The following is a 56,044-nucleotide window of genomic DNA, read 5'->3' as shown; positions in this document are numbered from 1 at the left end:
CTGGCCGATCATCGCCGGCATCGTTGCCGCGACCCTGGCCAACCATGCGGCGGCCGGCGCGGTCGGCGCCTGGGTCAGCGGCTTTTTCTCCAACGCGGTCCTGCACTGGATATTGGCGGCCAGCTTCACGGCCACGGCACTGTGGACGCTGGTCCCGGACAAACTGGACGATGAAGAAGCCAACACGGCTCGCCGGTTCGGACCGTTCCTGACCACACTGATTGCATTCTTCCTGGCGGAAATCGGCGACAAGACCCAGATCGCCACGGTGATGCTCGCCGCGCAATACCCGGAGTTGTGGCTGGTGATCATCGGCACCACCGTGGGCATGTTGATTGCCAACGTGCCGGTGGTCCTGGCGGGCAATTTCGCCGCCGAGAAGCTACCCCTGACCCTGATCCGCCGCCTGGCCGCCTTGGCGTTCTTCGTCCTGGCGATCGTAGCGGTGTACAAGGCGATGCAGAGTAGCGGGTGGGTTTGATACCGCGTCATCGTTCATCGCGAGCAAGCTCGCTCCCACAGGGGCTGCAGATCATTGTGGGAGCGAGCTTGCTCGCGATGAGGCCGGCAGCCTCACCGTATGACGATGCTTATTTCTTGGCTTGCTGATACAGCGGCATCACCTTCGGAATCGCCGCTTGCAACGAAGCGATACGACTGCTCGACGACGGGTGGGTGCTCATGAATTCCGGCGGCGCGCCTTCGGAGGCCTTGGCCATCTTGTTCCACAAGGTGATCGCCGCATTCGGGTCGTAGCCGGCGCGGGCGGCCAGTTCGAGGCCGATCAGGTCGGCTTCGTTCTCATTGCCACGGCTGTTGGGCAAGGTCATGCCGTAGTTGGCGACGGTGTCGGCCAATGCCAGGCTGTCCTGGCCAAGGCCGAACAAGGCACCGGCGCCCTGCTTGGCCATCTCGATGCCATAGGCCTTGGACATCGCTTCGCGCCCGTGCTCGCGCAGGGCGTGGGCGATTTCGTGGCCCATGATCGCGGCGATTTCAGCGTCGGTCAGCTTCAACTGGTCGATCAGGCCGGTGTAGAACATGATCTTGCCGCCAGGGCCGCAATTGGCGTTGAGTTCATCGCTCTTGATCAGGTTCACTTCCCAGTTCCACTGGGCCGAATCCGGGCGGAACACCGGCGCCTGGGCAATCAAGCGATCAGCAATGACCTGGATGCGCTTGGCATCGTTGCTGGTCTTGTCCAGCGCACCCTGGGCTTTGGCCTCACCCATCGTCTTTTGATAGGACTGGGCGTACATCTGGTTGACCTGTTCGGTCGACAGCATGCTGAACATGTACTGCTTGCGTTCCACACCCACGGCTCCGCCGCTGGTGGTGTTGACCGACTGGCAACCGGCGAGCAGCAGCGCGGCGCTCAGAGCACTCACCATCAATGTCTTGTTCATGTAAAAGAAGCTCCCTGGAAACGTGGGCGTATCCTAGGCCTTGATTGGTACCGGCGCCAGATACACAACGAGGGATTAGCGTTTTTTCGGACAGACCCCACCGCGTCCATTTGCGACATCCACGCAGCTATTAGAGTCACCCGACGAACAGCGCCTCATGCCGCCCCACAGAAACGCCGATAAAGATCCCAGACGTCATTTCCGCGCCCGGAGCCTTTATGAAATTCAAATCGATCCAGTTTTCCGTGGCCGCCCTGGCCGGTGCCATCGTGCTCAGTGTGGTTGGCGCCCTTGTGCTGTATGCACTGTTTGCCGGCGCCCGCACCCAGGAGATGGTGCAACAGCGCACCAAGGCGCAGTTCGAGCATCTCATCGAACAACGCCTCAGTGCCCTGGCGCGCACCCAGGCCAGCCTGATCCAGCGGGAACTGGAAGCACCGCTGCTGCTGGCCCGCGGCCTGGCCACCACGAACGCCTTGATGGGCATCAACGGCGCGGACGGCAACCCGCAACTGAAGGTGCCCCGCGAGCAAATGATCAGCCTGCTGCGGGAAACCGTGGTGCGCAACCCGAAGATCCTCGGCGCCTACATTGCCTGGGAGCCGAACGCCATCGACCACGACGACAACAGTTACGTGAACAGCCCGGTGGTGGGCATGGAAGCCAGCGGGCGTTTCCTGCCGTGGTGGTTTCGCAACCAGGACGGCTCCCTGGGCCTGGAAAAACTCGCCGACGTGACCGACCAGAAACTGCTCTCCACCGGCATCCGCGCCAGTGAATACTACCTGTGCTCCCAGGACAGCAAGAAAGCCTGCGTGATCGACCCGGCACCCTATCGCGTCGGCAACACGATGACCATGCTCGCCTCGTTCATCGAACCGATCATGATCGATGGCAAGTTCCAGGGCATCGTCGGCGCCGACCTGTCGGTGAACTTCATCCAAGACATGCTCGTGACCGCGGACGGCAAGCTGTACGACGGTGCCGGGGAAATGGCCTTGCTCTCGAGCAACAACCGGCTGGTGGCCTTCACCAAGGACCCGAGCAAACTCGGGGAAAAAGCCAGCGACCTGCTGGATGCCAGCGAATTGGACAACCTGGCCAAGCTGGGCGTCGGCGAGGTGCGCTACGACATCGACCAAGAACACGGGCATATCGAGGTGTACATGCCGTTCGGCATCGGCGAGACCAACGCCCGCTGGACGCTGATGCTGCAGCTGCCGCTGAATGCGGTCATGGCCGACCTGCAAGCCTTGCAGCAAGACCTCGACCATCAGCGCCAGGCCGATATCTTCGGCATGACGATGGTAGGCCTGGTGATTGCCGGCATCGGTCTGCTGGTGATCTGGCTGGTGGGCCATGGCATTGCCCGGCCGCTCAAGCAAATGGTGGCGATGCTCGATGACATCGCCCAGGGCGAAGGCGACCTGACCCGTCGCCTGGTGAGCGACCGCGCCGATGAGCTGGGGGCGATCGCCAGAGGCTTCAACACCTTCCTGAGCAAGTTGCAGGGCATGATCACCCAAGTCGTGACTTCGGTGCAGAGCGTCAGCGATTCATCGGAGCACACGGCCGATATTGCGATCCGCACCAACCAGGGCGTGCACAAGCAAATGTCCGAGATCGATCAGGTCGCCACTGCGGTGCAGGAAATGACCGCCACCGCCCAGGACGTGGCCCGCAACGCGACCCAGGCGGCCCAGGCCGCCAGTCATGCGGACCAGGCCGCCAGCCAGGGCATGCAGATCGTCCGGGATACCTCCACCTCCATTGGCGCCCTGGCCGTGGAAATCGGCAAGGCGGTGGGTGTGGTGCAGACCCTGGCCAAGGACAGCGAGAACATCAACGCGATCCTCACCGCCATCCGCGGGATCGCCGAACAGACCAACCTGCTGGCCCTCAACGCGGCCATCGAAGCGGCCCGGGCCGGTGAACAGGGCCGTGGTTTCGCGGTGGTCGCCGATGAAGTGCGCAACCTGGCGCAGAAGACGCAGCAGGCGACCGAAGAAATCCAGGCGATGATTCAGCAGCTGCAACAAGGCACCCGGGACGTGGTGCAAGTGATGGAAGACAGCCAGCACCGTACCGATGAAAGCGTGCAGCATGCGGCGAAAGCGGCCCAGGCCCTGGAAACGATTACCCAGGCCGTGTCGGTGATCAACGACATGAACACCCAGATCGCCAGCGCTGCCGAGGAACAAAGCGCTGTGGCCGACGACATCAACCGCAATGTGATCAACATCGGGCAAGTCGCGAACGAAGTGGCCAGCGGCGCCGACGAATCCAGCGCGGCCAGCGCCGGGCTGACCAAACTGGCGGAGCAGCAGCGGCGGTTGATCAATCAGTTCAGGGTCTGATCAAGACCTCATCGCGAGCAAGCTCGCTCCCACAGGGGAATGCGATCAACTGTGGGAGCGAGCTTGCTCGCGATAGCGTCAGTTCAGCCAACCTTGAAGTGTCTGAGACTACGCCGATGCAGGGTTTCAGAGTTCGCCGAGGGCTTCGATCAGGGCCTGGTTCTGCTCCGGTGTGCCGATGCTGATCCGCAGGAATTGAGCAATCCGCTCCTGCTTGAAGTGCCGCACGATCACCCCCTGCTCCCGCAGTTTCGCCGCCAGCCCTGCCGCATCGTGCCGGGGGTGGCGGGCGAAGATGAAGTTGGCCGCCGAGGGCAGCACTTCAAAGCCCTTGGCTTGCAATTGGGCCACGACCCATTCACGGTGCTCGATGACCAACCGGCAGGTCCGGTCGAAATGCTCGCGATCATCGAACGCCGCCGCGCCACCGACGTTCGCCAGGCGATCCAGCGGGTAGGAGTTGAAGCTGTTCTTGATCCGCTCCAGCGCTTCGATCAGGTCCGGATGGCCCACCGCCAGGCCCACGCGCAGCCCCGCCAGCGAGCGGGACTTGGACAATGTCTGGGTCACCAGCAGGTTCGGATAACGATCCACCAGGCTGATGGCCGTCTCGCCGCCGAAGTCGATGTAGGCCTCGTCGACCACCACCACCGAATCCGGGCTGGCCTTGAGGATCCGCTCGACCGCGTCCAGCGCCAGCAGGCAGCCGGTCGGCGCGTTCGGGTTGGGGAAAATGATCCCGCCGTTCGGCTTGGCGTAGTCGGCCGGGTCGAGGCGGAATTGTTCGTCCAGCGGCACTGCCTCGAACTGGATGCCGTACAACCCGCAATACACCGGATAGAAGCTGTAGCTGATGTCCGGGAACAATAGTCGCTGGTCGTGCTGGAACAGGCCGTGAAAGATGTGTGCCAGCACTTCATCCGAGCCGTTACCCAGGAACACCTGGTTGCTCTGCACGCCGTAGTAGCGGGCCACGGCGCCTTTGAGCAGGTCACTGTTGGGGTCTGGATACAGGCGCAGGTTGTCGTTCAGTTCGGCCTGCATCGCCGCCAGGGCCTTGGGCGATGGGCCGTAGGGGTTCTCGTTGGTGTTGAGCTTGACCAACCGGGTCAGCTTCGGTTGTTCGCCCGGCACGTAGGGCACCAGGTTCTTGACGAACGGGCTCCAGAATTTACTCATTTCAGTTCCCCTGCCGTTCAACGGATGGCTCATCAAGAATACGGTACTCGGCGCTGCGGGCGTGGGCGCTCAGCGATTCGCCACGGGCCAGTACCGAGGCGGTCTTACCCAGTTCGGAAGCACCCTGCTCGGAGCAGAAGATGATCGACGAACGCTTCTGGAAGTCATACACCCCCAGCGGCGACGAAAAGCGGGCGGTGCCGGAAGTCGGCAACACGTGGTTGGGCCCCGCGCAATAATCGCCCAGTGCCTCGCTGGTGTGGCGGCCCATGAAGATCGCGCCGGCGTGGCGGATCTGTGGCAGCCAGGCTTGCGGATCGGCAACGGACAATTCCAGGTGTTCCGGCGCGATGCGGTTGGCGACCTCGATGGCCTGCGCCATGTCATCGACCTTGATCAGCGCCCCACGGCCGTTGATCGAGGTGTTGATGATCTCGGCGCGGTCCATGGTCGGCAGCAGCTTGTCGATGCTGGCGGCGACCTTGTCGAGGAACTCGGCGTCCGGGCTGACCAGGATCGCCTGGGCGTCTTCGTCGTGCTCGGCCTGGGAAAACAGGTCCATGGCGATCCAGTCCGGATCGGTCTGGCCGTCGCACACCACGAGGATTTCCGAAGGGCCGGCGATCATGTCGATGCCGACCTGGCCAAACACGTGACGCTTGGCGGTGGCGACATAGATATTGCCCGGCCCGACCACCTTGTCCACCCGTGGCACGCTTTCGGTGCCGTAGGCCAGCGCAGCCACGGCTTGGGCTCCGCCGATGGTGAATACCCGGTCCACCCCGGCGATGCAGGCGGCGGCCAGCACCAGCTCGTTGATTTCACCCCGCGGGGTCGGGACGACCATGACCACTTCAGTCACGCCGGCGACCTTGGCCGGGATGGCGTTCATCAGCACCGAGGACGGATAGGATGCCTTGCCGCCCGGCACGTACAGGCCGGCGCGGTCCAGCGGCGTGACTTTCTGGCCCAGCACCGTGCCGTCGGCTTCGGTGTAGCTCCAGGAGTCCTGTTTCTGCCGTTCATGGTAGTCACGCACCCGCGACGCGGCTTTTTCCAGGGCTTCGCGCTGGGGCACGGTGATCCGGGTCAGGGCCAATTCCAGGCGCTCACGCGGCAGGATCAGGTCGGCCATGGACGCCACTTGCAGGCCGTCGAATTTCTGGGTGAATTCCACCAGGGCAGCATCGCCACGCTCGCGCACAGCCTTGATGATGTCCAGCACCCGCTGATTGACCGAGTCGTCAGACACGCTTTCCCAGCTCAGCAGATGATCCAGATGATGTGCGAAATCCGGATCGGCAGCGTTGAGTCGGCGAATCGAAGTGGGAGCGGTCATAGCGAGGGCCTCATTAATGGCAAATGCTCAGGCGCCCTAAGCTACCAGTCCATTCGCGTGGGCACCTGAGAAAATTGGCTATGACACGGATAGACGGGCGCGACTCGAGGTCGCGCAGGTGAATCAGCCGCGGTGTCGCGATTCCACTGCCTTGCGCAGGGTATCGATCAGAGCCTGGATACGAGCATGCTGCATTTTCATCGACGCCTTGTTGACGATCAACCGGGAGGTGATGTCAGCGATGAAATCCTGGGGTTCCAGACCGTTGGCCCGCAGGGTGTTGCCGGTGTCGACCACGTCGATGATCTTGTCCGCCAGGCCGATCAGCGGCGCCAGCTCCATCGAACCGTACAGCTTGATGATGTCGACCTGACGGCCCTGCTCGGCGTAATAACGCTTGGCAATGTTGACGAACTTGGTCGCCACGCGCAAACGCCCCTTGGGCTCCGGCGCGCCGACTTTACCGGCGGTCATCAGCTTGCAACGGGCGATCTGCAGGTCCAGGGGCTCGTACAGCCCCTGGCCGCCGTACTCCATCAGCACGTCCTTGCCGGCAACGCCCAGGTCGGCGGCACCATGTTCCACATAGGTCGGCACATCGGTGGCACGCACGATCAGCAAGCGCACATCGGCCTGGGTCGTGGGGATGATCAGCTTGCGGCTCTTGTCCGGATTCTCGGTCGGCACGATGCCCGCTTCAGCCAGAAGCGGCAGGGTGTCGTCAAGGATGCGGCCCTTGGACAGTGCGATGGTCAACATGGGAAACGTCAGTCCTTATCAAGGTACTCATGCCCGGTCGCAAGCGGCGCCGGACACACATCGAGGGTACAGGCACCCTCGATGTGAAACGAAATCAACGGACACATCCATGTGCCCAGGCAGCCGGAACTAGCCCGGCACGCGGCGGATCTTGGCGCCGAGCATCTGCAGTTTTTCTTCGATGCACTCGTAGCCACGGTCGATGTGGTAGATGCGGTCGATCAGGGTATCGCCTTCGGCAACCAGGGCCGAGATGACCAGGCTGGCCGACGCCCGCAGGTCGGTGGCCATGACTGGCGCGCCCTTGAGCTTCTCGGTGCCAGTGACGATGGCCGTGTTGCCTTCGACCTGGATCTTGGCGCCCATGCGGTGCAATTCGTAGACGTGCATGAAGCGATTTTCGAAGATCGTCTCGATGACCGCGCCCGTGCCTTCGGCAATGGCGTTGAGGGAGATGAACTGCGCCTGCATGTCGGTCGGGAACGCCGGGTATGGAGCGGTCCGCACGTTGACAGCCTTGGGCCGCTTGCCGTGCATGTTCACTTCGATCCAGTCTTCGCCGCAGGTGACTTCGGCACCGGCTTCCTTGAGTTTCTCCAGGACGGATTCGAGGATGGTGGGGTCGGTGTCCTTGACCTTGACGCGGCCACCGGTGACGGCAGCGGCCACCAGGTAGGTGCCGGTTTCGATCCGATCCGGCATCACCTTGTAGGTGGCCGAATGCAGGCGCTCGACGCCATCGATGATGATGGTGTCAGTGCCGGCACCGCTGATCTTGGCGCCCATGGCGATCAGGAAGTTCGCCAGGTCGACCACTTCAGGCTCGCGGGCAGCGTTTTGCAGCACGCTGCGGCCCTTGGCCAGTGCGGCGGCCATCATGATGTTCTCGGTACCGGTCACGCTGACGGTATCGAAGAAGAAATTCGCGCCGCGCAAGCCGCCTTCCGGCGCCTTGGCCTTGATGTAGCCGCCTTCGACGTCGATCACCGCGCCCATGGCTTCCAGGCCGCGGATGTGCAGGTCCACCGGACGCGAGCCGATGGCGCAACCGCCAGGCAAGGCGACTTCGGCTTCACCGAAACGGGCGACCATCGGGCCCAGTACCAGGATCGACGCACGCATGGTCTTCACCAGCTCGTACGGGGCGATCAGGGTCTTGATGGTGCGTGGGTCGATCTCGACGCTGAGCTTCTCGTCGATCACCGGCTCGATGCCCATGCGGCCGAACAGCTCGATCATCGTGGTGATGTCGTGCAGGTGCGGCAGGTTGGCCACGGTCACAGGACCATCGCACAACAGGGTGGCGGCCAGGATCGGCAGGGCGGAGTTCTTTGCCCCGGAAATACGGATTTCGCCATCAAGACGAACGCCGCCGGTAATAATCAGTTTATCCATAAGAATCTCGAGGCCCTTGGGCTCAGGTGCGCTCGGCCCAGGCCGCGCTGCTGAAAAATTTCATCGTGACCGCGTGGATGCTGCCATCGGCAATCCATGGGTTCAAATGGGCATAGATGCTCTGCTGGCGCTTCACTGGGCTCAATGCCGCCAGTTCATCGCTGATCACGTTCAGCTGGAAGTTGCAGCCTTCGCCTTCAACTTCCACCTGCGTACCAGGCAGCTTTCCTTCAAGGAAGCTCTTCACTTCTACAGCCTGCATGCTCAACCTCAATCGGCGCCCTGTGCGCGCGGGTCGCACATCATACAAAAAAGCCCCGCGCCTGCGAACCCCGCGAAGCAGGACTCTGACGGGGGGACTTTTCCAACAATGTGGGTCAGGAGTGCGCCAACAGCTCGGTCAGCTCGCTGACCTGGGCTATTTCGCGCATGTCTTCGGGCATCCCACGGATGCTCCACGTTTTGCCGGCCGCCTTGGCGTCCCGCATGAAGCACAGCAGCAGCGACAAGCCGACACTGCTGGACTTCTGCACCGCCGAGCAGTCAATGACCACCTCGGCGGCACCGACGGACTTGATCAGCGCCTGGCCCTGCTTGCGCAAGGCCGGGCCGGTGCGGTAGTCCAGCACGCCACTGAGCAGCAGCTCACCCGCGTTACCCAGACGAACGGCCGACTCACTCACCGACTCGATCATTGTTCCTGCTTCTCTTTGGCTTCTTCGGTCACTTCCTTGGCCTTGGCGACTTCGCCGGCCCAACCGTCGATGGTCTTGTCCAGGTCGTTGCCGTTGCGCTGCATCGCGTCGGCGAACTGATCGCGGAACAGCTTGCCGATGTTGATGCCATTGATGATCACGTTGCGCACCTTCCACTCGCCGTTGATCTTCTCCAGCGTGTAGGAGACAGGGTAAACCGCGCCGTTGTTGCCCTTGACCTGCATGTCGACGCTGGTGCGGGTGCCGCTTTCGTCCTTGGCCGGGGAAACGGTGATGCCCTGGTTGTTGTATTCCAGCAAGGCGTTGCCATAGAACTGCATCAGGCTGCGCTTGAAGTTCTCCTGGAAGCGGGTCATCTGCGCCGGGGTAGCCTTGCGCGAGTACTTGACGGTCATGATGCTCTTGGAGATGCCATCGGCGTCCACCACAGGGCCGACGATGCCGTTCAGCGCGTCATAGAACGCACTGGGGTCTTGCTTGTACTTCTCTTTATTGGCGGCAAGGTCCGCCAACAACCGGGTGGTCGTGTCCTGGATGATGTCATGGGCCGAAGGCGCGGCCACGGCGTTGGCCATCAACGGCAGCGCCGCGAGCAGCACCAACAGGCTACGTCGCAAGATAGAGATCATTCAAAAGCTCCTCATTTGGCGTCTTTGCTAACGGTATTGAGCAGGAATTTACCGATCAGGTCCTCGAGCACCAGGGACGACTGCGTGTCATGGATGACGCCGCCGTCCTTGAGCACGGTGTCTTCCCCTCCCACGCTGATGCCAATGTATTTCTCGCCCAGCAGCCCGGCCGTGAGGATGGATGCCGTGGAGTCAGTCGGCAGGTTGTCCACGCGCTTTTCCAGCTGCAGCGTCACCCGACCGGTGAAATCCTCGCGGTTCAGATCGATTGCCGTGACCTTGCCGATGGTCACACCGGCCATGGTCACCTTGGCTCTGACCGTCAAACCGGCGATATTGTCAAAATTGGCATAAAGTTTATAAGTATCGGTGCTTGCCGTCGGCGCCAGTCCACTGACCCGCAAGGCCAGCAGCAACAAAGCCAGGATGCCAGCCAGCAAGAAAAGGCCGACACCGATTTCCAGGGTGCGGTTTTGCATCAGAAATCTCCAAACATCAAGGCGGTCAGAATAAAGTCGAGACCCAGGACCGCCAGCGAGGCGTACACCACGGTCTTGGTTGTGGCACGGCTGATCCCTTCTGAAGTGGGCTCACAGTCATAGCCTTGAAACACGGCGATCCAGGTCACGACGAACGCGAACACGGCACTTTTGATCACGCCATTGAGGACATCATCGAGGAAGTCGACGCTGTTTTGCATGTTCGACCAGTAGGAACCTTCATAGACCCCCAGCCAGTCGACGGCCACCCAGGAGCCGCCCCAGATCCCCACGACGCTGAAAATCATCGCCAGCACCGGCAGGGAAATGAAGCCGGCCCACAGGCGCGGGGCAATGATGTATTTGAGTGGATCGACACCGATCATTTCCAGGCTCGACAACTGCTCGGTGGACTTCATGTTACCGATTTCAGCCGTCAGGGCCGAACCGGCTCGCCCGGCGAACAGTAGCGCCGTCACCACGGGGCCCAGCTCGCGCAGCAGCGTCAGGGCGACCATCTGCCCCACCGCCTGCTCCGAACCGTAGCTGGACAAAATGCTGAAGCCCTGCAGCGCCAACACCATGCCGATGAAGATCCCGGAGACCACGATGATCACCAGGGACATCACGCCCACCGAGTGCAACTGTTTGACCAGCAGGCCGAAACCGCCGCCCGTCGCGCTGCGACCGAGCAAGGCGTGCATCAGGAACAGCGAGGAACGGCCCAGCACCGCCACCACATCGATGCCGGAGCGACCGAACAGACGAACTCTTTCCAACAGTGATTTCTTGCGCATCAGCGCTTCCCCAGCAGATCGGTACGGTAATCCGTGGCCGGAAAATGGAACGCCACCGGCCCGTCCGGATCACCCTTCATGAATTGGCGAATACGCGGGTTGTCCGAATCCGCCAGTTCCTGCGGTGTGCCCTGCCCCAACACCTGGCCCTCGCCGACCACATAGATGTAGTCGGCAATGCTGGCGGTTTCGGCCAGGTCATGGGAGACCACGATACTGGTGATGCCCAGCGCATCGTTGAGCAGGCGGATCAGGCGCACGAGCACACCCATGGCGATCGGGTCCTGGCCGACGAAGGGTTCGTCGTACATGAGGATCTTCGGATCGAGGGCAATCGCCCGTGCCAGCGCGACCCGCCGCTTCATGCCGCCGGACAGCTCGTCCGGCATCAGGTCGATGGCGCCACGCAGCCCGACGGCCTGCAACTTGAGCAGGACGATGTCGCGGATCATCTCTTGCGGCAGGTCGGTATGGACCCGCAGCGGAAACGCCACGTTCTCGAACACATCGAGGTCGGTGAACAGCGCGCCGCTCTGGAACAGCACGCCCATGTGCTTGCGCGCATCGAACAGGTCACTGCGAGACAATTGGGGAAGATTCTGGCCATTGACCCAGACTTCGCCGGTGCTGGGACGCAGCTGCGCGCCCATCAGCCGCAACAGCGTGGTCTTGCCACACCCGGAGGGCCCCATGATGCCGGTGACCTTGCCCCGTGGTATGCGAATATCGATGTCATTGAAAATGCTGCGCGTCCCTCGCTTGAAGGACAGTCCCTTCAGCTCGACCGCGTAGGCGTTGTCGGCACTCATCTAAACTCCTTGCGATGCAGCCTCACATTCGAATGCCCTGGGCAGCCGACAAGCGCCGGTACCGCCGGGCACGCGAACCGGCGGCGAACTATATCACTGCAACAGCCAAGCGCCCAAGGCCAACGCCCCGCCCGTTAAGCTTGGCTTAAGGTAAAAGCCACATTTTATGTCAAACGTTGTGACCCCTTGAACAAAGCATGACGAACTTACGTGAGGGAATTGTTCATTACCGCTATAATCGCCGCCTTTTCATCGGGCTATACGATTTCAGACATGAGCCAATCCAGCGACCTGATTCAATCGGCACAACGTACCATCCGCCTCGAGCTCGAAGCCGTGCAAGGCTTGCTGCCCCATATCGACGCTGATTTCGTACGCGCCTGCGAGATGATTCTGGCCAGCAAGGGCCGCGTGGTCGTGGTCGGCATGGGCAAGTCCGGGCACATCGGCAACAAGATCGCCGCCACCCTCGCCAGCACCGGCACCACGGCCTTTTTCGTCCATCCGGCCGAAGCCAGCCATGGGGACATGGGCATGATCACCCGGGACGACATCATCCTGGCCCTGTCCAACTCCGGCTCCACCAACGAGATCATCACCCTGCTGCCGCTGATCAAGCGCCTGGGCATCCAGTTGATCAGCGTGACCGGCAACCCCGACTCGCCGCTGGCCAAGGCCGCCGAAGTGAACCTCAATGTCCATGTCGAACACGAAGCCTGCCCGTTGAACCTGGCACCGACCTCCTCCACCACCGCGGCCCTGGTCATGGGCGACGCCCTGGCCGTGGCGCTGCTGGAAGCCCGGGGCTTCACCGCGGAAGACTTCGCCTTTTCCCATCCCGGTGGCGCTCTCGGCCGTCGCCTGCTGCTGAAAGTCGAAAACGTGATGCACGCCGGCCAGGAACTGCCACAGGTCGTGCGCGGCACGCTGCTCAAGGACGCGCTCATGGAAATGACTCGCAAGGGACTGGGCATGACGGTGGTCCTGGAGGCCGACGGCAAGCTTGCCGGGATCTTTACCGACGGCGACCTGCGCCGCACCCTGGACCGCACCATCGACATCCACAGCGCGACCATCGAGCAAGTCATGACCCCTCACGGCAAGACCGCCCGCGCCGAGATGCTCGCCGCCGAGGCCCTGAAAATCATGGAAGACCACAAGATCAGCGCCCTGGTGGTCGTCGATGACGAAGACCGTCCGGTGGGCGCCCTGAACATGCACGATTTGCTGCGTGCGGGAGTCATGTAAATGAACACAGACCTGTTGCAACGTGGCAAAGCCATCAAGCTGGCCGTGTTCGATGTGGACGGCGTGCTGACCGACGGTCGCCTGTACTTCCTCGAAGACGGCAGCGAATTCAAGACCTTCAATACCCTCGACGGCCAGGGCATCAAGATGCTGATGGCCGCCGGCGTACAGACCGCTATCATCAGCGGCCGCAAGACCCCGGTGGTCGAACGGCGTGCGAAGAACCTCGGCATCCCGCATCTTTATCAGGGACGCGAAGACAAACTGGTGGTGCTGGACGAGCTTCTGGGCCAACTCAACCTAAGCTATGAACAGGTGGCCTACCTCGGTGACGACCTGCCAGACCTGCCGGTGATTCGCCGAGTCGGCCTGGGCATGGCAGTCGCCAACGCGGCCAGCTTCGTGCGCGAGCATGCCCACGGCATCACCACGGCGCGAGGCGGCGAAGGTGCCGCCCGCGAATTCTGTGAACTGATCCTGCGCGCCCAGGGCCGCCTCGAAGCGGCCAACGCCGCGTACCTGTGAGCCATATATGCTGAGCAAAAAGATTCGCACCGTTGCGGTGTTTGCCTGTATCGCGGCGATTTTCGCCGCGGTGGGCTATTGGAACATCAGCCCCGAGCGGTTTCTCGACCAGCCCGCGGCCCAGGTCGAGGAATGGATCGACTGGTATGCGACCAACACCCATACCCTGCAGTATCTGCCCGACGGCAAAGTGCAATATGAGATGACGTCCGATAAGGTTGACCACGTAAAAGCCACTGACATTACGCTGGTCACCAAGCCGGACCTGAACATGTTCCGCGGCACCGAATTCCCGTGGCACGTGCAGAGCGAGCACGCCGAAGTCAATTCCGGCGGCACCGAAGTGGAACTGATCGACTCGGTACGCGTCGCCCGAACCGACGAGAAAAACCGCACGACCATCATCACCAGCACACGCATGACCGTGTTCCCACAGCAAGAATATGCGCAGACCGAGCAACCCGTTAGAATCGACGGCGCCGGGGGTGTATCGACCGGCACGGGCATGAAAGCGTATTTGAAGGAAAGCAGGATACACCTGCTATCGAACGTAAGAGGACAGTATGAAGCTCGCTAAAACCCTCCCTATTTTGCTCAGTCTGGGCGCAGCACTGGGAAGCGCGAGCGCCTGGGCTCTTCCCAACGACCGCGACCAGCCTATCCGCATCCAGGCCGACGACGCCCAACTCGACGACAAGAATGGCGTCGCCACCTATAAAGGCGATGTGATCATCACCCAGGGTTCGATGAAGGTCACCGGCAACACCGTGACCATCACCCGCACCCCGACCGGCGATATCGATGTGGTGACCTCGGTGGGTAACCTGGCCTATTTCGAGCAACTGCAAACCGCGGGCGATACCAAGCCGGTACAGGGCTACGGGGTGACCATCCAGTACCACGCCGCCCAGGATCGCGTGGTCCTGATCGACCGTGCCAAGGTCGTCGACAAGGACAACAACGTTACCCAGGGCGAGAAAATCGTCTACGACACCGTCAAGAAACTGGCCAGCGCCGGCCGCGCCACCGGCAGCAAAGTGACCGAGCAGCGTCCGCGGATCGACATGGTGATCCAGCCTAAAAAGAAAACCGAGCAGAAGGCCCAGTAATGGCAACTCTGAAAGCCCAGCACTTGGCCAAGAGCTACAAGGGCCGGCAAGTCGTGCGTGATGTGAGCCTGTCCATCGACAGCGGCCAGATCGTCGGCCTGCTCGGCCCCAATGGCGCGGGCAAGACCACCTGCTTCTATATGATCGTCGGCCTGGTCCAGGCCGATCAGGGTCGCGTGCTGATCGACGACCTGGATGTCAGCCACCAGCCGATGCACGGCCGGGCGAAGGCCGGGATCGGCTATCTGCCGCAAGAAGCGTCGATCTTCCGCAAACTGTCGGTCGCCGACAACATCATGGCGATCCTCGAGACCCGCAAGGAGCTCGACAAGGCCGGCCGTCGCCAGGAACTGGAAAGCCTGCTGCAGGAATTCCACATCAGCCACATTCGCGACAACCTGGGCATGAGTCTGTCGGGTGGCGAACGGCGCCGTGTGGAAATCGCCCGTGCCCTGGCCACCGCACCGAAGTTCATCCTGCTCGACGAACCGTTCGCCGGCGTGGACCCGATCTCGGTGGGCGACATCAAGCAGATCATCCATCACCTCAAGGCCAAGGGCATCGGCGTGCTGATCACCGACCACAACGTGCGCGAAACCTTGGATATCTGCGAAACCGCCTACATTGTCAATGACGGCCAATTGATCGCCGAAGGTGACTCCGCCGCGATCCTGGCCAACGACCTGGTCAAGGAAGTTTACCTGGGCCATGAGTTCCGTCTGTAAGCACACGTGTCTGGCGAATTGCCTGGGCGTCGCTTAATTTTATTATGGCGACGCTCTAGGCAAACACTTCAGTTTCAGGCATATAATTTGCTTAAGTTTGGCGCTCCGGCGCCCTGTAGTGGATGGCGCATGTGCGCCGGCGAATAAGGTGTTAAGCCCCTGCCATGAAACCATCGCTAGTCTTGAGAATGGGCCAGCAGCTGACGATGACACCGCAGCTGCAACAGGCCATCCGCCTGCTCCAATTGTCGACCCTGGACCTGCAACAGGAAATCCAGGAGGCCCTGGAGTCCAATCCGATGCTCGAACGCCAGGAAGAAGGCGACGACTTCGACAACACCGATCCGCTGGCCGACAACGTCGAGCAGAAGACCAATACCGAGATCCCGGAACCGTCCTACCAGGAAGCCGCTCCGACGGTGGATAACCTCGAGGATGGCGAATGGAACGAGCGCATCCCCAACGATCTGCCCGTGGACACGGCCTGGGAAGACGTCTACCAGACCAGCGCCAGCAACCTGCCCAGCAGCGATGACGACGAGTGGGACTTCACCACCCGCACCTCGGCCGGCGAAAGCCTGCAAAGCCACCTGCTGTGGCAACTGAACCTGGCGCCAATGTCTGACACCGATCGCCTGATCGCCGTGACCCTGATCGACTGCATCAACAACCAGGGCTACCTGGACGAGACCCTCGAAGAGATCCTCGAAGCCTTCGACCCCGAACTCGACATCGAGCTGGACGAGATCGAAGCCGTCCTCCATCGCATCCAGCAATTCGAACCGGCCGGCATCGGCGCCCGCAACCTGGGCGAGTGCCTGCTGCTGCAACTGCGCCAGTTGCCTGCCAAGACGCCATGGCTGGCCGAAGCCAAGCGATTGGTCACCGATTACATCGACCTGCTGGGCGGTCGCGACTACAGCCAGTTGATGCGGCGCATGAAGCTCAAGGAAGATGAGCTGCGCCAGGTCATCGAGCTGGTCCAGAGCCTCAACCCGCGCCCCGGCTCGCAGATCGAATCCACTGAGCCTGAGTACGTGGTGCCCGACGTGATCGTGCGCAAGCACAACGATCGCTGGCTGGTGGAGCTCAACCAGGAGTCGGTGCCCAAGCTGCGGGTCAACGCCCAGTACGCCGGCTTCGTCAAGCGCGCCGACACCAGCGCCGACAACACGTTCATGCGCAACCAGTTGCAGGAAGCCCGCTGGTTCATCAAGAGCCTGCAAAGCCGCAACGAAACCCTGATGAAGGTGGCCACCCAGATCGTCGAGCATCAGCGCGGCTTCCTGGAGTACGGCGACGAAGCGATGAAACCGTTGGTCCTGCATGACATTGCCGAGGCAGTTGGCATGCACGAGTCGACGATTTCCCGGGTGACCACCCAGAAATTCATGCATACCCCCCGGGGCATCTATGAATTGAAATACTTTTTCTCCAGCCATGTCAGCACCTCCGAAGGCGGCGAATGCTCGTCCACGGCCATCCGCGCGATCATCAAAAAACTGGTGGCCGCGGAAAATCAGAAAAAGCCGTTGAGTGACAGCAAGATCGCTGGTTTACTGGAGGCACAAGGCATTCAGGTGGCCCGCCGTACCGTCGCCAAATACCGCGAATCCCTCGGGATCGCGCCTTCGAGCGAACGCAAGCGGTTGATGTAACAGGCCACGCCACAGCGTTCCAGTGGCAGGCATTTCTGCCTGCCGCTTTATGCACTGGCAACGAAGGAGAAGCTGTATGCAAGTCAACATCAGTGGACACCAACTGGAAGTGACCGAACCCCTGCGCACCTACATCGGCGAAAAACTCGACCGGTTGGAGAGGCATTTCGACAAGATCACCAACGTGCAAGTCACGATGAACGTCGAGAAACTGCTGCAGAAAATCGAAGCCACGCTGCATATTCCCGGCGGAGAAGTGGTCGCCAACGCAGAGCACACAGACATGTATGCCGCGATTGACCTGCTGACCGACAAGCTGGATCGCCAACTCAAAAAGCATAAGGAAAAGACCCAGAGCCTCCTCCAGGGCGCGACCGGTCGTTAACCCCCCCAATCCATGATCCGACTAGAAAACATCCTGACCCCCGGCCGTTCCCTAGTGAACGCGCCGGGCGGCAGTAAAAAGAAAGCCCTCGAACAAACTGCCAACCTGATCCACCGCGAAGTGCCGGATCTGGGAATGCAGGACGTCTTCGAGGCGCTGGTTGCCCGTGAAAAACTCGGTTCCACCGGTTTTGGCAACGGCATCGCCATTCCCCATTGCCGCCTCAAGGGCTGTACCGCGCCCATCAGCGCACTGTTGCACCTTGAAGCCCCCATAGATTTCGATGCCATCGACGGCGCCCCGGTCGACCTGCTGTTCGTATTGCTGGTTCCGGAAGCGGCGACCGATGCGCACCTCGAGCTGCTGCGCCAGATCGCCAGCATGCTGGACCGCAAGGAAGTGCGCGAAAAACTGCGCAGCGCGCCGAGTAACGAAGCTCTGTACCAGGTGGTCCTGGACGAGCAGAACGGTCATTAAACATGCGCATGATCATCGTCAGTGGCCGCTCCGGCTCCGGTAAAAGCACGGCCCTCAACGTGCTTGAGGACAGCGGCTACTATTGCATCGACAACCTGCCCGCCGGCCTGCTGCCGGAACTGGCCGAGCGCGCCCTGATCCACACCGAGCTGGCGCAGCCGCTGGTGGCGGTGTCCATCGATGCGCGCAACCTGCCGAGCCACCTGTCGCGCTTTCCCGAGCTGCTCGAGGAAGTGCGCAGCCGGCATATTCAATGCGAAGTGTTGTACCTGGATGCCGATGAAGAGACGCTGCTCAAGCGTTTTTCCGAAACCCGCCGGCGTCATCCGCTGAGCAACGCCAACCGCTCCCTGGCCGAAGCCATCGAGGATGAAAGCCAGCTGTTGGGGCCGATCGCCGACCTGGCGGACCTGAAGGTCAACACTACGCACCTGAACCTGTATCAGTTGCGCGACACGATCAAGCTGCGCCTGCTGAACCAACCGGAGCCGGGCACGGCGTTCCTGGTGGAGTCGTTCGGCTTCAAGCGTGGCATGCCGGTAGACGCCGACCTGGTGTTCGATGTGCGTTGCCTGCCCAACCCTTATTGGAAACCGGAACTGCGCGAGCAGTCCGGGCTCGATCAGCCAGTGATCGACTACCTGGCCGCACAGCCGGACGTCGAGGAAATGTATCAGGACATCTCCAGCTACCTGCTCAAATGGCTACCCCGCTTTGCCGCAAGCAGCCGCGCCTATGTCACGATCGCCATCGGCTGTACCGGCGGCCATCACCGCTCCGTCTACCTAACCGAACGCCTCGGTCAGCTCCTGCAAAAATCCCTGAAGAATGTCCAGGTTCGCCACCGCGACCTCAGCTAAAGGATTCACACCGCGATGCCTGCTCAGGAAATTGAAATCATCAACAAGCTGGGTTTGCATGCCCGAGCGTCGGCGAAATTTGTAGGCGTGGCGGGAAAGTTTCCGGAGACCACGATCAGGGTCGGACGTACGCCCGAGACTACGGTCGACGGTAAAAGCATCATGGCGATGATGATGCTCGCCGCCGGCAAGGGCACCAAGATTCACCTGAGCACTGAAGGGGAACAGGCGCAGGAAGCGATGGATGCCCTGGTGGCGCTCATCAACAACTACTTTGACGAAGGCGAATAACCCCTGTGGCGAGGGAATTTATCCCCGCTGGGCTGCGAAGCAGCCCCAAAAAGAGCTTAGTCGACCTGATGCTCGGCGGTGACAGATATCAGGGCTGCTTCGCAGCCCGGCGGGGATAAATCCCCTCGCCACAGATGGCTCCTTCCCATAGGTTGATCCCTGTCCCACAGGTTCCCCCCTGTCACGCCAACGCCGTATCCAGCACCATCATCAGACAAAACCCCACCAACAACCCCAGGCTCGCCAGTTTCTCGTGACCATTGCGGCGAGATTCGGGAATGACCTCGTGGGTCACCACCAGCAGCATCGCCCCAGCCGCCAACGCCAGGCCCAGGGGCAAGAGCAGCTCGGCCAAGCTCACCAACCAGGCGCACAGCAGCGCGAACACGGGCTCGACCAGCCCTGACGCCGCGCCAATCAGGAACGCCTTGACCCGCGACATGCCCGCCGTGGCCAGCACCAACGCAATCACCAGCCCTTCGGGGACATCCTGCAAGGCGATGCCCATCGCCAGGCTGTCGGCATCCGGCATGCCGCCGCCCGCCGACACGCCCACTGCCATGCCTTCTGGAATGTTGTGGGCGATGATGGCGAATACGAACAACCAGATCCGCGGCGCAATGATCGGGCGTCCCGGCGCCGCCACCAGCCGTTCGGGGTTGGCCGAGACCTTGCGGTCCACCAGGTACAGTCCGAATGCCCCCGACAGAATGCCAAAGCAGATAAGGCCGCTGGCCGCCCAAGGCGTGAATCCCAACTGCTCGGCCGCGGCAATGCCCGGCACGATCAGCGAAAACGCCGTGGCCGCGAGCATCACCCCGGCACCGAAGCCCAGCAGCGAATCGCTCACGGCCTGGGGCATGCGCCGGATGACCAGCACCGGCACGGCCCCCAGCGCGGTGCCCAAGGCACAAAGTCCGCCGCCCTGAAGGGCTCGCAACAGCCTGGGCTCCAGGTCCAGCCACGCCAGGCCCTGGGCCGCCAACAACGTCATCCCGGCCAACAGCAGCAATGACCCCAAGGCATAGCGGAACATCCGTCCGCTTCCAATCGCCAGTGTTTGAGTATCCATAGTCAGCCTTGGAGGGTATTCATGAAGGACTCGACGCCAGCGCCGCCTGATAGCGTCGGGCGACTTCAGGCCAATTGATCACGTTGTAGAAGGCGCTGATGTATTCCGGACGACGGTTCTGGTAGCGCAGGTAATAGGCATGCTCCCAGACGTCCAGGCCAAGAATCGGCGTGTTGCCATTCATCAACGGACTGTCCTGGTTGCCACTGCTTTCCACCACCAGGGTCTTTTGCGGGGTCACGCTCAACCAGGCCCAGCCGCTGCCGAAACGGGTCAATGCCGCTTTGGTGAACGCTTCCTTGAAACGTTCGATACCGCCCAGTTGCGCATCGATCGCCGCCGCCAGGGCCCCCTTGGGCAAACCGCCGCCCTGGGGCGTCATCACCTCCCAGAACAACGAATGATTGGCATGGCCACCCCCCTGGTTGATCACCGCAGCCTTCAGGCTGGGCGGCAACTGCTCCACGCTGGACACCAGTTTTTCGACAGGCCACCCGGCGTACTCGGTGCCGTCCACCGCCGCGTTGAGGTTATTGATGTAGGTCTGGTGATGCTTGGTGTAGTGGATCTCCATGGTTTGCGCATCGATGTGCGGTTCCAGGGCGTCGTAGGCGTAGGGCAATGCAGGCAAGGTAAAAGCCATGTTCAATGGACTCCATAATGAAGAGGGGCATTGCGCTGCCGGGGCGTAGCAGCATTGCAATGCAGCAGGCGCTGGGTGCGTGGGTACTCACCGTGCTCGCTGATGAAATTCAGCAGTTCGACGTAGGTCTTGTGGCTCTGGCGTTGCGCGGCGGCGCGCAGGGCCGGTGCCAGGCGTTCGTCCTGCATCGTCTGCAACAACCGTTGGTGGATCGCACACAAGTATTCGGCGCTCTCCTCCGGCTGGTTCAGGCGCAAGTGCAGGTCCGCCAGGTTGTGATGGGAGACGACGCAAGCAGCGACCGCTTCGTCGGCATCCGCCCAGCGCTCGAACAACACTTGGGCCAGCGCCAGGGCTTGCAGGTAGGCTTCGCGGGCATCCACCAGCTCGCCCAGCATGAAACAGCGATTGGCCCGTTCGATCGTACGTTTCCAGTGTTCCATGGTGAGTCCTCCACACAGGTGTCGGGGTTACACGCCGCCGGCGGTGAGCTTCTCCGGGTCCAGCAGGACTTCGAGTTCGCTGCGAGACAGGTCGGTGTGTTCCAAGGCGACATCGATGACCGGTCGGCCTTGCTGATAAGCCTTCTTGGCGATTTCAGCGGCCTTCTGGTAACCGATGATCGGATTCAGCGCGGTCACCAGGATCGGGTTGCGCGACAACGCTTCCTTGAGCCTGGCTTCGTTGACCTTGAACGTGGCGATGGCCTTGTCCGCGAGCAAGCGGCTGGCGCTGGACATCAGGGCGATGCTGCTCAGCAGGTTCTGGGCGATGATCGGCAACATCACGTTCAATTCGAAGTTGCCCGATTGACCGGCAATGGTGATCACCGTGTCGTTACCGATCACCTGGGCCGCGACCATCGCGGTGGCTTCGGGAATGACCGGGTTGACCTTGCCGGGCATGATCGAGGAGCCCGGTTGCAGGCCTTCGAGTTCGATCTCGCCCAGGCCCGCCAGCGGCCCGGAGTTCATCCAGCGCAGGTCGTTGGCGATTTTCATCAGCGACACGGCCGTGGTCTTGAGCTGTCCGGAAACCGCCACGGCGGTGTCCTGGGAGCCGATCAGCGCGAACAGGTTCTTGCCCGGGGTGAATTGCACGTGGGTCAATTGCGTCAGTTGTTGGCTGAACAGCTCGGCGAAGCGCGGATGGGCATTGACCCCTGTGCCGACCGCCGTGCCGCCCTGAGCCAGGGATTGCAGGCTCGGCAGGAGGTCCTGCAAGTGGCCGATATTGGCCTTGAGCTGTTGCGCCCAACCGTCGAGCACCTGACTCAGGCGCACCGGCATGGCGTCCATCAGGTGGGTGCGCCCCGTCTTGATGAACGGGTGGACTTCTTCGGCCTTGCGCTCGATCACCTGCACCAGGTGCAACAACGCCGGCAGCAGTTGCTCATGCAAGGCCAGCGCGGCGCTGACATGAATGCTGGTGGGGATGATGTCGTTGCTGCTCTGGCCGCAGTTGACATGGTCGTTCGGGTTGATCGTCTCTCCCAGCAGGCCGCTGGCGAGGGTGGCGATCACTTCGTTGGCGTTCATGTTGGAGCTGGTGCCGGAGCCGGTCTGGAAGATATCCACCGGAAAATGATCCATGAAACGGCCTTCGAGCAGCCCCAGGGCGGCATCGACGATGGCCTTGCCCTGGGCCGCGCTGATCTGCTCCAGCTCCACGTTGGCCCGGGCGGCCGCGGCCTTGGCCAGGATCAGGGCGCGGATGAATGGCGCTGGCATCCGCTGGCCGCTGACCGGGAAATTATCCACGGCACGCTGGGTCTGGGCGCCATAGAGGGCATCCACCGGGACGTGCAGCTCGCCCATGCTGTCGCGTTCGATACGGGTATTACTCATCGGGAGATCCTTGCACCAGTTCAATAAGGGGAATCGATGGCGCCAGGGCGCAGGTCGCCAGCGCCCAGGCATGGCTCTGCCAACGCTTGAGGCGGCAGCGGCACAGTGATTGGCGTTCGAGGTCACGCAGGGGGCGCCAGGCCTGGTCGAGGCAGAGGCTGCGCCAATGCCAGGGCAGCGCGACATCCGAAGCGGTGTCGAGCAGCAGGCGGAAGGCGGTTTCGGAGATCATCCACGGCGAGGTGGCGGTGCAACAGGCCAGGTAGCGGCCCTCGGCCAGGTAGTGCTCGATCAGCCGCGGTTCGTCCGGGTTCATCGCGCAACGGATCTGGCGGCTCATCCAGCGCCAGCTTTCAAGGTAGGGTTGTTCGTGCAGGGCAGAACTCATGACCGGGGCTCACACTCGGCGAATGAGATTCATTATTAGATGATAATAAGAAGCAACACAAGCCTGGGAGCGCATCATTGTGGCGAGGGGATTTATCCCCTCACCACAGGGTGTCCACCGTGTCCCCCGGTCCAAACAGGGATCTGCGAACATAAAAAAGGCGCGTCATCCACTTGGATGACGCGCCTTTTTTCTGCGATTGAGGGTCAGCTACCCGCCACCGTCATCCGCTCGATCAGTACCGAGCCGGTGCGGATGTTGCTGCGCAGTTCCAGATCATTGCCCACGGCCACGATCTGCTTGAACATGTCGCGCATGTTCCCGGCGATGGTGACTTCCTGGACCGGGAACTGGATCTCGCCGTTCTCGACCCAGAAACCCGCCGCGCCACGGGAATAGTCGCCGGTGACCATGTTCAGGCCATGGCCCATCAGTTCCGTCACCAGCAGGCCCCGGCCCATGCGCCGCAGCAAGGCGGCCTGGTCTTCTTCGCCATGGGTCACGAACAGGTTATGCACGCCACCGGCATTGGCGGTGCTCGGCATGCCGAGTTTGCGTCCCGAATAGGTGCCGAGGATGTAGGACACCAGCTCGCCCTTTTCCACGAATGGCTTGGCGTAGGTGGCCAGGCCATCGCCGTCGAACGCGGAGCTGCCCATGGCCTGCATCAGGTGCGGACGCTCGTCGATGGTCATCCATTCCGGGAACAGTTTCTGGCCCAGCGCGCCTTCGAGGAACGACGACTTGCGGTACAGGTTGCCGCCGGACACCGCCGACAGGAAGCTGCCGAACAGGCCACCGGCCAGCTCGGCAGAAAACAGCACTGGCACTTCGCACGTCGGCACCGGCCGTGCACCCAGGCGGCTGGCCGCCCGTTGCGCGGCTTTCTGGCCGATGCTCACCGGGTCCGCCAGCAAGGTGCCCTGGCGGTTGACGTCGTACCAGTAATCACGCTGCATCTGGCCATTGGCTTCGGCGATCATGACGCAACTGAGGCTGTGGCGGGTCGATGCATAACCGCCGATGAAACCGTGGCTGTTGCCGTAGACGCGGCAGCCCTGGTGGGTATTGAGCGTCGTACCGTCGGCATTCTTGATCCGCGAGTCGGCATCGAACGCCGCCGCTTCGCAACGCAGCGCCTGCTCGATGGCCTGTTCAGGGGTGATGTCCCAGGCGTGAAACAGGTCGAAGTCCCGCAGTTCCTTGCACATCAGCGCGGCATCGGCCAGGCCCGAGGCTTCGTCTTCGGAGGTGTGCTGGGCAATCGCCAGCGCCGCGGCGACGGTTTCGCGAATTGCATCCGGGCCGCTGGCCGACGTGCTGGCCGAGCCTTTGCGCTGGCCCACGTACAAGGTGATGCCAAAGCCCTGGTCGCGATTGAATTCGACGGTTTCCACCTCGCGCTGGCGTACCGACGTCGACAGGCCCTGCTCCAGGGACACCGCCACCTCGCACGCACTGGCGCCTTGTCGCTTGGCCTCGGCGAGGATCTGCTCGACTTGTTCCTGCAGTGCCGGCAATGCCTGCGGGCCGACGCTTTGAACTGCACTCATGGTGTTCTCCACTCAAATTCTGTTTTCGGTGATGGCCATCGAGCGACCGGGCCGGACAAGCGGCCCCCGACTGGTTATCATGGCGGCGTTTCTTTGCGGACTGCCACCATGGTTGATTCTTACGACGACTCCCTCTACGAGGGTGAAAAAAGCAAATCCCAGGTCAAACGCGAGCTGCATGCTCTGGTTGACCTCGGCGAGCGCCTGACAACACTCAAGCCTGACTTGCTGGCCAAATTGCCTTTGACCGACGCCTTGCGTCGGGCCCTGGCCGATGCGCCCAAGCACACCGCGCATATCGCGCGTAAACGGCACCTGCAATTCATCGGCAAACTGATGCGCGATCAGGATACTGACGCCATCCTGGTGCTGCTCGATCAACTCGATGCCTCCACCCGGCAATACAACGAACGCTTCCACAACCTGGAGCGCTGGCGCGATCGCTTGATCGCAGGCGACGACGGCGTGCTGGAAAAATTCGTCATCGACTACCCGGAGGCCGATCGCCAGCAATTGCGCTCCCTGATCCGTCAGGCCCAGCACGAACTGGCGCAGAACAAGCCACCGGCCTCGAGCCGTAAAATCTTCAAGTACATCCGTGAGCTGGACGAAACCCAACGCGGCTTGCGCTGAGTAACGCCCACGGGTGGAGGCCTTGCACTCCACCCGACGCTCCCGTCATGCGCCCGTGCCACCCACGGTAATCGCATCGATCTTCAGGGTCGGCTGGCCCACGCCCACCGGCACCGATTGCCCGTCCTTGCCACACGTCCCCACACCGCTGTCCAGCGCCAGGTCGTTACCGACCATAGACACCTTGCTCATCGCCTCCGGCCCGTTGCCGATCAGGGTCGCCCCCTTGACCGGTGCGGTGATCTTACCGTCTTCGATCAGGTAGGCCTCGCTGGTGGAGAACACGAACTTGCCGCTGGTGATGTCCACTTGGCCGCCGCCGAGGTTGGCGCAATAGATGCCTTTTTTCACCGAGGCGATGATTTCCGCCGGGTCGCTTTGGCCACCCAGCATGTAGGTATTGGTCATGCGCGGCATCGGCAGGTGCGCGTAAGACTCGCGGCGACCGTTGCCGGTGCGGGCCACGCCCATCAGACGGGCGTTGAGCTTGTCCTGCATGTAACCCTTGAGCACCCCGTTCTCGATCAGCGTGGTGCATTCGGTTGGCGTGCCTTCATCGTCGACGCTCAGGGAGCCGCGACGCCCGGCCAGGGTGCCGTCATCGACAATGGTGCAGAGTTTCGAAGCGACCATTTCCCCCATGCGCCCGCTGTAGGCCGAACTGCCCTTGCGGTTGAAATCGCCTTCCAGGCCGTGGCCCACCGCTTCGTGCAGCAGCACACCGGACCAACCGGAGCCGAGCACCACCGGCAATGTGCCAGCCGGAGCCGGGATGGCTTCCAGGTTGACCAGGGCCTGACGCAGCGCCTCACGGGCATAGCCCATGGCGCGGTCTTCACTGAGGAAATAACGGTAATCGGTGCGCCCGCCGCCACCATGGCCGCCGCGCTCGCGGCGACCGTTCTGCTCGACGATCACACTGACGTTGAAGCGCACCAGCGGTCGTACGTCCGCCGCCAGGCCACCATCGGTGGAAGCCACCAGGATCCGCTCCCAGACCCCGGCCATGCTGACCGACACCTGCTGGATGCGCGGGTCGAGGGCGCGGGTGGCGACGTCGATGCGCTTGAGCAATTCGACTTTCTCGGCACGGCTCATGACTTCCAGTGGGTTGTCCGGGGCATAGAGTTGCGTCACGTCCTGGCTGCTGAACGCCTGGACCGTGCCATTCTGTCCGGCGCGGGAGATCGAGCGGGCCGCACGGGCCGCGGCCCCCAGGGCTTCGAGGGTGATGGCGTTGCTGTAGGCGAAACCGGTCTTTTCCCCGGATTGGGCACGCACGCCCACACCCTGGTCGAGGTTGAAACTGCCTTCCTTGACGATGCCGTCCTCCAGCGACCAGGACTCGGAAATCTGGCCTTGGAAATACAGGTCGGCGGCATCGATGCCCGGGCCGGCCAGGTCGCCCAGCACGCCTTGCAGGCTTTCAAGCGTCACGCCGCCAGGGGCTAAAAGGTGTTCACTGACTGAGGATAACAACCCGCTCATATGTTTTACGCCTTGGATTCGTCGTCTTGGACAGGCCGCTGTCGAGCGCCCTGCGAGAAAAAGCGCCGATGGCTGGCCACCGGCATACGCGCCCGGATGGACGCTTGTTCGCTGCTGTCGCGCTCGGCCACCAGCACGGCCTCGCCTTGATCCTGTTGTGCCAGCACGCGGCCCCACGGGTCGACAATCGCGGCATGGCCAAAGGTTTCCCGAGGCCCCGGATGCACGCCACCCTGGGCGGCCGCCAGCACGTAGCACTGGGTCTCGATGGCCCGGGCGCGGATCAGCACGTCCCAATGGGCCGCGCCGGTCACCGCGGTAAACGCCGACGGTGCCGTGATCAACTCGGCCCCGGCAGCCCGCAGCTCGCTGTAGAGTTCCGGGAACCGCAAGTCATAACACACCGTCAGGCCCACCCGGCCGACGGGGGTATCGGCAACCACCACGTTGGCGCCATAAGCATAGTCATCCGACTCGCGATAGCGCCCGCGATTGTCCGCCACATCCACATCGAACAGGTGCAGCTTGTCATAGCGCGCCACGATCTGGCCCTGATCGTCGACCAGCAACGAACAGGCATGGGACCTGGCCTCGGGCTGGTCCACCGGCGGCAACGGCAGCGTGCCGGCCACAATCCATAACTTGAGGTCACGGGCGACCTGTTTCAACCACGGCAGGATCGGTCCCTGACCAAAGGCTTCGGCACGGCCGATATCGGCAATGTCCCGTCGCCCCATCGCCGCGAAATTCTCCGGCAACACCGCCAGCCTCGCGCCGCCGGCGGCAGCCTGCTCCAGCAGCACCCGGGCACGGGCCAGGTTGGCGAGCACGTCGCTTTGGCTGACCATTTGAATCACGGCGACTGGCATGGTCCCTCCCTCATTTCTTGCATCATTCCCCTGTGGGAGCGAGCTTGCTCGCGATAGCGCAGGATCAGCAAAGGAAATATGACTGATACACCGCTATCGCGAGCAAGCTCGCCCCCACAGGGGTTATCCCATCGTCTGTCAAAACGGCTTGTCGAAGGTGATCTTCGGCTCTTTCCACGGCCCCTTGACGTCGTATCTTACGCTGGCAAAACGCGCCACGCGGTCGCCGATCAGTTTGTCGATCAGAAACAGCGCGCCGCCCACCGCCGGCGCACCGACAATCAGCGCGGCGATCGGCAGGTTGTTGGTCACCGGCAACGTCACCAGCAGCTTGGCGTCGACGCGATCGGCCACCATGTCCAGCGTACCGTTGAGTTCCAGGTTGCTCGACGGTCCGGTCAGGGTAATGGGTTCGCGGGTCACGTACACCCCATCGCTCGCCACCAGCAGCCCCTTGACCCGGTCATAACTCAAGCCCTTGCCGAACAGGTCGGAGAAGTCCAGGCGCAAGCGTCGGCCGATGGAGTTGAAGTTCAGCAGGCCGAATACCCGCAACGCCTGGGCGCTGCCTTCGACTTCGACGAACTGGCCCTTGGTCAACGACGCGTCGAGGCTGCCGGAGAAGCGTTTGGTGGCGACCCACGCCGGCGAACCGGGCCAGCGACCATCGACATCCAGGCGGAAGGCCTGGCTGGTCACGCTCGGTGCGAACCCCCAACCCTTGAGCACATCGGCCAGGTTCTTGCCGCCGATCCGTCCCTTGTACCAACTGTTGGTGGCGCCAGGCGTACCTTCCCAGCCGCCACTGCCATTCAACACCATGCCCTTGAGGCCCATGTCCAGGTTATTCAGCGCAATGCCCTTGGCGGTCGGGCGCACCTTCAACGACCACGCGCCAATCAGGTCAGGGCCCTGAAACAACTGGTCGATGGCGATATCCATCGCCGGGATCTTGCCGGGATCGACCGACGCCAACGGGTCCGGGGCGTTTTCATCTGCCTGGACCGTCGGGTCTGGGGCCGGCAGGCGAACGTAGTCGAGCTGGATGCCAATCGGTGCGGCCTTGGCGTCCGGCAGGTTGACATTGCCCTTGGCCTGCTGGCTGTCGAGCCGCAAGGCCCAGGCGTCCGGCTTGCGATCCAGTTGCACCGACGCCTGGTCCAGGGTGGTACCCATGGCCGTGAGCTTGCCGACGGTCAGATCGGCGCTGCTGAGCAGTTGCTTGGCGCTGCCGCCCGGATCCTGGCCGGCGTACCTGTGCACCAGGTCCTGCCAGGGACTGACGTCCAGTTCCGACAGCGTGCCCCGCAGTCGCAGCCCCTTGGCGCCAGGCAGCACCGCATCGCCGGCGCCCAGCAGCAACTCGCCGCGACCGTCGGCGAATTTCCCGCTTGGCGCAGCGTAAGTGAAGCTGGCCAGGTCACCATAATCGACCCAGTAACGCCGTTCCGGCCCCTGCAGGGTCATGCGAAACACCGTGTCGCGCCCGACATCGGCGGCCATGCCGAAGGGGGCCGGCAGGTCTACGGCCACGCCCTTGAGGCTGGAGCTGACCGACAGCTGGCTGTCGGCACCGTCGAGGATCACTTGCAACTGGTAGGGCACGACGCCCGATACCGGCAACGGTTGGGTGACGTTCAGCCAACTGGTGAGCTTATTGATCTCCACCTGCCCGGATGCGGCGACCCGCGTGTTGAGCGCACCGGCACGGCCCTCGGCGAAAATCTGCGCGGTCACGGGCCGGTCGAATGCCCGGGCGCTGATGCCCTTGCCGCTCAGGCCCTTGTCGCTGTCGAAGCGGAAATCGCCCTTGAGCTGGGTCAGTTCCAGCGCCGGCTCGCTGAGCTTGAGACGAGCCTGGTCCGTGGCGAAGTCCACCAGGATCTTCGGTTGCTCGCCTTTGACCAGCGGAATATCCAGCTTCACGCTGCCTTTCAGGTCGCCCTCGCCTTCCCAGCCGGCGAACGTCTCGGCGGTCCCGATCGGCGCGCTCTGGAGGATTTTCAAACCGTCGCCCAGCCCACCGGCGAACCCGCCGTCCAGCAGCAGATGAGAGCTCTGGCCGGTCGGTACATGGGGAATGTTCACCGAAACATCCTTGACCTGGGTATCGAGCAACTGCCCCTGGCTGGCATAGATGCGCACGCCGCTGTCTTCGACGAAGACATCGCCGCTGACCTTGCTGACCGAAGGCCAGCCCGGCTGGAACGCCAATTCGGCGTCATGCACCTTGAAAAACAGGCTGATGCTGCGCGCCGCATCTCCGGCGCCGTGATTGAGCGAGCCTTGATACTGGAAAAAGCCTTGGTCCACCGCGCCCTTGACGATGGCCGTGCGCAGCCACTCATCCAGCGCCGGACTGAGGACCGCCGGCAGGTACTTGGCGGTGTAGCGCCCGTCACCGTCCACCAGGCCGACCCGCAGGTCCATGTAGTCTTCCTGGCTGTGGTCGAAATGCAGGCGAATCAGGAAGTCGCCGGCAATCCGGCCCTCCTCGCCCAGCACCTTCAGGTATGGCGCGATCAGGGTGAAGCCTTGCTTGTCGAGCTTCCAGGTCAGCCGGGCATTGGCTTGCAAGTACTGCCAGGGCTTGGCGAAGATCGGGTCCAGGTGCAGGGAAAAATCCTTGCTGTCCATGCGCAGCTCGCCGCCGCCCAGGTCGCCGCTCAGGCTCCCGGAGACGTTGCGCGCCGCCGGAGCGCCGCGATAGGCATCAAAGCCCACGGTATCCAGGTTGGTGGCGAAGCTGACTTTCTGGTCACCGGTGTTCTGCGGCCGGTAGTCCAGCAGCACGTTGCGCAGGCCACCGGTCACTTTGAGCCGGTCAATCGTCGTGGCCAGGCCTTCGGGCAACGGTGCCAGGGCATTGAGCAAAGGCGTGAGCGGGGTCAGGTCGAGGCGGTCGGCCTGCAGGTGCCAACGCTCCTCGGCCTGCTCGGTGGCGGCGGTTTGTTGCAGTTGCAGGTGCGATTCCCAGCGGGTCTCGCCCAGGTTCATCGCCAGGGAATCGAAGGTCGCGGTGAACCCTTGGCTACCGCGCTGGAAATAAGCGTTGAGGCCCAGGTTGTGGATCTGTACCGGCTTGCGTTCGCCGTAGGCACCCTGGAGCTGCGGCGCGTTCAAGCGCATGGCTGCGCTTTGCACCGTGCCCTCGCCCCAACTGAGCCAGAACTCACCGCCGGCCTGGATCCGGGAGAAATTCCATTGCTGGGTCAGGCGTTTGGGCAGCCATTTGGACCAGTCGCTTTGCGGCAGGCTCAAATAGGCGTCGGCCTGGCCGTTCTTCCAGTCGCTGGCGCGCAGGCGAGTACGCAGGTTGATCGCCACCGGCTGCCCGTCAGGCAGGGTCAGGCGTGCGTCCAGGCGCTGGCGGGTGGCGCCGGTGCGCAGGCTCAAGCCGACGTAGGTCAGGGTCAGCGGCGGTTGCTCGATGGGCTGCAAGGTCACCTGGCTATCGAGCACCGAGAGCGTGGAGACCACTTGCATGCGTTCGAGCAGTTGCTGCGGATCGAAGGGCTGCTCGTCCTTAACCGGCAGGCCTTCCAAAGCCCATTTGCCGTCGGCGCCCTCCTTGAGGCTGATCTTCAGGCCACTGACTTCCAGGTGGGCGATGCGCACCTGACGCGCCAGCAGGCTGTCCCACAGGTCAGGCACGGCCCGCACCTCGTCCAGGTGCAAGGCGTTGGGGCCCTCGCCGACCACCACGTCGCGCGCCGCCAGGATCGGCGCCAAAGCGTTCCAACTGCCGTCCAGGCTACCGATGTGCACAGGCATGCCCAGGGCGGCGCCCGCGCGAGTCTCGACCTCGGCCCGGTATTCGGCCACCAGCGGGACCAGCTCGCGACCGAGGCTGACGTACAACGCCAGCAACACCAGCAACAAGGCGCAAAGCCCCAGCCCCCAACGGGTCAGCGTCGCGATCAAGCGTGTCAGACGCTCCATGTCAGTGGGCTCCCCTGGCAAAGACAATCAAATCCGCGGGCCCGCCGCTTCTCAAGCTCTTCAGAGCAACACCACGTCGTATTGTTCCTGGGAATACATGGTTTCGACCTGGAAACGAATCGTGCGTCCGATAAACGCTTCCAACTCCGCGACATTGCCTGACTCCTCGTCGAGCAGGCGATCCACCACTTTTTGGTTGGCCAACACTCTATAGCCAGTCGCCTGGTAGGCGCGCGCCTCCCGGAGGATCTCCCGGAAGATTTCGTAACACACGGTTTCCGGGGTCTTGAGCTTGCCCCGCCCCTGGCAACTGCTGCACGGCTCGCACAGCACCTGCTCGAGGCTTTCGCGGGTGCGCTTGCGGGTCATCTGCACCAGGCCCAGTTCGGTGATGCCGATGATGTTGGTCTTGGCGTGATCGCGTTCGAGTTGTTTTTCCAGGGTCCGTAGCACCTGGCGCTGGTGCTCTTCATCTTCCATGTCGATGAAGTCGATGATGATGATCCCGCCCAGGTTGCGCAGGCGCAGTTGGCGGGCAATCGCCGTGGCGGCTTCCAGGTTGGTCTTGAAGATGGTTTCTTCCAGGTTGCGATGGCCGACGAACGCCCCGGTGTTGACGTCGATGGTGCTCATGGCTTCGGCCGGATCGACCACCAGGTAACCGCCGGACTTGAGCGGCACCTTGCGCTCCAGGGCTTTCTGGATTTCGTCCTCGACCCCGTACAGGTCGAAAATCGGTCGCTCGCCAGGGTAATGTTCCAGGCGATCGGCGATTTCCGGCATCAGCTCGGCGACGAACTGCGTGGTCTTCTGGAAGGTTTCCCGGGAGTCGATGCGGATTTTCTCGATCTTGGGGCTGACCAGGTCGCGCAAGGTCCGCAGTGCCAGGCCCAGGTCTTCGTAGATCACGCTGGGGGTGGCGATGGTCTTGATCTGCGCGGCGATCTGGTCCCAAAGCCTTCGCAGGTAGCGGATGTCCATGAGGATCTCATCGGCCCCGGCCCCTTCGGCGGCGGTGCGCAGGATGAACCCACCGGCTTCCTTGATGCCTTCTTTTTCCACGCAGTCGCTGACCACCTGCTTGAGGCGCTCGCGCTCGGCTTCGTCTTCGATCTTCAGGGAAATGCCGACGTGGGCGGTGCGCGGCATGTACACCAGGTAGCGCGACGGAATCGACAGTTGCGTGGTCAGGCGGGCACCCTTGGAGCCGATGGGGTCCTTGGTGACCTGCACCACCAGGCTCTGGCCTTCATGCACCAGCGCGCTGATGCTCTCCACGGCCGGCCCTTCGCGCATGGAGATTTCCGACGCATGGATGAACGCCGCGCGGTCCAGGCCGATGTCGACGAAGGCCGCCTGCATGCCCGGCAGCACTCGCACCACCTTGCCCTTGTAGATATTGCCAACGATGCCACGCTTTTGCGTGCGCTCGACGTGGACCTCTTGCAGCACACCGTTTTCAACCACCGCCACGCGCGATTCCATCGGCGTGATGTTGATCAGGATCTCTTCACTCATGGCAGGGTCTCGTTCAGGCATGTTCACGATAATGGCCGCATCAAGTCAGACGGCGCTCAGCGCGCGCTCAAGGTTTGCCAACAGGGTATGCCGAAATGGCCCAGCAGTTCTGCGGTTTCGCACAGGGGCAGGCCGACCACGGCCGAATAGCTGCCTTCGAGCCCGGCGACGAACACCGCGCCCAGCCCTTGGATACCATAGCTACCGGCCTTGTCCCGCGGTTCCCCGCTGGCCCAATAGGCCATCGCTTCCTGTTCGGTGATGGAACGAAAACGTACCCGACTGCGCACCACCCGTGATTCGCAGCGCGAGCCGTCCAGCACGGCAATGGCGGTCAGCACTTCATGGCCGCGACCGGACAGGCTCAGCAGCATGGACAAGGCGTCGGCCTGGTCCACTGGCTTGCCGAGAATCCGCCCCTCCAGCACTACGGCGGTGTCCGCGCCGAGCACGCAGCCATCCACATCGGCGTCCAAGGCTCGTCGCCCAGCCTCGGCCTTGCCGCGCGCCAGGCGCTCGACATAGGCCGAGGGGGGTTCGTGATCCAGGGGTGTTTCATCGATGTCCGCGCCGATGGCGGTAAAGGGCACGCCGATCTGCGCGAGCAGCTCACGCCGACGCGGCGAGCCTGAGGCGAGGTAAAGCGGTTTCATCAAGACATCTCCCTATCAAGGCCAATGCCTGACCGAATCAGTTGATTTTGAAACGCAGGCGCAGGCCACGCAAACCGAAGCTGACCCATGGCCAGAGCAAGGCACTGACCAGGGCTGGCAAGACCAGCGCCAGGGTTGGCTGGCGATTGCCGGTCAGCGCGCTGAGCCACAGCTGCACCAGTTGCGCCAGGCCGAAGATCACCAGAATCACCAGGCACTGTTGCCACATGGGGAACATCCGCAGGCGTTGTTGCAGCGACAGCACCAGGAAGGTGATCAGCGTCAGGATCAACGCATTCTGCCCCAGCAGCGTGCCGTAAAGCACATCCTCGGCCAGGCCCAGGCACCAGGCGGTGACCATGCCGACCTTGTGGGGCAAGGCCAGCGCCCAGAAAGCCAGCAACAGGGCCAGCCACAGGGGGCGCAGGATTTCCATGAATTGCGGCAGCGGCGAAACACTGAGCAACAGGCCAATGGCGAAGGTCAACCAGACTATCCAGCCGTTACCGGATTGGGTACTGCTCATTCTTCTCGTGCTCCCCTGGTGGCTGGCGTGGAGGCTGGCGTGGAGGCTGGCGGTTTGGCGGCGGGCCGGGCTGGCTGAGACGCCGGCGCGTGAGTGGCCGACCTGGGTGGCTTCGCAGCAGGCGCGGCCGGGGTAGCCGGTGCGGCCGCTGGCGTTGTTGCCGGAGTTGCCGGAGCCGGTGCAGCCACCTGCGGCTTGGGCACGATTGCAGGAACTGCCGCCGGGGCAGCCGACTCGCCACCTTGCCGGTCCTGGGCTTCCTGGGCCGCCGCGGCTTCGTTGGCACGCTCCTCGGGTGTCCGGGTGTCGCTGAACACCAGCAGCAGGTAACGACTGCGGTTCAACGCGGCCGTCGGCACCGCGCGCACAATGGCGAACGGCTGGCCGGAGTCATGGATGACTTCCTTGACCGTCGCCACCGGATACCCGGCCGGGAAACGCTGGCCGAGGCCGGAGCTGACCAGCAGGTCGCCTTCCTTGATATCGGCGGTATCGGCCACGTGCCGCAGTTCCAGGCGCTCCGGGTTGCCAGTGCCGCTGGCAATCGCCCGCAGGCCGTTGCGGTTGACCTGCACCGGAATGCTGTGGGTGGTATCGGTCAGCAACAGCACGCGAGATGTATAAGGCATCAACTCCACCACCTGGCCCATCAGGCCCCGGGCATCGAGCACCGGTTGGCCGAGGACCACACCGTCGCGCTCGCCCTTGTTGATCAGGATGCGGTGGGTGAAGGGGTTGGGGTCCATGCCGATCAACTCGGCCACTTCGACCTTCTCGTTGACCAGTGCCGAGGAGTTGAGCAACTCGCGCAGCCGCACGTTCTGCTCGGTGAGGGCCGCCAGCTTCTGCATGCGCCCCTGCAACAGCAGGTTTTCGGTCTTGAGTTTTTCGTTTTCGGCGACCAGTTCGGTCCGGCTGCCAAATTGGCTGGCGACACCTTGCCACAAGCGCTGCGGCAGGTCGGTGATCCAATAGGATTCCATCAACACCAGCGACATCTGGCTGCGTACAGGCTTGAGCAGCGTGAAGCGGGCATCGACCACCATCAGCGCGACCGATAGCACGGTCAGCACCAGCAGGCGCACGCCCAATGAGGGGCCTTTGGCGAAAAGCGGTTTAATAGGCCGCTCCTCCCAGGCAAATGTTTTCTTTATTCATACGGCATCAAACCGGCCTGGATACGAATGACAGAAGATAAACGCCAACGGGCAGCACTGCAAAGTGCTGCCCGAGAGCGAACAACATAGACCACTGCGCCAGGCTTATTCGCTGGAGAGCAGGTCCATGGTGTGCTTGTCCATCATTTCCAATGCACGGCCACCGCCGCGGGCAACGCAGGTCAACGGGTCTTCGGCAACGATCACCGGCAGGCCGGTTTCCTGGGCCAACAGCTTGTCGAGGTCACGCAACAGCGCGCCACCACCGGTCAGCACCAGGCCGCGCTCGGCGATGTCCGACGCCAGCTCCGGCGGCGACTGCTCCAGAGCGCTCTTGACGGCCTGGACGATGGTCGCCAGCGACTCTTGCAGCGCCTCGAGCACTTCGTTGGAATTGAGGGTGAAGGCCCGTGGAACGCCTTCGGCCAGGTTGCGACCGCGCACGTCGACTTCACGCACTTCACCGCCCGGGTAGGCCGTGCCGATTTCCTGCTTGATACGCTCGGCGGTGGATTCGCCGATCAGGCTGCCGTAGTTGCGACGCACATACGTGATGATCGCTTCGTCGAAACGGTCGCCGCCCACACGTACGGATTCGGCGTAGACCACACCGTTGAGGGAGATCAGCGCGATTTCGGTGGTACCGCCACCGATGTCGACGACCATCGAGCCGCGGGCTTCTTCCACCGGCAGGCCGGCACCGATGGCAGCGGCCATGGGCTCTTCGATCAGGAACACTTCACGGGCACCGGCACCGAGGGCCGATTCGCGGATAGCGCGACGCTCCACCTGGGTGGACTTGCACGGAACGCAGATCAGCACACGAGGGCTGGGCTGCAAGAAGCTGTTTTCGTGAACCTTGTTGATGAAGTACTGCAGCATCTTTTCGCAGACGCTGAAGTCGGCGATCACGCCGTCCTTCATTGGGCGAATGGCCGCGATGTTGCCCGGTGTACGGCCCAGCATGCGCTTGGCTTCCGTACCGACAGCCACGACACTCTTCTGGTTACCGTGGGTGCGGATGGCCACGACCGAGGGTTCATTCAGGACGATACCGCGCTCGCGCACGTAAATAAGGGTGTTGGCAGTGCCCAGGTCGATGGAAAGATCGCTGGAAAACATGCCACGCAGTTTCTTGAACATGGGAAAGGGACCCTAGGCAACGCGTGGGTAAAAAAGTGCGGCAAACTCTAACAACGACAGGGATTTTGGGCAAGGCACCAATATGTTAAATTGGCCGCTTTTCTGTGCACCAAACCCCACAATCGCGGCCGTAAAGCCGTAGAAATGCGGTAGTGTTCCGACAATCTAACACACGGACAGACTGCGTCCGTTTTGTTTTCCACTGGAGAATCCCATGGCGCTTGAACGCTCCGACGTGGAAAAAATCGCTCATCTGGCCTGTCTGGGCCTCAATGAAGCCGATCTTCCACACATTACTTCTGCCCTGAACAGCATTCTAGGGTTGGTCGACGAGATGCAGGCGGTCGATACCGACGGCATCGAACCGCTGGCCCACCCACTGGAAGCCAGCCAGCGCCTGCGCGCCGACGTCGTGACCGAGTCCAATCACCGCGAGGCCTACCAGTCCATCGCACCAGCGGTCGAAAACGGCCTGTACCTGGTTCCGAAAGTCATCGACTAAAGGGAAAGAGCCTCTCATGCATCACATGACCCTGGCCGAGATCGCCCGCGGACTCGCCGACAAAAAGTTTTCTTCCGAAGAGCTGACCCAGGTCCTGCTGGCGCGCATCGCCCAGCTCGACCCGCAGCTCAACAGCTTCATCAGCCTCACCCAGGAGCTGGCCCTGAGCCAGGCCAAGGCCGCCGACGCCCGCCGCGCCAACGGTGAAACCGGCGCCCTGCTCGGTGCGCCGATTGCCCACAAGGACTTGTTCTGCACCCAGGGCATCCGCACCAGCTGCGGCTCGAAGATGCTCGACAATTTCAAGGCCCCGTACGACGCCACCGTGGTCGCCAAGCTGGCCGCCGCCGGCACCGTGACCCTGGGCAAGACCAACATGGACGAATTCGCCATGGGCTCGGCCAACGAGTCGAGCTACTACGGCGCGGTGAAGAACCCCTGGAACCTGGAACACGTACCCGGCGGCTCGTCCGGCGGTTCCGCCGCCGCCGTGGCCGCGCGCCTGTTGCCGGCCGCCACCGCCACCGACACCGGCGGCTCGATTCGCCAGCCGGCGGCGTTCACCAACCTCACCGGCCTCAAGCCGACCTACGGTCGCGTCTCGCGCTGGGGCATGATCGCCTACGCTTCCAGCCTCGACCAGGGCGGCCCGCTGGCGCGCACCGCCGAAGACTGCGCGATCCTGCTGCAAGGCATGGCCGGCTTCGACCCGAACGACTCCACCAGCATCGATGAACCCGTGCCGGACTACAGCGCCAGCCTCAACGGCTCGCTGCAAGGCCTGCGCATCGGCGTGCCGAAGGAATACTTCAGCGCCGGCCTCGACCCGCGCATCGCCGAACGGGTCCACAACAGCGTCAAGGAGCTGGAGAAGCTCGGCGCGGTCATCAAGGAAATCAGCCTGCCGAACATGCAGCACGCGATTCCGGCGTACTACGTGATCGCCCCGGCGGAAGCCTCCTCGAACCTGTCGCGCTTCGACGGTGTGCGCTTCGGCTATCGCTGCGAGAACCCGGAAAGCCTGATCGACCTGTACAAGCGCTCCCGTGGCGAAGGCTTCGGTGCCGAAGTGCAACGCCGGATCATGGTCGGCGCCTATGCGCTGTCCGCCGGCTACTACGACGCCTACTACCTCAAGGCGCAGAAAATCCGCCGCCTGGTGAAGAACGACTTCATGGCCGCCTTCAACGAGGTCGACATCATCCTCGGCCCGACCACGCCGAACCCGGCCTGGAAGCTCGGCGCCAAGAACAGCGACCCGGTCGCCGAGTACCTGGAAGACGTCTACACCATCACCGCCAACCTCGCCGGCTTGCCGGGCCTGTCCATGCCGGCCGGTTTCGTCGATGGCCTGCCGGTGGGCGTGCAACTGCTCGCGCCGTATTTCCAGGAAGGCCGCCTGCTCAACGTGGCTCACCAGTATCAGTTACACACTGACTGGCACACCCGCACCCCCCAGGGGTTTTGAAACTGCTGCGCTCGGTAATGCTGCGTTGAAAACTGGCTCGAAATGCTCATTGACTAAAGTCAACTCCGCTTTCTCACCAGTTTTCGCCTTGCCTTACCTTCGCTCGCGACGTTTCAAAATCCCCCGATAAGGCTTCTGAGGAGAAACACATGCAATGGGAAGTCGTGATCGGGCTGGAGATTCATACCCAGCTCACCACCCGGTCGAAAATCTTTTCCGGTAGCTCCACCACGTTCGGCTCCGAGCCCAACACCCAGGCCAGCCTGGTCGACCTGGGCATGCCCGGCGTGCTGCCGGTGCTCAACGCCGAAGCCGTGCGCATGGCGGTGATGTTCGGCCTGGCGATTGACGCCGAGATCGGCCAGCACAACGTATTCGCCCGCAAGAACTACTTCTACCCGGACCTGCCCAAGGGTTACCAGATCAGCCAGATGGAACTGCCGATCGTCGGTAAGGGCCACCTGGACATCGCCCTGGAAGACGGCACGGTCAAGCGCGTCGGCATTACCCGGGCGCACCTGGAAGAAGACGCCGGCAAGAGCTTGCACGAAGAATTCAACGGCGCCACCGGCATCGACCTGAACCGTGCCGGCACGCCGCTGCTGGAGATCGTCTCCGAGCCGGACATGCGCAGCGCCAAGGAAGCCGTGGCCTACGTCAAGGCGATCCACGCACTGGTGCGCTACCTGGGCATCTGCGACGGCAACATGGCCGAAGGCTCGCTGCGCTGCGACTGCAACGTGTCGATCCGGCCCAAGGGCCAGGTCGAGTTCGGCACCCGCTGCGAGATCAAGAACGTCAACTCGTTCCGCTTCATCGAGAAGGCGATCAACAGCGAGATCCAGCGCCAGATCGAACTGATCGAGGACGGCGGCAAGGTCATCCAGCAAACCCGCCTGTACGACCCGAACAAGGACGAGACCCGTCCGATGCGCAGCAAGGAAGAAGCCAACGACTACCGCTACTTCCCCGACCCGGACCTGCTACCGGTGGTCATCGAGGACTCGTTCCTCAATGACGTGCGCGCCACCCTGCCGGAACTGCCGCCGCAGAAACGCGAGCGCTTCCAGGCGCAGTTCGGCCTGTCGAGCTATGACGCCAACGTCCTGGCCACCAGCCGCGAACAGGCCGATTACTTCGAAAAAGTCGTGAGCATCGGCGGCGACGCCAAGCTGGCGGCCAACTGGGTGATGGTCGAGTTGGGCAGCCTGTTGAACAAGCAAGGCCTGGAAATCGATGAGTCGCCGGTCTCGGCCGAGCAACTGGGCGGCATGCTGGTGCGGATCAAGGACAACACCATTTCCGGCAAGATCGCCAAGATGGTGTTCGAAGCCATGGCCAATGGTGAAGGCAGCGCCGACGAGATCATCGAGAAGCGCGGCTTGAAGCAGGTCACCGACACCGGCGCCATTTCCGCCGTGCTCGATGAAATGCTCGCGGCCAACGCCGAGCAGGTCGAACAATACCGGGCGGCAGACGAAGCCAAGCGGGGCAAGATGTTCGGCTTCTTCGTCGGCCAGGCCATGAAAGCCTCCAAGGGCAAGGCCAACCCGCAGCAGGTCAACGAACTGCTTAAAAGCAAGCTCGAGGGCTGATGGACATGGAGCCAGCCTTCAAATCTGGCTCCAATCTCCTTTGTGGGAGCGAGCTTGCTCGCGATAGCGGCATGTCAGTCAACACAGATGTTGAATGTGCTGGCCTCTTCGCGAGCAAGCTCGCTCCCACATTTGTATTTGGAAACTTTCGAATGAAGCGTCTCCTCGGCGCCTGCGCCCTGCTGTCCCTGCTGGCCGGTTGCGCCAGCCAGAGCGGGACGGTCGATCCACACGGCTACGACCAGACCGGCGTCGCCTCTTATTACGGTGCCAGGCACCATGGCAAGCGCACCGCCAGCGGCGAGCGTTTCGACCAGCACGGCCTGACCGCCGCCCATCGCCAGTTGCCGTTCGGCACTCGGGTGAAAATCACCAACCTGGGCAACAATAACAGCGTGGTGGTGCGCATCAACGACCGTGGCCCATACTCCCGAGGCCGTTTGATCGACGTGTCCCGCGAAGCCGCCGAGCAACTGGGCATGCTGCGCAGCGGCACCGCACGGGTGCGCGTGCAAGCCCTCGACGATTGATAGACGGAGCCCGGCCATTACCCTACTCACCGCCCTACCGCTGCTCAGCCTGATCGAATTGTTCGGCGCCCTGCTGTTGCTGATCGGCGGCGCCGAACTGCTGGTGCGCGCCGCCGTGGGCCTGGCGGCGCGCTTGCAGGTACGACCGCTGATCATCGGCCTGACCGTCGTCGCCTTCGGCAGCAGTGCGCCGCAAATGGCCGTCAGCCTGCAGGCGACCCTGGCACAGAACGCCGACATCGCCGTGGGCAGCGTGATCGGCAGCAGCATCTTCAATATCCTCGTCACCCTCGGGTTGTCGGCGCTGATCATTCCGCTGCGCGTCTCGCGCCAATTGGTGCGCCTGGACATCCCGCTGATGATCGGTGCCAGCCTGCTGGTGTTCGTGCTGGCCTGGAATGAAGAACTGACTCGGTTGGACGGCGTCTGGCTGCTGCTGGCCCTGGCGGTGTACCTCGGGCTGTTACTGCGCCAGTCACGGCATTCGGGGCGACCGCACCCGATGGGGGGCAGCGTGGCCCACCTGTCCTGGGTCAAGAGTGTGTTGATGATCGCGTCGGGCCTGGCGATGCTGGTTTTCGCCGGGCACCTGTTGCTGGGGGCGGCGGTGGAAGTGGCGACGGACCTCGGGCTCTCGGAACGCATCATCGGCCTGACCATCGTCGCCGTCAGCACCTCGCTGCCGGAACTCGCCACGTCGCTGATCGCCGCCTTGCGGGGCCAGCGGGACATCGCGGTGGGCAACGTGATCGGCAGCAACCTGTTCAATCTGCTGGGCGTGCTGGGGGTCACCGCCCTCGCCGCGCCCACGCCACTGTCGGTCTCGCCGAACGCCCTGGATTTCGACCTGCCGGTGATGCTCGGCGTCGCGGTGCTGTGCCTGCCGGTGTTCTATTCCGGTTATCGCGTCACCCGCGTCGAAGGCCTGTTGTTCCTGGGCTTGTACCTGGCCTACGGGCTGCACGTGGTGTCGTTCACCACCGGCATGCCCCTGGCCGGCCAACTGGAACGGCTGATGCTGTTCTATGTGCTGCCGGCCCTGCTCGCGTTTTTGCTGTTCACTTCCCTGCGCGCCTGGCGCCGCCAACACCACAAGAGGGATTTGCCATGACCGACACTCCAAAGACCGGCCTGGACATGCGTCGCCAAGTCATGGGCGACGCGTTCGTCGACCGTGCCCTGGGCAACGCCACCGAGTTCACCCAGCCGTTGCAGGATTTCGTCAACGAACATGCCTGGGGGAGCGTCTGGCAACGCGAGGGGCTGCCGCTGAAGACCCGCAGCCTGATCACCCTCGCCGCCCTCACCGCCCTCAAGTGCCCGCAGGAACTCAAAGGCCATGTGCGCGGCGCGCTGAACAACGGTTGCACGGTGGAAGAAATTCGCGAGGCATTGCTGCATTGCGCGGTGTATGCCGGAGTGCCGGCGGCGATCGATGCGTTTCGGGCGGCGCAGGAAGTGATCGATAGCTACCAGAAGCCGGAGTGACCGTCAGATCGCTATCGCGAGCAAGCTCGCTCCCACAGTTGACCGGCGCTGAACACAAAATGTGTTACGCCACGAACCTCCTGTGGGAGCGAGCTTGCTCGCGATTGGATCTCCAGAACACCGCAAGCCCAAGGCTAGATCCACCCACCCCACTGCAACACAAAGATCCCCAGGTTGGTGGTAATCGCCGCCATCAAGGTGGTGATGACGATGATCGCCGCCGCCAGTTCATGGTTGCCATCGGCCGCCCGGGCCATGACGAAGCTGGCGGCGGCGGTGGGGCTGCCGAAGTACAGGAACAGGATCCCCAGTTCCGCCCCGCGAAAGCCCCAGAGCCAGGCACCCAGCGTGGTCACCAGCGGCAGGCCGACCATCTTCACCAGGCTCGAACTCAGGGCCATCTTGCCGCTCTTGCGCAGGGCCGCCAGCGATAGCGTGCCGCCGATGCAAATCAGCGCCAGGGGCAAGGTCATTTGCGACAGGTACTTGGCCGAGGTCTCGAACCAGTTCGGCACGCCAATCTGCCAATAGGCGAACGGCGCGGAGACGATCACGCTGATGATCAGCGGATTGCTGATCACGCTTTTGCAGATGCTCCACGGGTCGGACTTGATCACCGGGCTGTAGACCGCCAGCACGATGGTCGACAAGGTGTTGTAGAACAGGATCACCAGCGCCGCGAGAATCGCTCCCAGGGAAATCCCGTAGTCGCCATACATGCTCGCCGCCAGCGCCAGGCCGATGACCCCGTTGTTGCCGCGAAACGCACCTTGGGTGTAGATGCCGCGATCTTCCCGCGGGCAACGCCAGATCGCCCAGCCCCAGGCCATCGCAAAGCTCACCAGGGTGGCGACAGAGAAATAGATCAACAGAGCCGGCTGCAACGCCGCATGCAGGTCCGCGTGCAGGATGCCGAGGAACAATAGCGCCGGCATGGTGACGTTGAACACCAGGGACGAGGCGATGTGGATGAAGTTGTCGTTGATCCAGTCGATGCGCTTGAGCAACACCCCCAGAAACAGCATGGCAAACACCGGCGCGGTGATGTTCAGGGTTTCGAGGAAAATTGCCAGCATGCCGGGGACCTTGGGAGGGGTGTCGTTAGGTGGCTAATGATAAGCCACTCACGGCATTGGCGTCTGGTGAAGTGCTATCGCGAGCAGGCTCGCTTCCCTATTTTTTGGGTAAATACAGAACCTGCATTCGCCACAAATCCCCTGTGGGAGCGAGCTTGCTCGCGATAGCGGTGTTTCAGCTTGCACTGGTATCGAATGTGCCGCCGCTATCGCGAGCAAGCTCGCTCCCACATTGGTTCTTCAAGGGTCAACAGATCAGGTAATCGGCGCAGGGTTGAACAAGGTGATGTCGTTGTACAGCTTGTGCCGCTCGGCCCAGGTCTGCTTCTTGCCGCTGGCCACGTCCAGGTAGTAGTGGAACAGCTCCCAGCCCAACTCTTCGATGGTCGCCCGGCCGGTGGCGATCCGGCCGGCATCGATGTCGATCAGGTCCGGCCAGCGCTGGGCCAGTTCGGTGCGGGTCGAGACCTTCACCACTGGCGCCATGGCCAAGCCGTACGGCGTGCCCCGACCGGTGGTGAACACATGCAGGTTCATCCCCGCCGCCAGTTGCAAGGTGCCGCAGACAAAATCACTGGCCGGTGTGGCACAGAAGATCAGGCCCTTTTGCTTGAAGCGCTCGCCCGGGCCGAGCACGCCGTTGATCGCGCTGCTGCCAGACTTGACGATCGAACCCAGGGATTTTTCGACGATGTTCGACAGCCCGCCCTTCTTGTTGCCCGGCGTGGTGTTGGCACTGCGATCGGCCTCGCCCTTGGCCAGGTAGCGGTCGTACCAGTCCATTTCCCGCACCAGCTCCTGGGCAACCTCCCGGGTTTGCGCCCGGGAGGTCAGCAGGTAGATCGCATCGCGCACTTCGGTGACTTCGGAAAACATCACCGTCGCCCCCGCCCGCAACAACAGGTCCGAGGCATAACCCAGCGCCGGGTTGGCGGTGATGCCGGAAAACGCATCGCTGCCGCCGCACTGCATGCCCAGGATCAGTTCCGAGGCCGGTACGGTTTCACGACGGCGCAGGTCGAGTTTCTTCAGGCGGGTCTCGGCCAATTCCATGATCTGCTCGATCATTTCGGTGAAACCGTGACTGGAATCCTGCAAGCGATACAACCACGGCTCGCTGAGGTCCACCGAACTGTCGCCCTCATGCATCACCTGCCCAGCCTGCAATTTCTCGCAGCCCAGGCTGATCACCAGTGCTTCGCCGCCCAGGTTCGGGTTGCGGGCCAGGTTGCGCACGGTACGGATCGGGATGTACGCGTCGGTGGCGGTGATCGCCACGCCACAGCCATAGCTGTGGGTCAGCGCCACCACGTCATCGACGTTCGGGTACTTGGGCAGCAGCTCATCCTTGATGCGCTTGACCGCATGGTCCAGCACCCCGGTCACGCACTGCACCGTGGTGGTGATGCCCAGGATGTTGCGCGTGCCGACGGTGCCGTCGGCGTTGCGATAACCTTCGAAGGTGTACCCCTCCAGCGGCGCATCGGCCGCCGGTACGTCGGTGGACAGCGGCAGGCTGTCCAACGGCGGCGCGGTGGGCATGCGCAACTGGTCTTCCTTGACCCAACTGCCACGAGCAATCGGCTGCAGCGCATAGCCAATGACCTGGCCGTAGCGAATCACCTCGCCACCCTCGGGAATATCCTCCAGGGTGACCTTGTGGCTCTGCGGTACAAAGTCCACGGTGACCAGGCCGTCCGGGAACTCGGTCCCGGCCGGTACGCCCTGGTCATTGACGACGATTACCACGTTATCCCGTTCATGCAAGCGGATGTAACGCGGCGAATCGGCATGTTCAATCAGTTGCATTGACGCCGCTCCTTCAGGATTTCGCTTCAGACAGGCTGGAGATGTCGGCATCCTTGGCCGTCGGTTCCTCAAGTACCACACGCTTGATCGGCCCGACGATGACCAGGTAGCTGAACACCGCCACCAGTGCGTTGCAACCGACGAACACCAATGCCCACTTGAACGAACCGGTGGCGCTGATGATGTAGCCAATGACGATTGGCGTGGTGATCGATGCCAGGTTGCCGAAAGTGTTGAACAGACCGCCGCTCAAGCCGGCAATCTGTTTTGGCGATGTGTCGGACACCACGGCCCAGCCCAGTGCGCCGACGCCTTTACCGAAGAACGCCAAGGCCATGAAGCCCACCACCATCCATTCGATGTCCACGTAGTTGCAGGCCACGATGCTGCTGGAGACCAGCAGGCCGCCGATGATCGGTGCTTTGCGGGCGAAGGTCAGCGAATGGCCCTTGCGCAGCAGGTAGTCGGAAATCACCCCGCCCAGCACGCCGCCGATAAAACCGCAGATGGCCGGCAAGGACGCGATGAACCCGGCCTTGAGGATGGTCATGCCGCGGTCCTGCACCAGGTACACCGGGAACCAGGTCAGGAAGAAGTATGTGATGCCGTTGATGCAATACTGGCCCAGATACACACCGAGCATCATGCGGTTGGTCAGCAGTTGGCGGATGTAATCCCACTTCGGACCGTCGGTTTTCTTATCCTTGCCTTTGTCCTGGTCCATATCGACCATCGCGCCATTGGCGGCGATGTGATTGAACTCGGCTTCGTTGATCATCGGGTGCTGGCGCGGGCTGTGGATCACTTTCAGCCAGATCAGCGAGAACACGATGCCGATCACGCCCATCACGATGAACACGTGCTGCCAGCCGAAGCGGTAGACGATCCAGCCCATCAGCGGTGCGAACAGCACGGTGGCGAAATACTGCGCCGAGTTGAAGATCGCCGAGGCGGTGCCGCGCTCCGCGGTGGGGAACCAGGCGGCGACGATCCGTGCGTTGCCCGGGAAGGACGGCGCTTCGGCCAGCCCAACCAGGAAGCGCAGCATGAACAGCGCAACCACGGCCGTGGACAGGCCGAACTCACCCACATAGCCTTGCAGCACGGTGAACAACGACCAGGTGAAAATGCTCAAGGCATAGATTTTTTTCGACCCGAAACGGTCGAGCAGCCAGCCGCCGGGAATCTGCCCGGCCACGTAGGCCCAGCCGAAAGCGGAGAAGATATAACCGAGGGTGACGGCATCGATGCCGAGGTCTTTTTGCAGGCTGGAGCCTGCGATAGCGATGGTGGCACGGTCGGCATAATTGATCGTCGTCACCAAAAACAGCATGAGCAGGATCAAATAGCGGACGTGTGTCGGCTTGGTCGCTTGCATGTAGAGGTACTCCCACTATTTATTTTTATGCGGGTCAGCAGATTGTGACGCCAGGGCCGGATCACCGGCCCTGGCGGTGTCGCACTTACGATCCGATGTAGGAAGTTTTAACCACGGTGTAGAACTCTTGCGCGTAGCGACCTTGCTCACGCGAACCATAGGACGAACCTTTGCGCCCGCCGAACGGCACGTGGTAATCCACGCCGGCGGTCGGCAGGTTGACCATCACCATGCCCGCCTGGGAATGGCGCTTGAAGTGGTTGGCATACTTCAGCGAGGTGGTGGCGATACCGGCGGACAGACCGAACTCGGTGTCGTTGGCCATCGCCAGCGCGGCCTCGTAGTCAGCCACGCGCACGACGTTGGCCACCGGGCCGAAGATCTCTTCGCGGCTGATGCGCATCGACGCTTCGCTGTCGGCGAACAGGGTCGGCGCCAGGAAGTAACCCTCGGTGTCGCACGTCACCAAACCGCCACCGCTGACCAGGCGCGCACCTTCGCTCTGGCCAATGTCGATGTACTTCAAGTCCTGGCTGAGCTGGGCTTCGGAAACCACCGGACCGATATCGGTGCCGGCCTTCAACGCATGGCCGACCTTGATCGACTGCATGCGCTCGGCCATGGCCTCGACGAACTTGTCGTGAATACCAGCGGTGACGATCAGGCGACTGGAGGCCGTGCAACGTTGGCCGGTGGAGTAGAACGCGCTCTGCACCGCCAGTTCGACGGCTTGCTTGAGGTCGGCGTCGTCGAGGATGATCTGCGGATTCTTGCCGCCCATCTCCAACTGCACCTTGGCCTGGCGCGACACGCAGTTGACCGCGATCTGCCGGCCCACGCCCACGGAACCGGTGAAGCTGATGCCGTCGACTTTCGGGCTGTTGACCAGGACTTCACCAACGACGCGGCCGCTGCCCATCACCAGGTTGAATGCACCGGCCGGGAAACCGGCGCGGGAAATGATCTCGGCCAGGGCCCAGGCACAGCCCGGCACCAGCTCGGCGGGCTTGATCACCACGCAGTTGCCGTAGGCCAGGGCCGGGGCGATCTTCCACGCGGGGATGGCGATCGGGAAGTTCCACGGGGTGATCAGGCCGACCACACCGAGGGCTTCACGGGTGACCTCGACGTTGACGCCTGGGCGCACTGACGGCACGTAATCGCCCGACAGGCGCAGGCATTCACCGGCGAAGAATTTGAAGATGTTACCGGCGCGGGTCACTTCGCCGATGGCTTCAGGCAGGGTCTTGCCCTCTTCCCGGGCCAGCAATTGGCCGAGTTCTTCGCGGCGGGCGAGGATCTCGCTGCCGACTTTGTCCAGGGCATCGTGACGGGCCTGGATGCCCGAGGTCGACCAGGCCGGGAAGGCGGCGCGGGCGGCTTCGATGGCGGCATTGACTTGCGCTGCGTCAGCCTTGGCGTATTCACCGATGACATCGGACAAGTCAGACGGGTTGATGTTGGTGCAATAGTCGGCACCGGCCACCCACTGACCGTTGATGTAGTTATCGAAACGCTTTGAATCTGCCACGGAGCTACTCCTTCTACAAAAGCTGTCTAGGGACGCAAAGCGTCCCTGGTGGCATTCCCACGTGGAGCGCGGGAACGAACAAACCTTACGCAAAAAGCCGCTGATCACTCAGCGGCCTTATCGGGTCTGTTACTGCTTGCCTTGCTTGTCGATCAGGGCGGCCAGGGCTTCGTATTCTTCTGGCAGCAGGTCGGTCAGCGGCGTGCGCACAGGGCCCGCGTCATAGCCAACGATCTTCGCGCCGGCCTTGACGATGCTCACCGCGTAACCGGCCTTGCGGTTACGGATGTCCAGGTAAGGCAGGAAGAAGTCGTCGATGATTTTGCCGACGGTCTCGTGATCGTCGCGGGCAATGGCGTGGTAGAAGTCCATCGCGGTTTTCGGGATGAAGTTGAACACCGCCGAGGAGTAGACCGGCACGCCCAGGGCCTTGTAGGCCGCGGCGTAGACTTCAGCGGTCGGCAGGCCGCCCAGGTAGCTGAAACGATCGCCGAGGCGACGACGGATCGACACCATCAGTTCGATATCGCCCAGGCCATCCTTGTAGCCGATCAGGTTCGGGCAGCGCTCGGCCAGTTGCTCCAGCTGAGTGGCGTTCAGGCGGCAGACGTTGCGGTTGTACACCACCACGCCGATCTTCACCGATTTGCACACGGCTTCAACGTGGGCGGCAACGCCGTCCTGGCTGGCTTCGGTCAGGTAGTGCGGCAGCAGCAGCAGGCCCTTGGCGCCCAGGCGCTCGGCTTCTTGAGCGTATTCGATGGCCTGGCGGGTGGCACCGCCAACACCGGCAAGAATTGGCACGCTGGTGGCGCAGGTATCGACGGCGGTCTTGATGACCTGTGAATACTCGCTGGCGGCCAGGGAGAAGAATTCACCGGTGCCGCCCGCTGCGAACAAGGCAGAGGCGCCATACGGGGCCAGCCACTCGAGGCGCTTGATGTAGCTGTCGCGATTGAAATCGCCAAGGGCCGTGAAATCGGTGACCGGGAACGACAGCAGGCCAGACGAGAGGATGGACTTCAGTTCTTGTGGATTCATTATTCGAACACCCTGGGACGCAAAATGTGTATGAGATGGTTAAGCTTCGGCCAGAAGTTGTAGGTCATCGTACAACTTAAAATGTAGACGTCAACTGTATTTCATCTTTTGTGCCCCACTGGACATCGTGCGTTTCTCGCCAACCGCCCTGGCACGACGCTTGGCGCGTTTTCCCTGGGTTGATGAAACTTGCCGCGCAAGGGTTCCGGACCGCTCATCGCGACTGTCAACTCTGCCAGTAGGCGTGACAGTGCATTGCAGGCATAACGCAGCAGTGGCCGTGCGACCGCCCGGCCGGCGTTTTCTGGCTAGCTATCTAACAGTGAGTCACCGTATGCGACGTGCACGGTCGCCTCACCGGGAGAGACACCATGGCGAACTTTTCACTGCCCATCCTCACCCAGTTCTCAGGCAACAAACCCGCCGAGAAGGTCACGATCAACCTGTCGAAGCTGGGGGCCAATCTGGAAGTCCAGATTCCTGACTCGAATGAAATCTCCGCCGATTGGTCGGTCTACCCGATTCTCGGCGCCAACAAGGATCATCCCGACTGGTCCGGCCAGCAGGTGGCGGCCGGCACCTGGGACGATGCCAACGACGGCATGGTGAAACTGACGGGGCTGAAAGTCACCGTGCCCAAGGCAGAACTGCAAAAGTACCTGGGCCGACAGGTTGAACTGCGCTACCGGTTTGCCAATGAGTCGGGGTATGACTTGTATTCCGATCCATCGGTGAAGTTGAAGATCGAGCCCTAGGCGCCCAGGCACGGCGGCGGTTGACCCGACGCCATCGCGAGCAGGCTCGCTCCCATAGGGGGATTGTGGCGGACCTAAATCCAGAGACCACAGGAGATCAATTGTGGGAGCGAGCTTGCTCGCGAATAGGCCGCTACATCCAGCCTATCTATAAGCTGACCCTCCGCCATCGCGAGCAAGCTCGCTCCCACAGGGGGATTTTGTGGCGGACTTTAATCCAGTGATCACAAGAAATCACTGTGGGAGCGAGCCTGCTCGCGATAGCGGTGGACCGGCTGGTCAGATCAACCCTGGGCCTGGGCCTCTTCATGGGCCTGGCGCAGCCTTTCGCGGCTGTTGGTCAGGTGCAAACGCATGGCCGCACGGGCCGCGTCGGAGTCCTGGCGGGCGATGGCTTCGTAGATTTCTTCATGCTCGCGACTCAGGCGGTTCATGTAGTGCTGATGGTCATCATGGGCCAGGCGCGCCGAGTTCACCCGGGTACGCGGGATGATGCTGGTACCCAGGTGCGTCATGATGTCGGTGAAATAGCGGTTGCCGGTGGACAGGGCGATTTCCAGGTGGAAGGCGAAATCCGAGGCCACCGCATCGGTGGCATGGGCCGCGCTCTCGTTCAATGCGTCGAGGGCCGCACGCATCGACGCCAGCTGCTCGTCACTGCGGCGCTGTGCCGCGAGTCCGGCGGACTCCACTTCCAGGCTGATGCGCAACTCCAGGATCGCCAGCACGTCACGCAACGTGACCACCGTGGCCGGGTCGATGCGAAAACCGCTCGGGCTGGGCGGATCCAGCACGAAAGTGCCGATGCCATGGCGGGTTTCCACCTGGCCGGCGGCCTGCAACCGGGAAATCGCCTCGCGCACCACGGTGCGGCTGACGCCATGGGCTTCCATGATCGCCGACTCGGTGGGCAATTTATCGCCGCGCTTGAGCAGGCCATCGCGAATCTGCTCGGTCAGCACCGTCACCAGCTCCTGCGCCAGGCTGCGGCGCTTGCGGGGAAGGCGTGGTACGTCGATCGGGTTTTCCATGTGTCAGTGTCTCGGCAAGCGGCTGAATGGCATCATCATAGCGCAACGTGGTTGTACGATCACCGTGGGCGCGGTGGCGAGTCGGGTGCTGACGCCGAGTCGCCTTCATCGCGAGCAAGCTCGCTGCCACATTGGATCGGTTGCGTACTTAAATATCATGATCAACACAAATCCAGTGTGGGAGCGGGCTTGCTCGCGAAAGCGGTGTGCCAGATACATCAATATCAACTGACCCACCGCCTTCGCGAGCAAGCCCGCTCCCACAGGTTTTGCAGTGTTTAAGCGGTCACGGTGCGCTCCACCAGTTGGCCATTTTCGATACGCACATGTCGCGGATGGAAACGTTTCAAACTGCTTCGATGGCCGACGCTGACGATGCTCAGGCCCGGCAACTGGTCGATCAGCGCCTGATACAGCGTCGCCTCGTCTTCTTCGTCCATCGCCGACGTGGCTTCGTCCATGTACAACCATTGCGGCGCATAAAGCAATGCGCGGGCAAAGGCCAGGCGTTGTTGCTCGCCAGGCGAGAGCATGCGCTGCCAGTGGTTGCTTTCATCCAGCCGCGGGATCAGGTGCGGCAGGCGGCAGGTTTCCAGCACCTGTGCATAACGTTCGTTGGGGTAGACGTCGCCGGCCTGTGGATAACTCAACACTTCCCGCAGGCTGCCAATGGGCAGATAGGGCTTCTGCGGCAGGAACAGGTAACGCGCCGCCGGAAGCCGGATCGTCCCGTGCCCCGCAGGCCACAAATGCCCCATCGCGCGAAACAGGGTCGATTTACCACTGCCGGAACGACCGCTGAGCATGACCCGCTCGCCCGGCGCCACGCTCATATCGGCGTTGTCGAGCAGATGACGGCCGTCGGCCAGATCCAACCCGAGGTTATGAACCGCCAACACGCTACCCTGGTTCTGCACGTCAATGGCTGGCACGCGGTCTTCGTTGTCACTCATGGCCTGGCGGAAGCTCAACAGACGATCGCAGGTGGCGCGCCACGCGGCAAGGTCGGCGTAGGCGCTGATGAACCAGCTGAAGTTCTCCTGCACATTGCCGAAGGCCGAGTTGATCTGCATGAGCTCGCCCAGTTGGATCTTGCCGGCGAAGTAGCGCGGCGCGGCAACGATGAACGGGAAGATGATCGCGATCTGGCCATAACCGGAGGTGAAGAACGTCAGGCGCTTGGACACCCGCATGATGTCCCAGAAGTTATGCCAGACCAGGCCGAAGCGCCCGCTCAGGCGGCGGTTCTCGTTCGGTTCGCCGTTGTACAGCGCAATGCTCTCGGCGTTTTCACGCACCCGGACCATGGAGAAACGCAGGTCGGCTTCGAAGCGTTGCTGGTTGTTGTTCAGCCCGATCAGGCGCCGGCCGATCAGGTGCGTCAACCAACTGCCCACCGCTGCATACACCAGGGCGCACCAGAACATGTAACCGGGGATGGTGTAGCCGAACACTTCGATGCTGCCGGACACGCCCCACAAGATGATCGAGAACGACACCAGGCTGACCACGGTGCGCAGCAATCCCAGCCCCAGGCCCAGGGTATTGGTGGTGAAACTGTTGAGGTCTTCGGAAATCCGCTGGTCCGGGTTGTCGGTATAACCGCCCTGCTCCAGCCGGTAGTAATTCTTGTTGCCCAGCCAGCGGGCGAAATGTTGCTCGGTGAGCCAGGCCCGCCAACGAATGGTGAGCATCTGCGTGAGGTACAAGCGGTATACCGCGCCCAGGATCGCCACCGCGGCGATGCCGCAGAAATACAGGATCAACTGCCAGAACGCCGCGCTGTTCTTCTCCTGCAGGGCGTTGTAGAAATCCTTGTACCAACTGTTGATCCACACCGAAATCGCCACGCTGAACAGCGACAGCGCGATGACGGCGATCAACAGCGTCCAGGCCTTGCCCTTCTCCTCACTGCGCCAGTACGGCGTGGTCATTTGCCAGACACGGCGGAAAAACTGCCCGCGCACCGCGTCATTGACCGCGGAATATTCAGCGTTCTGATTCATGGTTAAGGCTCTATAAAGAAAAGAACAGACTCGGGCCGATCATATAGAGCAACGACCCGATGTGTCGCGGGGGTGGACAACATCCGTTCAGCACAGGTTCAGCGACGCACGGGACGCTTCTGCAATTTGCGCTGCAAAGTCCGCCGGTGCATACCCAGGGCGCGGGCCGTGGCGGAGATATTGCCTTCGTGCTCGGTCAGCACCCGCTGGATGTGTTCCCATTGCAGGCGGTCCACCGACATGGGGTTTTCCGGCACCAAGGTGTCGAGGTCGGCGTGCTCGGACAACAGCGCCGCCAGCACGTCATCGGCATCCGCCGGTTTGCACAGGTAATTGCAGGCGCCGCGCTTGATGGCTTCGACCGCGGTGGCGATGCTCGAATAACCGGTGAGGATCACCACGCGCATTTCCGGGTCCAGCTCCAGCAACTTGGGCAGCAGCACCAGGCCGGAATCGCCGTCCATTTTCAGGTCCAGGGCGGCGTAGTCCGGCAGGTCGGCCTGGGCGATGGCCAGGCCTTCCTCGGCAGAACCGGCGGTGCTGACGCGAAAGCCGCGACGGGACATGGCTCGGGCCATGACGCGGGTAAACGTGGCGTCGTCATCCACCAGCAACAGGTGCGGCAGTTCTTCGCCGTCGACTTGGATCTCGTCACTCATGTTTCGTCTCCTCGGTCGGCATGGGGCAGGCGCAGCTCGGTGAGCGTGCCGCCTTCCTCATGGGGGTAGAGTTTCACCGAGCCGCCGGCGCGTGTCACGCTGGCTTTGCTCAAGAACAGGCCCAGGCCGAAACCTTTGCCCTTGGTGGTATAGAACGGCTTGCCGATCTGCTCGGCAATCGCCAGCGGCACGCCGGCGCCGTGGTCGCGAATGCAGATGGTCAGTTCATAAGCGTTCCAGTCCAACGCCACTTCCAGGTTGTCGGGACAGGCATCGGCGGCATTGTTCAGCAGGTTCAACAGCGCCTGGGTCAGGTCTGGCGGCGGCGCCATGCGCGGCACCACGCCCTTGCCCAGGCACTGGAAGCGATAACTGGCTTCCGGGCGCATCAGGTGCCAGCGGTTCAGGGCCTCGTCGAGCCAGTCGGTGACGTCCTGCATCTCGATGGCCAACCGGCGGTTGGCCTCGGCGGCGCGCACCAGGTATTGCAGGGTTTCCTTGCAGAGCTTGACCTGGTCCTGAAGCACGCTGAGATCGTCCTGCAGCGCCGGGTCGTGATGGTCCTGGCGCATTTCCTTGAGCAGCACGCTCATGGTCGCCAACGGTGTGCCCAGTTCGTGGGCGGCACCGGCGGCCTGGGTCGCCACGGCCAGCAATTGCTCGTCCCGCAGGCCCTCTTCACGGCGGATGGCCCGCAACTCTTCCTGGCGGCGCAACTCCTCGGCCATGCGCGCGGCAAAAAACGTGATGACCGCCGCCGCCAGGGCAAAACTCAGCCACATTCCGTAGATCTGCAGGTTCTCCCGGGCGATGGGAAAGGTTTCCAGCGGGTAGAAGCGCACCAGCAACAGTGTGTACAGGGCCAGGGCGATGCCGGAAAGAATCAGCGAAAACCGCCACGGCAACGTCACGGCGGCGATGGTCAGCGGCACCAGGTAATAAGAGACGAAGGGGTTGGTGGAGCCGCCGGAGAAATACAGCAGCGCGCTGTGGATAAACAGGTCGCAAGCCAGTTGCACCGCATATTCCAGCTCGGTCACCGGCCACGAGGCACGCAGGCGAATCGCCGTCAGCGCGCACAGCACGCTGGAGCAGACCAGGGTGATCGCTAGCTGCAGCCAGGGCAGCGGCAGCAGGTCGAACCAATAGGCGAGCCCCACGGAGCCGGCCTGGGCCGCCAGGACCAGAATACGGATGAATGTCAGGCGCCAGAGGTTCTGGCGGGAAGCGGAAGTCATTTGCAAAGGGGCGAGCATGAGCTCTCCTGATGAGCGCTCCAGGCGGATCGCACGGAGTATAACCAAGGCGCGGGTTGCAGCGGCAGCTATGCGGCAAAGCGCCACAGCTTCTAAACGCTACACATCCCCTGTGTTGAGAGGAGTCTATGTGGGAGCAAGGCTTGCCCGCGATGAGCCCGACACGGTTTACCTTGGAACCGAGGCGCCTATTTCGCGAGCAAGCTTTGCTCCCACAGGCTTTTGGCTTGGTCACCATCGATGTGTATAGAAGTTGTAACTGTGCGAACCCACCCATAAAAGCTAGAGTCTTATCCTTCACGCAGGCCCGGACCTCACCCCTGCGCCTCATCCCAAGGAGCTTTCATGCACACGTTCAGTCGCCCCGCCGCCCTGCTCGCCTTCAGCCTCGGCACCGTCGCCAGCCTGCCGGCCCTGGCCGCCGACGAGCTTCACTACAACCAGATCTCCCTGCGCGCCGAAGCCAGCCAGGAAGTCGCCCGTGACCTGATGATCGTCACCCTCTACACCGAAGAACAAAACACCGACCCGGCCAAACTCGCCGCCGCGATCAGCACCACGGTGAACAAAGCCATCGGCCAGGCCAAAGAGGTCAAGGACATCACCCTGCGCCAGGGCAGCCGCAACAGCTACCCGATCTACGACAACAAAGGCGGGAAAATCACCGGCTGGCGTGAACGCGCCGAACTGCGCCTGGAAAGCGCCGACTTCGCGGCACTGTCCAAACTCACCGGCGAGCTGCTGGGCGACATGAAAATGGGCGGCATGGACTTCGCTATCGCCACCGCCACCCGCCAGAGCAGCGAAGACGCCCTGCTCAAAGACGCCGTCAACGCCTTCAAAGCCCGCGCTCAACTCGCCACCGAAGCCCTGGGCGGCAAGGGCTACAAGATCGTCAACCTGAACTTCAACACCAACGGCTACCCACAACCGTACATGCGCCCGCAGATGATGAAAGGCGCGTCCATGGATGCGGAGTCGGTGACACCTGACGTGGAAGCGGGTACCAGCAAGGTGACGATGACGGCGGATGGGGTGGTTGAGGTGTCGTTGCAGTAACCCGCCTGATCATTCCCACGCTCCCGCGTGGGAATGCCTCCACGGACGCTCCGCGTTCGGCTTTGGAAAGGGACGCAGAGCGTCCCCGGCTGCGTTCCCACGCGGAGCGTGGGAACGATCAATCCGCGCCCAACTGGCCACCGAGGCCTTGGGCGGCAAGGGTTACAAAATCGTCAACCTGAACCTCAACACCAACGGTTATCCACAACCCTTTATGCGCCCGCAAATGATGATGAAAGACGCGTCCATGGACGCTGAATCCGTGACGCCGGAAGTGGAAGCGGG

General features: G+C 62.4%; 54 protein-coding genes and 2 pseudogenes (1 of these 56 cut by a window edge). 22 read left to right on the top strand and 34 right to left on the bottom strand.

Translation table 11 applies throughout. The features are described from left to right. A protein-coding gene (locus tag BM321_RS25075) for a TMEM165/GDT1 family protein (protein ID WP_092205553.1) crosses the window boundary here: on the top strand, positions 1-481 show its 3' portion. It extends 104 nt beyond the left edge of the window; only the last 481 of its 585 coding nucleotides appear in the window; its start codon lies beyond the left edge, outside the window; its stop codon occupies positions 479-481. A 109-nt stretch (positions 482-590) separates the two neighbouring features. Here the strand turns inward: BM321_RS25075 and BM321_RS25070 are convergent, their stop codons facing one another. Beyond that, positions 591-1,406, bottom strand: a complete 816-nt coding sequence (locus BM321_RS25070) for a M48 family metallopeptidase (RefSeq protein ID WP_092445452.1) — start codon at positions 1,404-1,406, stop codon at positions 591-593. Between the two features lie 218 nt (positions 1,407-1,624). Here BM321_RS25070 and BM321_RS31410 point away from each other — a divergent pair. Together BM321_RS31410 and BM321_RS31405 are read left to right on the top strand one after the other, a co-directional pair. Beyond that, positions 1,625-2,905, top strand: a pseudogene (locus tag BM321_RS31410) (HAMP domain-containing protein); the annotation flags it as partial. A gap of 15 nt (positions 2,906-2,920) precedes the next feature. After that, positions 2,921-3,763, top strand: coding sequence for a methyl-accepting chemotaxis protein (locus tag BM321_RS31405; RefSeq protein ID WP_371128551.1), 843 nt, complete (start codon positions 2,921-2,923; stop codon positions 3,761-3,763). Positions 3,764-3,889: 126 nt separating this feature from the next. Here the strand turns inward: BM321_RS31405 and hisC are convergent, their stop codons facing one another. The 10 genes from hisC to BM321_RS25015 all read right to left on the bottom strand — a co-directional run bounded on the left by hisC (position 3,890) and on the right by BM321_RS25015 (position 11,865). Then, positions 3,890-4,942, bottom strand: coding sequence for a histidinol-phosphate transaminase (gene hisC, locus BM321_RS25060; protein ID WP_092445448.1), 1,053 nt, complete (start codon positions 4,940-4,942; stop codon positions 3,890-3,892). Position 4,943: 1 nt separating this feature from the next. Then, positions 4,944-6,281, bottom strand: coding sequence for a histidinol dehydrogenase (gene hisD / locus BM321_RS25055; RefSeq protein WP_092445446.1), 1,338 nt, complete (start codon positions 6,279-6,281; stop codon positions 4,944-4,946). Between the two features lie 123 nt (positions 6,282-6,404). Next, the gene (gene hisG, locus BM321_RS25050) at positions 6,405-7,040 is read right to left on the bottom strand and encodes an ATP phosphoribosyltransferase (RefSeq protein ID WP_003197870.1); all 636 of its coding nucleotides are present in this window, start codon (positions 7,038-7,040) and stop codon (positions 6,405-6,407) included. A gap of 129 nt (positions 7,041-7,169) precedes the next feature. Then, complete coding sequence (murA, locus tag BM321_RS25045) at positions 7,170-8,435, bottom strand: UDP-N-acetylglucosamine 1-carboxyvinyltransferase (RefSeq protein ID WP_092445444.1); 1,266 nt, start codon at positions 8,433-8,435, stop codon at positions 7,170-7,172. A 22-nt stretch (positions 8,436-8,457) separates the two neighbouring features. Then, on the bottom strand, positions 8,458-8,697 hold the full coding sequence (locus tag BM321_RS25040; protein ID WP_007953556.1) for a BolA family protein: 240 nt from the start codon (positions 8,695-8,697) through the stop codon (positions 8,458-8,460). A 115-nt stretch (positions 8,698-8,812) separates the two neighbouring features. Beyond that, positions 8,813-9,118, bottom strand: coding sequence for an STAS domain-containing protein (locus tag BM321_RS25035; protein WP_092333328.1), 306 nt, complete (start codon positions 9,116-9,118; stop codon positions 8,813-8,815). Between the two features lie 8 nt (positions 9,119-9,126). Continuing rightward, positions 9,127-9,780, bottom strand: coding sequence for an MlaC/ttg2D family ABC transporter substrate-binding protein (locus tag BM321_RS25030; protein ID WP_092333293.1), 654 nt, complete (start codon positions 9,778-9,780; stop codon positions 9,127-9,129). An 11-nt stretch (positions 9,781-9,791) separates the two neighbouring features. Next, positions 9,792-10,259, bottom strand: a complete 468-nt coding sequence (gene mlaD, locus BM321_RS25025; protein WP_003178020.1) for an outer membrane lipid asymmetry maintenance protein MlaD — start codon at positions 10,257-10,259, stop codon at positions 9,792-9,794. Continuing rightward, positions 10,259-11,056 carry a lipid asymmetry maintenance ABC transporter permease subunit MlaE gene (gene mlaE / locus BM321_RS25020; RefSeq protein ID WP_092205010.1) on the bottom strand — a complete coding sequence of 266 codons (798 nt, stop codon included), beginning with the start codon at positions 11,054-11,056 and terminating at the stop codon, positions 10,259-10,261. Before mlaE ends, mlaD begins: the two co-directional genes overlap by 1 nt. Next, complete coding sequence (locus BM321_RS25015) at positions 11,056-11,865, bottom strand: ATP-binding cassette domain-containing protein (protein WP_092445442.1); 810 nt, start codon at positions 11,863-11,865, stop codon at positions 11,056-11,058. Before BM321_RS25015 ends, mlaE begins: the two co-directional genes overlap by 1 nt. A 273-nt stretch (positions 11,866-12,138) precedes the next feature. Here BM321_RS25015 and BM321_RS25010 point away from each other — a divergent pair, with 273 nt between their 5' ends. From BM321_RS25010 to BM321_RS24965, 10 genes are all read left to right on the top strand, one after another. After that, a complete protein-coding gene (locus BM321_RS25010; RefSeq protein WP_092445439.1) occupies positions 12,139-13,113 on the top strand; it encodes a KpsF/GutQ family sugar-phosphate isomerase in 975 nt (324 codons plus the stop codon). Then, positions 13,114-13,638 carry a KdsC family phosphatase gene (locus BM321_RS25005; RefSeq protein WP_060739154.1) on the top strand — a complete coding sequence of 175 codons (525 nt, stop codon included), beginning with the start codon at positions 13,114-13,116 and terminating at the stop codon, positions 13,636-13,638. Positions 13,639-13,645: 7 nt separating this feature from the next. Beyond that, positions 13,646-14,215, top strand: a complete 570-nt coding sequence (lptC, locus tag BM321_RS25000; protein WP_092445437.1) for an LPS export ABC transporter periplasmic protein LptC — start codon at positions 13,646-13,648, stop codon at positions 14,213-14,215. Continuing rightward, positions 14,202-14,747, top strand: coding sequence for a lipopolysaccharide transport periplasmic protein LptA (gene lptA, locus BM321_RS24995; protein WP_092205006.1), 546 nt, complete (start codon positions 14,202-14,204; stop codon positions 14,745-14,747). The genes lptC and lptA overlap by 14 nt, the downstream gene beginning before the upstream one ends. Then, positions 14,747-15,472, top strand: a complete 726-nt coding sequence (gene lptB, locus BM321_RS24990; RefSeq protein WP_072410876.1) for an LPS export ABC transporter ATP-binding protein — start codon at positions 14,747-14,749, stop codon at positions 15,470-15,472. Before lptA ends, lptB begins: the two co-directional genes overlap by 1 nt. A gap of 164 nt (positions 15,473-15,636) precedes the next feature. Beyond that, a complete protein-coding gene (locus BM321_RS24985; RefSeq protein ID WP_092445435.1) occupies positions 15,637-17,130 on the top strand; it encodes an RNA polymerase factor sigma-54 in 1,494 nt (497 codons plus the stop codon). Between the two features lie 76 nt (positions 17,131-17,206). After that, positions 17,207-17,515: a ribosome hibernation-promoting factor, HPF/YfiA family gene (gene hpf / locus BM321_RS24980; protein WP_003178005.1), complete on the top strand. Its 309-nt coding sequence runs from the start codon at positions 17,207-17,209 to the stop codon at positions 17,513-17,515. Positions 17,516-17,527: 12 nt separating this feature from the next. Then, on the top strand, positions 17,528-17,992 hold the full coding sequence (gene ptsN / locus BM321_RS24975; RefSeq protein WP_092445434.1) for a PTS IIA-like nitrogen regulatory protein PtsN: 465 nt from the start codon (positions 17,528-17,530) through the stop codon (positions 17,990-17,992). Between the two features lie 2 nt (positions 17,993-17,994). Beyond that, positions 17,995-18,852: an RNase adapter RapZ gene (gene rapZ, locus BM321_RS24970; protein ID WP_092445432.1), complete on the top strand. Its 858-nt coding sequence runs from the start codon at positions 17,995-17,997 to the stop codon at positions 18,850-18,852. 15 nt (positions 18,853-18,867) lie between these two features. Next, a complete protein-coding gene (locus BM321_RS24965; protein WP_092445430.1) occupies positions 18,868-19,143 on the top strand; it encodes an HPr family phosphocarrier protein in 276 nt (91 codons plus the stop codon). Positions 19,144-19,324: 181 nt separating this feature from the next. Here the strand turns inward: BM321_RS24965 and BM321_RS24960 are convergent, their stop codons facing one another. From BM321_RS24960 to pmbA, 6 genes are all read right to left on the bottom strand, one after another. Beyond that, a complete protein-coding gene (locus BM321_RS24960; RefSeq protein WP_092333311.1) occupies positions 19,325-20,215 on the bottom strand; it encodes a ZIP family metal transporter in 891 nt (296 codons plus the stop codon). Positions 20,216-20,234: 19 nt separating this feature from the next. Beyond that, positions 20,235-20,858 carry a superoxide dismutase gene (locus BM321_RS24955; protein WP_092445428.1) on the bottom strand — a complete coding sequence of 208 codons (624 nt, stop codon included), beginning with the start codon at positions 20,856-20,858 and terminating at the stop codon, positions 20,235-20,237. A 2-nt stretch (positions 20,859-20,860) separates the two neighbouring features. Further along, positions 20,861-21,301: a hypothetical protein gene (locus BM321_RS24950; RefSeq protein WP_072410865.1), complete on the bottom strand. Its 441-nt coding sequence runs from the start codon at positions 21,299-21,301 to the stop codon at positions 20,861-20,863. 27 nt (positions 21,302-21,328) lie between these two features. Continuing rightward, positions 21,329-22,705, bottom strand: coding sequence for a class II fumarate hydratase (locus tag BM321_RS24945; RefSeq protein ID WP_092205000.1), 1,377 nt, complete (start codon positions 22,703-22,705; stop codon positions 21,329-21,331). Beyond that, complete coding sequence (locus tag BM321_RS24940) at positions 22,698-23,093, bottom strand: hypothetical protein (RefSeq protein ID WP_053118468.1); 396 nt, start codon at positions 23,091-23,093, stop codon at positions 22,698-22,700. The genes BM321_RS24945 and BM321_RS24940 overlap by 8 nt, the downstream gene beginning before the upstream one ends. A gap of 206 nt (positions 23,094-23,299) precedes the next feature. Continuing rightward, positions 23,300-24,646 (bottom strand): metalloprotease PmbA, encoded by a 1,347-nt coding sequence (pmbA, locus tag BM321_RS24935; protein ID WP_060739165.1) that lies wholly within the window; start codon positions 24,644-24,646, stop codon positions 23,300-23,302. 108 nt (positions 24,647-24,754) lie between these two features. Between pmbA and yjgA the strand changes: the two genes are divergently transcribed. Next, on the top strand, positions 24,755-25,279 hold the full coding sequence (gene yjgA / locus BM321_RS24930) for a ribosome biogenesis factor YjgA (RefSeq protein ID WP_072410857.1): 525 nt from the start codon (positions 24,755-24,757) through the stop codon (positions 25,277-25,279). A gap of 45 nt (positions 25,280-25,324) precedes the next feature. Here yjgA and tldD read toward each other — a convergent pair whose 3' ends face one another. From tldD to mreB, 8 genes are all read right to left on the bottom strand, one after another. Beyond that, a complete protein-coding gene (gene tldD / locus BM321_RS24925) occupies positions 25,325-26,767 on the bottom strand; it encodes a metalloprotease TldD (protein WP_057451545.1) in 1,443 nt (480 codons plus the stop codon). Positions 26,768-26,772: 5 nt separating this feature from the next. Then, positions 26,773-27,636 carry a carbon-nitrogen hydrolase family protein gene (locus BM321_RS24920; protein WP_092445426.1) on the bottom strand — a complete coding sequence of 288 codons (864 nt, stop codon included), beginning with the start codon at positions 27,634-27,636 and terminating at the stop codon, positions 26,773-26,775. Positions 27,637-27,774: 138 nt separating this feature from the next. Then, the gene (locus BM321_RS24915) at positions 27,775-31,578 is read right to left on the bottom strand and encodes a YhdP family protein (protein ID WP_092445424.1); all 3,804 of its coding nucleotides are present in this window, start codon (positions 31,576-31,578) and stop codon (positions 27,775-27,777) included. Between the two features lie 60 nt (positions 31,579-31,638). Then, a complete protein-coding gene (gene rng, locus BM321_RS24910) occupies positions 31,639-33,096 on the bottom strand; it encodes a ribonuclease G (protein WP_018613976.1) in 1,458 nt (485 codons plus the stop codon). Positions 33,097-33,152: 56 nt separating this feature from the next. Then, entirely contained in the window at positions 33,153-33,749 is a 597-nt protein-coding gene (locus BM321_RS24905) for a Maf family protein (protein WP_092445422.1), read from the bottom strand. A 37-nt stretch (positions 33,750-33,786) separates the two neighbouring features. Continuing rightward, positions 33,787-34,275 carry a rod shape-determining protein MreD gene (gene mreD, locus BM321_RS24900; RefSeq protein ID WP_092204996.1) on the bottom strand — a complete coding sequence of 163 codons (489 nt, stop codon included), beginning with the start codon at positions 34,273-34,275 and terminating at the stop codon, positions 33,787-33,789. Beyond that, the gene (gene mreC / locus BM321_RS24895) at positions 34,272-35,396 is read right to left on the bottom strand and encodes a rod shape-determining protein MreC (RefSeq protein WP_092445420.1); all 1,125 of its coding nucleotides are present in this window, start codon (positions 35,394-35,396) and stop codon (positions 34,272-34,274) included. The genes mreD and mreC overlap by 4 nt, the downstream gene beginning before the upstream one ends. 141 nt (positions 35,397-35,537) lie before the next feature. Continuing rightward, complete coding sequence (mreB, locus tag BM321_RS24890) at positions 35,538-36,575, bottom strand: rod shape-determining protein MreB (protein WP_002555108.1); 1,038 nt, start codon at positions 36,573-36,575, stop codon at positions 35,538-35,540. 214 nt (positions 36,576-36,789) lie between these two features. On the opposite strand from mreB, the gene gatC reads away from it, so the two are divergent. From gatC to BM321_RS24860, 6 genes and pseudogenes are all read left to right on the top strand, one after another. Continuing rightward, positions 36,790-37,077 (top strand): Asp-tRNA(Asn)/Glu-tRNA(Gln) amidotransferase subunit GatC, encoded by a 288-nt coding sequence (gatC, locus tag BM321_RS24885; protein WP_020297123.1) that lies wholly within the window; start codon positions 36,790-36,792, stop codon positions 37,075-37,077. 16 nt (positions 37,078-37,093) lie between these two features. Beyond that, positions 37,094-38,545: an Asp-tRNA(Asn)/Glu-tRNA(Gln) amidotransferase subunit GatA gene (gene gatA, locus BM321_RS24880; RefSeq protein ID WP_092445418.1), complete on the top strand. Its 1,452-nt coding sequence runs from the start codon at positions 37,094-37,096 to the stop codon at positions 38,543-38,545. 143 nt (positions 38,546-38,688) lie between these two features. Further along, a pseudogene (gatB, locus tag BM321_RS24875) lies at positions 38,689-40,140 on the top strand (Asp-tRNA(Asn)/Glu-tRNA(Gln) amidotransferase subunit GatB); the annotation flags it as partial. A gap of 152 nt (positions 40,141-40,292) precedes the next feature. Further along, a complete protein-coding gene (locus BM321_RS24870; RefSeq protein ID WP_092334307.1) occupies positions 40,293-40,670 on the top strand; it encodes a septal ring lytic transglycosylase RlpA family protein in 378 nt (125 codons plus the stop codon). Between the two features lie 49 nt (positions 40,671-40,719). Further along, a complete protein-coding gene (locus BM321_RS24865) occupies positions 40,720-41,781 on the top strand; it encodes a calcium/sodium antiporter (protein WP_092445416.1) in 1,062 nt (353 codons plus the stop codon). After that, positions 41,778-42,158, top strand: coding sequence for a carboxymuconolactone decarboxylase family protein (locus tag BM321_RS24860; RefSeq protein ID WP_025211835.1), 381 nt, complete (start codon positions 41,778-41,780; stop codon positions 42,156-42,158). Before BM321_RS24865 ends, BM321_RS24860 begins: the two co-directional genes overlap by 4 nt. 134 nt (positions 42,159-42,292) lie before the next feature. Here BM321_RS24860 and BM321_RS24855 read toward each other — a convergent pair whose 3' ends face one another. From BM321_RS24855 to kdgD, 5 genes are all read right to left on the bottom strand, one after another. Then, positions 42,293-43,234, bottom strand: a complete 942-nt coding sequence (locus BM321_RS24855) for an AEC family transporter (RefSeq protein WP_092445414.1) — start codon at positions 43,232-43,234, stop codon at positions 42,293-42,295. 255 nt (positions 43,235-43,489) lie between these two features. Next, on the bottom strand, positions 43,490-45,043 hold the full coding sequence (gene garD, locus BM321_RS24845) for a galactarate dehydratase (RefSeq protein WP_092334299.1): 1,554 nt from the start codon (positions 45,041-45,043) through the stop codon (positions 43,490-43,492). A gap of 13 nt (positions 45,044-45,056) precedes the next feature. Next, the gene (locus BM321_RS24840) at positions 45,057-46,421 is read right to left on the bottom strand and encodes an MFS transporter (RefSeq protein ID WP_092445411.1); all 1,365 of its coding nucleotides are present in this window, start codon (positions 46,419-46,421) and stop codon (positions 45,057-45,059) included. Positions 46,422-46,506: 85 nt separating this feature from the next. Further along, positions 46,507-47,952, bottom strand: coding sequence for an aldehyde dehydrogenase family protein (locus BM321_RS24835; protein WP_003197801.1), 1,446 nt, complete (start codon positions 47,950-47,952; stop codon positions 46,507-46,509). Positions 47,953-48,081: 129 nt separating this feature from the next. Further along, positions 48,082-48,993, bottom strand: a complete 912-nt coding sequence (kdgD, locus tag BM321_RS24830) for a 5-dehydro-4-deoxyglucarate dehydratase (protein WP_092445409.1) — start codon at positions 48,991-48,993, stop codon at positions 48,082-48,084. A 371-nt stretch (positions 48,994-49,364) separates the two neighbouring features. On the opposite strand from kdgD, the gene BM321_RS24825 reads away from it, so the two are divergent. Beyond that, positions 49,365-49,748 carry a hypothetical protein gene (locus BM321_RS24825; RefSeq protein WP_092445407.1) on the top strand — a complete coding sequence of 128 codons (384 nt, stop codon included), beginning with the start codon at positions 49,365-49,367 and terminating at the stop codon, positions 49,746-49,748. Between the two features lie 284 nt (positions 49,749-50,032). Here the strand turns inward: BM321_RS24825 and BM321_RS24820 are convergent, their stop codons facing one another. The 4 genes from BM321_RS24820 to BM321_RS24805 all read right to left on the bottom strand — a co-directional run bounded on the left by BM321_RS24820 (position 50,033) and on the right by BM321_RS24805 (position 54,700). Further along, positions 50,033-50,779 (bottom strand): FadR/GntR family transcriptional regulator, encoded by a 747-nt coding sequence (locus BM321_RS24820; protein ID WP_092445405.1) that lies wholly within the window; start codon positions 50,777-50,779, stop codon positions 50,033-50,035. A 278-nt stretch (positions 50,780-51,057) separates the two neighbouring features. Further along, a complete protein-coding gene (locus BM321_RS24815; RefSeq protein ID WP_092445403.1) occupies positions 51,058-52,785 on the bottom strand; it encodes an ABC transporter ATP-binding protein/permease in 1,728 nt (575 codons plus the stop codon). Positions 52,786-52,883: 98 nt separating this feature from the next. Then, positions 52,884-53,444, bottom strand: coding sequence for a response regulator transcription factor (locus BM321_RS24810; protein ID WP_025211826.1), 561 nt, complete (start codon positions 53,442-53,444; stop codon positions 52,884-52,886). Continuing rightward, a complete protein-coding gene (locus tag BM321_RS24805; RefSeq protein WP_092445401.1) occupies positions 53,441-54,700 on the bottom strand; it encodes an ATP-binding protein in 1,260 nt (419 codons plus the stop codon). Before BM321_RS24805 ends, BM321_RS24810 begins: the two co-directional genes overlap by 4 nt. A gap of 345 nt (positions 54,701-55,045) precedes the next feature. Here BM321_RS24805 and BM321_RS24800 point away from each other — a divergent pair, with 345 nt between their 5' ends. Then, positions 55,046-55,759, top strand: coding sequence for an SIMPL domain-containing protein (locus BM321_RS24800; protein ID WP_092445399.1), 714 nt, complete (start codon positions 55,046-55,048; stop codon positions 55,757-55,759). Positions 55,760-56,044 lie beyond the last annotated feature (285 nt).

It is taken from the genome of Pseudomonas sp. NFIX10, from assembly GCF_900111955.1.
GTDB classification, from domain to species: Bacteria; Pseudomonadota; Gammaproteobacteria; order Pseudomonadales; family Pseudomonadaceae; genus Aquipseudomonas; species Aquipseudomonas fluorescens_AA.
This window is presented reverse-complemented; position numbering and strand designations above follow the sequence as displayed.

What these genes read in the sequence shown, in the direction of transcription:
- BM321_RS25070 (WP_092445452.1), bottom strand. Translation starts at nt 1,406, where the DNA reads ATGAACAAGACATTGATGGTGAGTGCTCTGAGCGCCGCGCTGCTGCTC.
- BM321_RS31405 (WP_371128551.1), top strand. Translation starts at nt 2,921, where the DNA reads ATGATCACCCAAGTCGTGACTTCGGTGCAGAGCGTCAGCGATTCATCG.
- hisC (WP_092445448.1), bottom strand. Translation starts at nt 4,942, where the DNA reads ATGAGTAAATTCTGGAGCCCGTTCGTCAAGAACCTGGTGCCCTACGTG.
- hisD (WP_092445446.1), bottom strand. Translation starts at nt 6,281, where the DNA reads ATGACCGCTCCCACTTCGATTCGCCGACTCAACGCTGCCGATCCGGAT.
- hisG (WP_003197870.1), bottom strand. Translation starts at nt 7,040, where the DNA reads ATGTTGACCATCGCACTGTCCAAGGGCCGCATCCTTGACGACACCCTG.
- murA (WP_092445444.1), bottom strand. Translation starts at nt 8,435, where the DNA reads ATGGATAAACTGATTATTACCGGCGGCGTTCGTCTTGATGGCGAAATC.
- BM321_RS25040 (WP_007953556.1), bottom strand. Translation starts at nt 8,697, where the DNA reads ATGCAGGCTGTAGAAGTGAAGAGCTTCCTTGAAGGAAAGCTGCCTGGT.
- BM321_RS25030 (WP_092333293.1), bottom strand. Translation starts at nt 9,780, where the DNA reads ATGATCTCTATCTTGCGACGTAGCCTGTTGGTGCTGCTCGCGGCGCTG.
- mlaD (WP_003178020.1), bottom strand. Translation starts at nt 10,259, where the DNA reads ATGCAAAACCGCACCCTGGAAATCGGTGTCGGCCTTTTCTTGCTGGCT.
- mlaE (WP_092205010.1), bottom strand. Translation starts at nt 11,056, where the DNA reads ATGCGCAAGAAATCACTGTTGGAAAGAGTTCGTCTGTTCGGTCGCTCC.
- BM321_RS25015 (WP_092445442.1), bottom strand. Translation starts at nt 11,865, where the DNA reads ATGAGTGCCGACAACGCCTACGCGGTCGAGCTGAAGGGACTGTCCTTC.
- BM321_RS25010 (WP_092445439.1), top strand. Translation starts at nt 12,139, where the DNA reads ATGAGCCAATCCAGCGACCTGATTCAATCGGCACAACGTACCATCCGC.
- BM321_RS25005 (WP_060739154.1), top strand. Translation starts at nt 13,114, where the DNA reads ATGAACACAGACCTGTTGCAACGTGGCAAAGCCATCAAGCTGGCCGTG.
- lptC (WP_092445437.1), top strand. Translation starts at nt 13,646, where the DNA reads ATGCTGAGCAAAAAGATTCGCACCGTTGCGGTGTTTGCCTGTATCGCG.
- lptA (WP_092205006.1), top strand. Translation starts at nt 14,202, where the DNA reads ATGAAGCTCGCTAAAACCCTCCCTATTTTGCTCAGTCTGGGCGCAGCA.
- lptB (WP_072410876.1), top strand. Translation starts at nt 14,747, where the DNA reads ATGGCAACTCTGAAAGCCCAGCACTTGGCCAAGAGCTACAAGGGCCGG.
- BM321_RS24985 (WP_092445435.1), top strand. Translation starts at nt 15,637, where the DNA reads ATGAAACCATCGCTAGTCTTGAGAATGGGCCAGCAGCTGACGATGACA.
- hpf (WP_003178005.1), top strand. Translation starts at nt 17,207, where the DNA reads ATGCAAGTCAACATCAGTGGACACCAACTGGAAGTGACCGAACCCCTG.
- ptsN (WP_092445434.1), top strand. Translation starts at nt 17,528, where the DNA reads ATGATCCGACTAGAAAACATCCTGACCCCCGGCCGTTCCCTAGTGAAC.
- rapZ (WP_092445432.1), top strand. Translation starts at nt 17,995, where the DNA reads ATGCGCATGATCATCGTCAGTGGCCGCTCCGGCTCCGGTAAAAGCACG.
- BM321_RS24965 (WP_092445430.1), top strand. Translation starts at nt 18,868, where the DNA reads ATGCCTGCTCAGGAAATTGAAATCATCAACAAGCTGGGTTTGCATGCC.
- BM321_RS24960 (WP_092333311.1), bottom strand. Translation starts at nt 20,215, where the DNA reads ATGGATACTCAAACACTGGCGATTGGAAGCGGACGGATGTTCCGCTAT.
- BM321_RS24955 (WP_092445428.1), bottom strand. Translation starts at nt 20,858, where the DNA reads ATGGCTTTTACCTTGCCTGCATTGCCCTACGCCTACGACGCCCTGGAA.
- BM321_RS24950 (WP_072410865.1), bottom strand. Translation starts at nt 21,301, where the DNA reads ATGGAACACTGGAAACGTACGATCGAACGGGCCAATCGCTGTTTCATG.
- BM321_RS24945 (WP_092205000.1), bottom strand. Translation starts at nt 22,705, where the DNA reads ATGAGTAATACCCGTATCGAACGCGACAGCATGGGCGAGCTGCACGTC.
- BM321_RS24940 (WP_053118468.1), bottom strand. Translation starts at nt 23,093, where the DNA reads ATGAGTTCTGCCCTGCACGAACAACCCTACCTTGAAAGCTGGCGCTGG.
- pmbA (WP_060739165.1), bottom strand. Translation starts at nt 24,646, where the DNA reads ATGAGTGCAGTTCAAAGCGTCGGCCCGCAGGCATTGCCGGCACTGCAG.
- yjgA (WP_072410857.1), top strand. Translation starts at nt 24,755, where the DNA reads ATGGTTGATTCTTACGACGACTCCCTCTACGAGGGTGAAAAAAGCAAA.
- tldD (WP_057451545.1), bottom strand. Translation starts at nt 26,767, where the DNA reads ATGAGCGGGTTGTTATCCTCAGTCAGTGAACACCTTTTAGCCCCTGGC.
- BM321_RS24920 (WP_092445426.1), bottom strand. Translation starts at nt 27,636, where the DNA reads ATGCCAGTCGCCGTGATTCAAATGGTCAGCCAAAGCGACGTGCTCGCC.
- BM321_RS24915 (WP_092445424.1), bottom strand. Translation starts at nt 31,578, where the DNA reads ATGGAGCGTCTGACACGCTTGATCGCGACGCTGACCCGTTGGGGGCTG.
- rng (WP_018613976.1), bottom strand. Translation starts at nt 33,096, where the DNA reads ATGAGTGAAGAGATCCTGATCAACATCACGCCGATGGAATCGCGCGTG.
- BM321_RS24905 (WP_092445422.1), bottom strand. Translation starts at nt 33,749, where the DNA reads ATGAAACCGCTTTACCTCGCCTCAGGCTCGCCGCGTCGGCGTGAGCTG.
- mreD (WP_092204996.1), bottom strand. Translation starts at nt 34,275, where the DNA reads ATGAGCAGTACCCAATCCGGTAACGGCTGGATAGTCTGGTTGACCTTC.
- mreB (WP_002555108.1), bottom strand. Translation starts at nt 36,575, where the DNA reads ATGTTCAAGAAACTGCGTGGCATGTTTTCCAGCGATCTTTCCATCGAC.
- gatC (WP_020297123.1), top strand. Translation starts at nt 36,790, where the DNA reads ATGGCGCTTGAACGCTCCGACGTGGAAAAAATCGCTCATCTGGCCTGT.
- gatA (WP_092445418.1), top strand. Translation starts at nt 37,094, where the DNA reads ATGCATCACATGACCCTGGCCGAGATCGCCCGCGGACTCGCCGACAAA.
- BM321_RS24870 (WP_092334307.1), top strand. Translation starts at nt 40,293, where the DNA reads ATGAAGCGTCTCCTCGGCGCCTGCGCCCTGCTGTCCCTGCTGGCCGGT.
- BM321_RS24860 (WP_025211835.1), top strand. Translation starts at nt 41,778, where the DNA reads ATGACCGACACTCCAAAGACCGGCCTGGACATGCGTCGCCAAGTCATG.
- BM321_RS24855 (WP_092445414.1), bottom strand. Translation starts at nt 43,234, where the DNA reads ATGCTGGCAATTTTCCTCGAAACCCTGAACATCACCGCGCCGGTGTTT.
- garD (WP_092334299.1), bottom strand. Translation starts at nt 45,043, where the DNA reads ATGCAACTGATTGAACATGCCGATTCGCCGCGTTACATCCGCTTGCAT.
- BM321_RS24840 (WP_092445411.1), bottom strand. Translation starts at nt 46,421, where the DNA reads ATGCAAGCGACCAAGCCGACACACGTCCGCTATTTGATCCTGCTCATG.
- kdgD (WP_092445409.1), bottom strand. Translation starts at nt 48,993, where the DNA reads ATGAATCCACAAGAACTGAAGTCCATCCTCTCGTCTGGCCTGCTGTCG.
- BM321_RS24825 (WP_092445407.1), top strand. Translation starts at nt 49,365, where the DNA reads ATGGCGAACTTTTCACTGCCCATCCTCACCCAGTTCTCAGGCAACAAA.
- BM321_RS24820 (WP_092445405.1), bottom strand. Translation starts at nt 50,779, where the DNA reads ATGGAAAACCCGATCGACGTACCACGCCTTCCCCGCAAGCGCCGCAGC.
- BM321_RS24815 (WP_092445403.1), bottom strand. Translation starts at nt 52,785, where the DNA reads ATGAATCAGAACGCTGAATATTCCGCGGTCAATGACGCGGTGCGCGGG.
- BM321_RS24810 (WP_025211826.1), bottom strand. Translation starts at nt 53,444, where the DNA reads ATGAGTGACGAGATCCAAGTCGACGGCGAAGAACTGCCGCACCTGTTG.
- BM321_RS24805 (WP_092445401.1), bottom strand. Translation starts at nt 54,700, where the DNA reads ATGCTCGCCCCTTTGCAAATGACTTCCGCTTCCCGCCAGAACCTCTGG.
- BM321_RS24800 (WP_092445399.1), top strand. Translation starts at nt 55,046, where the DNA reads ATGCACACGTTCAGTCGCCCCGCCGCCCTGCTCGCCTTCAGCCTCGGC.